At 71.7% G+C, this 40,553-nt stretch carries 37 protein-coding genes; 29 read left to right on the top strand and 8 right to left on the bottom strand.

What is annotated here, in order from left to right:
• Positions 1 to 149 precede the first annotated feature (149 nt).
• A complete protein-coding gene (locus ACRWND_RS22450; protein ID WP_431952181.1) occupies positions 150 to 734 on the top strand; it encodes a hypothetical protein in 585 nt (194 codons plus the stop codon).
• Between the two features lie 4 nt (positions 735 to 738).
• On the opposite strand, the gene ACRWND_RS22445 is transcribed toward ACRWND_RS22450, so the two are convergent.
• On the bottom strand, positions 739 to 1,029 hold the full coding sequence (locus tag ACRWND_RS22445) for a ferredoxin (RefSeq protein ID WP_431952179.1): 291 nt from the start codon (positions 1,027 to 1,029) through the stop codon (positions 739 to 741).
• Between the two features lie 240 nt (positions 1,030 to 1,269).
• Here ACRWND_RS22445 and arc point away from each other — a divergent pair, with 240 nt between their 5' ends.
• The 6 genes from arc to prcA all read left to right on the top strand — a co-directional run bounded on the left by arc (position 1,270) and on the right by prcA (position 7,367).
• On the top strand, positions 1,270 to 3,036 hold the full coding sequence (gene arc, locus ACRWND_RS22440; protein WP_431952177.1) for a proteasome ATPase: 1,767 nt from the start codon (positions 1,270 to 1,272) through the stop codon (positions 3,034 to 3,036).
• 207 nt (positions 3,037 to 3,243) lie between these two features.
• Complete coding sequence (gene dop, locus ACRWND_RS22435; protein WP_431952175.1) at positions 3,244 to 4,755, top strand: depupylase/deamidase Dop; 1,512 nt, start codon at positions 3,244 to 3,246, stop codon at positions 4,753 to 4,755.
• Between the two features lie 136 nt (positions 4,756 to 4,891).
• Positions 4,892 to 5,110 carry a ubiquitin-like protein Pup gene (locus ACRWND_RS22430; protein ID WP_431952173.1) on the top strand — a complete coding sequence of 73 codons (219 nt, stop codon included), beginning with the start codon at positions 4,892 to 4,894 and terminating at the stop codon, positions 5,108 to 5,110.
• A 258-nt stretch (positions 5,111 to 5,368) separates the two neighbouring features.
• Entirely contained in the window at positions 5,369 to 5,725 is a 357-nt protein-coding gene (locus ACRWND_RS22425) for an endonuclease VII domain-containing protein (protein WP_431952171.1), read from the top strand.
• A complete protein-coding gene (prcB, locus tag ACRWND_RS22420; RefSeq protein ID WP_431952169.1) occupies positions 5,677 to 6,522 on the top strand; it encodes a proteasome subunit beta in 846 nt (281 codons plus the stop codon). The genes ACRWND_RS22425 and prcB overlap by 49 nt, the downstream gene beginning before the upstream one ends.
• A gap of 50 nt (positions 6,523 to 6,572) precedes the next feature.
• Positions 6,573 to 7,367, top strand: coding sequence for a proteasome subunit alpha (prcA, locus tag ACRWND_RS22415; RefSeq protein WP_431952167.1), 795 nt, complete (start codon positions 6,573 to 6,575; stop codon positions 7,365 to 7,367).
• Between the two features lie 60 nt (positions 7,368 to 7,427).
• Here prcA and ACRWND_RS22410 read toward each other — a convergent pair whose 3' ends face one another.
• A complete protein-coding gene (locus tag ACRWND_RS22410; RefSeq protein ID WP_431952165.1) occupies positions 7,428 to 8,444 on the bottom strand; it encodes a LacI family DNA-binding transcriptional regulator in 1,017 nt (338 codons plus the stop codon).
• 167 nt (positions 8,445 to 8,611) lie between these two features.
• On the opposite strand from ACRWND_RS22410, the gene ACRWND_RS22405 reads away from it, so the two are divergent.
• The 12 genes from ACRWND_RS22405 to ACRWND_RS22350 all read left to right on the top strand — a co-directional run bounded on the left by ACRWND_RS22405 (position 8,612) and on the right by ACRWND_RS22350 (position 21,189).
• A complete protein-coding gene (locus ACRWND_RS22405; protein ID WP_431952163.1) occupies positions 8,612 to 9,859 on the top strand; it encodes an MFS transporter in 1,248 nt (415 codons plus the stop codon).
• Positions 9,860 to 9,868: 9 nt separating this feature from the next.
• Positions 9,869 to 11,230, top strand: coding sequence for a Pup--protein ligase (gene pafA, locus ACRWND_RS22400; RefSeq protein WP_431952161.1), 1,362 nt, complete (start codon positions 9,869 to 9,871; stop codon positions 11,228 to 11,230).
• Positions 11,231 to 11,328: 98 nt separating this feature from the next.
• Entirely contained in the window at positions 11,329 to 12,327 is a 999-nt protein-coding gene (locus ACRWND_RS22395) for an FKBP-type peptidyl-prolyl cis-trans isomerase (protein WP_431952159.1), read from the top strand.
• A gap of 55 nt (positions 12,328 to 12,382) precedes the next feature.
• Complete coding sequence (locus ACRWND_RS22390; protein ID WP_431952157.1) at positions 12,383 to 12,754, top strand: FKBP-type peptidyl-prolyl cis-trans isomerase; 372 nt, start codon at positions 12,383 to 12,385, stop codon at positions 12,752 to 12,754.
• Positions 12,755 to 12,960: 206 nt separating this feature from the next.
• The gene (locus tag ACRWND_RS22385) at positions 12,961 to 13,962 is read left to right on the top strand and encodes a helix-turn-helix transcriptional regulator (protein ID WP_431952155.1); all 1,002 of its coding nucleotides are present in this window, start codon (positions 12,961 to 12,963) and stop codon (positions 13,960 to 13,962) included.
• An 18-nt stretch (positions 13,963 to 13,980) separates the two neighbouring features.
• The gene (locus ACRWND_RS22380; RefSeq protein WP_431952153.1) at positions 13,981 to 14,928 is read left to right on the top strand and encodes a transcriptional regulator; all 948 of its coding nucleotides are present in this window, start codon (positions 13,981 to 13,983) and stop codon (positions 14,926 to 14,928) included.
• A gap of 14 nt (positions 14,929 to 14,942) precedes the next feature.
• The gene (locus ACRWND_RS22375; protein ID WP_431952151.1) at positions 14,943 to 15,221 is read left to right on the top strand and encodes a hypothetical protein; all 279 of its coding nucleotides are present in this window, start codon (positions 14,943 to 14,945) and stop codon (positions 15,219 to 15,221) included.
• A gap of 19 nt (positions 15,222 to 15,240) precedes the next feature.
• Positions 15,241 to 15,441, top strand: a complete 201-nt coding sequence (locus ACRWND_RS22370) for a hypothetical protein (RefSeq protein ID WP_431952149.1) — start codon at positions 15,241 to 15,243, stop codon at positions 15,439 to 15,441.
• Between the two features lie 363 nt (positions 15,442 to 15,804).
• On the top strand, positions 15,805 to 16,095 hold the full coding sequence (tatA, locus tag ACRWND_RS22365; protein WP_431952147.1) for a Sec-independent protein translocase subunit TatA: 291 nt from the start codon (positions 15,805 to 15,807) through the stop codon (positions 16,093 to 16,095).
• A gap of 112 nt (positions 16,096 to 16,207) precedes the next feature.
• Positions 16,208 to 17,095 carry a twin-arginine translocase subunit TatC gene (gene tatC, locus ACRWND_RS22360; protein ID WP_431952145.1) on the top strand — a complete coding sequence of 296 codons (888 nt, stop codon included), beginning with the start codon at positions 16,208 to 16,210 and terminating at the stop codon, positions 17,093 to 17,095.
• A gap of 264 nt (positions 17,096 to 17,359) precedes the next feature.
• Positions 17,360 to 18,253 carry a diacylglycerol kinase gene (locus ACRWND_RS22355; RefSeq protein WP_431952143.1) on the top strand — a complete coding sequence of 298 codons (894 nt, stop codon included), beginning with the start codon at positions 17,360 to 17,362 and terminating at the stop codon, positions 18,251 to 18,253.
• Positions 18,254 to 18,357: 104 nt separating this feature from the next.
• A complete protein-coding gene (locus tag ACRWND_RS22350) occupies positions 18,358 to 21,189 on the top strand; it encodes a DEAD/DEAH box helicase (protein WP_431952141.1) in 2,832 nt (943 codons plus the stop codon).
• A gap of 605 nt (positions 21,190 to 21,794) precedes the next feature.
• On the opposite strand, the gene ACRWND_RS22345 is transcribed toward ACRWND_RS22350, so the two are convergent.
• A complete protein-coding gene (locus ACRWND_RS22345; RefSeq protein ID WP_431952139.1) occupies positions 21,795 to 22,571 on the bottom strand; it encodes a MerR family transcriptional regulator in 777 nt (258 codons plus the stop codon).
• Positions 22,572 to 22,664: 93 nt separating this feature from the next.
• Here ACRWND_RS22345 and ACRWND_RS22340 point away from each other — a divergent pair, with 93 nt between their 5' ends.
• Positions 22,665 to 23,759, top strand: a complete 1,095-nt coding sequence (locus ACRWND_RS22340; RefSeq protein WP_431952137.1) for a serine hydrolase domain-containing protein — start codon at positions 22,665 to 22,667, stop codon at positions 23,757 to 23,759.
• 280 nt (positions 23,760 to 24,039) lie between these two features.
• On the opposite strand, the gene ACRWND_RS22335 is transcribed toward ACRWND_RS22340, so the two are convergent.
• Positions 24,040 to 24,792, bottom strand: a complete 753-nt coding sequence (locus tag ACRWND_RS22335; protein ID WP_431952135.1) for an MBL fold metallo-hydrolase — start codon at positions 24,790 to 24,792, stop codon at positions 24,040 to 24,042.
• Positions 24,793 to 24,877: 85 nt separating this feature from the next.
• Between ACRWND_RS22335 and ACRWND_RS22330 the strand changes: the two genes are divergently transcribed.
• The 4 genes from ACRWND_RS22330 to ACRWND_RS22315 all read left to right on the top strand — a co-directional run bounded on the left by ACRWND_RS22330 (position 24,878) and on the right by ACRWND_RS22315 (position 28,275).
• Positions 24,878 to 25,468 carry a CGNR zinc finger domain-containing protein gene (locus tag ACRWND_RS22330; RefSeq protein WP_431952133.1) on the top strand — a complete coding sequence of 197 codons (591 nt, stop codon included), beginning with the start codon at positions 24,878 to 24,880 and terminating at the stop codon, positions 25,466 to 25,468.
• Positions 25,469 to 25,625: 157 nt separating this feature from the next.
• Positions 25,626 to 26,321, top strand: coding sequence for a type 1 glutamine amidotransferase domain-containing protein (locus ACRWND_RS22325; protein ID WP_431952131.1), 696 nt, complete (start codon positions 25,626 to 25,628; stop codon positions 26,319 to 26,321).
• A 90-nt stretch (positions 26,322 to 26,411) separates the two neighbouring features.
• Complete coding sequence (locus tag ACRWND_RS22320) at positions 26,412 to 27,299, top strand: hypothetical protein (RefSeq protein WP_431952129.1); 888 nt, start codon at positions 26,412 to 26,414, stop codon at positions 27,297 to 27,299.
• 235 nt (positions 27,300 to 27,534) lie between these two features.
• Complete coding sequence (locus tag ACRWND_RS22315; protein ID WP_431952127.1) at positions 27,535 to 28,275, top strand: dienelactone hydrolase family protein; 741 nt, start codon at positions 27,535 to 27,537, stop codon at positions 28,273 to 28,275.
• Between the two features lie 77 nt (positions 28,276 to 28,352).
• Here ACRWND_RS22315 and ACRWND_RS22310 read toward each other — a convergent pair whose 3' ends face one another.
• Together ACRWND_RS22310 and ACRWND_RS22305 are read right to left on the bottom strand one after the other, a co-directional pair.
• Positions 28,353 to 28,580, bottom strand: coding sequence for a DUF6011 domain-containing protein (locus ACRWND_RS22310; protein WP_431952125.1), 228 nt, complete (start codon positions 28,578 to 28,580; stop codon positions 28,353 to 28,355).
• 246 nt (positions 28,581 to 28,826) lie between these two features.
• Positions 28,827 to 29,684: a siderophore-interacting protein gene (locus tag ACRWND_RS22305; protein ID WP_431952123.1), complete on the bottom strand. Its 858-nt coding sequence runs from the start codon at positions 29,682 to 29,684 to the stop codon at positions 28,827 to 28,829.
• A gap of 165 nt (positions 29,685 to 29,849) precedes the next feature.
• On the opposite strand from ACRWND_RS22305, the gene ACRWND_RS22300 reads away from it, so the two are divergent.
• On the top strand, positions 29,850 to 31,208 hold the full coding sequence (locus ACRWND_RS22300; protein WP_431952121.1) for a cytochrome P450: 1,359 nt from the start codon (positions 29,850 to 29,852) through the stop codon (positions 31,206 to 31,208).
• On the opposite strand, the gene ACRWND_RS22295 is transcribed toward ACRWND_RS22300, so the two are convergent.
• Positions 31,177 to 32,094 (bottom strand): 5'-3' exonuclease, encoded by a 918-nt coding sequence (locus ACRWND_RS22295; protein WP_431952183.1) that lies wholly within the window; start codon positions 32,092 to 32,094, stop codon positions 31,177 to 31,179. The genes ACRWND_RS22300 and ACRWND_RS22295 overlap by 32 nt on opposite strands.
• Positions 32,095 to 32,269: 175 nt before the next feature.
• On the opposite strand from ACRWND_RS22295, the gene ACRWND_RS22290 reads away from it, so the two are divergent.
• The 3 genes from ACRWND_RS22290 to ACRWND_RS22280 all read left to right on the top strand — a co-directional run bounded on the left by ACRWND_RS22290 (position 32,270) and on the right by ACRWND_RS22280 (position 36,022).
• A complete protein-coding gene (locus ACRWND_RS22290) occupies positions 32,270 to 33,355 on the top strand; it encodes a quaternary amine ABC transporter ATP-binding protein (protein ID WP_431952119.1) in 1,086 nt (361 codons plus the stop codon).
• Positions 33,348 to 35,144: an ABC transporter permease/substrate binding protein gene (locus ACRWND_RS22285; protein WP_431952117.1), complete on the top strand. Its 1,797-nt coding sequence runs from the start codon at positions 33,348 to 33,350 to the stop codon at positions 35,142 to 35,144. The genes ACRWND_RS22290 and ACRWND_RS22285 overlap by 8 nt, the downstream gene beginning before the upstream one ends.
• Positions 35,145 to 35,245: 101 nt before the next feature.
• A complete protein-coding gene (locus tag ACRWND_RS22280) occupies positions 35,246 to 36,022 on the top strand; it encodes a helical backbone metal receptor (protein WP_431952115.1) in 777 nt (258 codons plus the stop codon).
• A gap of 77 nt (positions 36,023 to 36,099) precedes the next feature.
• On the opposite strand, the gene ACRWND_RS22275 is transcribed toward ACRWND_RS22280, so the two are convergent.
• On the bottom strand, positions 36,100 to 39,186 hold the full coding sequence (locus ACRWND_RS22275; RefSeq protein ID WP_431952113.1) for an alpha-L-rhamnosidase N-terminal domain-containing protein: 3,087 nt from the start codon (positions 39,184 to 39,186) through the stop codon (positions 36,100 to 36,102).
• Between the two features lie 418 nt (positions 39,187 to 39,604).
• Here ACRWND_RS22275 and ACRWND_RS22270 point away from each other — a divergent pair.
• The coding region (locus tag ACRWND_RS22270; protein WP_431952111.1) for an aminoglycoside phosphotransferase family protein at positions 39,605 to 40,553 on the top strand (949 nt) is incomplete at its 3' end.

Below are 40,553 nucleotides of genomic sequence, written 5' to 3'. Positions count from 1 at the left end.
CCCACCCCCCCCTCCCCCCCCCCCCTTCGCCGTGACCCGCGCACCCGGCCGGCCGGCCCCGCACCGCCGACCCCGGTAGCACACCCGACTGTGACCTGTGGCACGATGCTGGGCACCCCGCTCGACCGACTCCACAGGAGAACAGGCGCGTGCAGCCATCCGCAGGGCCGGCCCTCCCGCACACCCGAGCCCGCTCCGTGCACTGGATCACGACGGCCGCGCTGATCGCCGCCGTCGTGGGCAGCGCCGCCCTCGTCCAACCCGCCGGCGCCACCACGAGCACGCCCGCCCACGCCGGGAAGCGCAAGCCCGCGCCCACGGCCGATCCCGCACCGGACCCCCGCGCCGTCCGCTTCCCCCTCCAGTGCGCCGGCGCACCCGCGGACGTCGTGGACCAGGCCTCCGCCGACCTCGACGGGGACGGCCGCCCCGAAACCGTCGCCGCCGCCCGCTGCCACTCCGAGACCGGCACCCCGCCCAGCGGCCTGTACGTGCTGTCGGCCGACCCGTCCGCCGGGAACGCCCCCCGCATCGTCGAGACGCTCGTCGACCCCGGTGAGCAGCGCACCTTCCAGGGACTGCGCGTCGACGGCCGCACCGTGCGCGCCACCGTCCTCGGCTACTCCACCGACGACGTGCCCCGGTGCTGCCCCGACCAGCAGCGCGACTACAGCTGGGAATGGCGGTCCGGCACCTACTACGAGATCCCCGGACCGCTCGCGCACGGCATGTGACAGATCACTCCGCGTCGGGGCCGTACAGCTCTACACTGTCCGAAACCCTCCGCACATGAATACAGTCGCCAGGGCAGTCCCTGGCCGAATCCACCACATCGGTCAACAACGGCAGCGGGACCGGGACCGTCGCCCCGGGCTCCTGACGCAGTTCGGCGTCGTCGCCCTTCACATAGGCGAGCCCGTCGATGTCCAGCTCGAAGACCTCGGGCGCGTACTGCACACAGATGCCGTCCCCGGTGCACAGGTCCTGATCGATCCAGACCTCGAGCGCCTCGACGACTTCCTCGCTCACCGCTACCTCGCCTGCCGTTCATCGTTCGGGAAGGGACAGCCCATCACGGGCGTTGACCGAACCGACGATACAACCGGCCGCTTTCGGATGGTGATGGCTGGGTATCTCCCTGGCGGGAGGACGTGCGCAAGGGTGAAGATCGGACACACCCCGGACGTCTTTGTGATCTAGGGGTTTCAACCCCTACTGGCCCAGGTAGGGTCTGGAAGCGTCCAGCTCCCCTTGGAGGAGGTGAGGACCGTGGCGGCCCACGACGACGACATCAACCGTGGCGGCCGACCCGCTCGTGGATCGGAAGACCCCATGAGCCAGGTCGCCTTTCTTGAGCAGGAGATCGCCGTCCTGCGACGTAAGCTCGCCGACTCTCCGCGGCACACGAGGATTCTCGAGGAGCGGATCGTCGAGCTGCAGACCAACCTGGCAGGCGTGTCCGCTCAGAACGAGCGGCTGGCGAACACCCTGCGCGAGGCCCGCGACCAGATCGTGGCCCTCAAGGAGGAGGTGGACCGGCTCGCACAGCCCCCTGCCGGATTCGGCGTGTTCCTGCAGGCGAACGAGGACGGGACAGCCGACATCTTCACCGGCGGCCGCAAGCTGCGGGTGAACGTCAGCCCGTCCGTCGAGCTCGACGACCTCAGGCGCGGCCAGGAAGTCATGCTCAACGAGGCGCTCAACGTGGTCGAGGCCATGGAGTTCGAGCGCATCGGAGACATCGTCACCCTCAAGGAGATCCTCGAGGACGGCGAGCGGGCCCTGGTCATCGGGCACACGGACGAGGAGCGGGTGGTGCGGCTCGCCGAGCCGCTGCTGGACGGCACCCTCCGCGCCGGCGACGCCCTGCTGCTCGAACCGCGCTCCGGATACGTCTACGAGCGGGTCCCCAAGAGCGAGGTCGAGGAGCTCGTCCTCGAAGAGGTCCCCGACATCGACTACCGCCAGATCGGCGGGCTCAGCAACCAGATCGAGCAGATCCGCGACGCGGTCGAACTGCCCTACCTGCACGCCGAGCTGTTCAAGGAGTACGAGCTCCGCCCGCCCAAGGGCGTGCTCCTCTACGGCCCGCCCGGCTGCGGCAAGACGCTCATCGCCAAGGCCGTCGCCAACTCCCTCGCCAAGAAGGTCGCGGAAGTCACCGGGCAGCCTCAGGGCAAGAGCTACTTCCTGAACATCAAGGGCCCCGAGCTGCTCAACAAGTACGTCGGGGAGACCGAGCGGCAGATCCGCCTGGTCTTCCAGCGCGCGCGGGAGAAGGCGAGCGAGGGCACGCCCGTCATCGTCTTCTTCGACGAGATGGAATCCCTCTTCCGCACCCGCGGCTCCGGCGTCAGCTCGGACGTGGAGAACACCATCGTCCCCCAGCTGCTCGCCGAGATCGACGGCGTCGAGGGACTGGAGAACGTCATCGTCATCGGCGCCTCCAACCGCGAGGACATGATCGACCCCGCGATCCTGCGGCCCGGCCGCCTGGACGTGAAGATCAAGATCGAGCGGCCGGACGCCGAGGCGGCCAAGGACATCTTCTCCAAGTACCTCGTGACCACCCTCCCGCTCCACGGCGAGGACCTCTCCGAACACGGCGGCTCGCCCGCGGCCACCGTCGACGCGATGATCCAGTCCGTGGTCGAGAGGATGTACTCCGAGTCCGAGGAGAACCGCTTCCTGGAGGTCACCTACGCCAACGGTGACAAGGAAGTCCTCTACTTCAAGGACTTCAACTCCGGCGCCATGATCCAGAACATCGTGGACCGGGCCAAGAAGATGGCGATCAAGGCCTTCCTCGACCACAACCAGCGGGGCCTGCGCGTCTCCCACCTGCTCGCCGCCTGCGTGGACGAGTTCAAGGAGAACGAGGACCTGCCCAACACCACCAACCCGGACGACTGGGCGCGCATCTCGGGCAAGAAGGGCGAGCGGATCGTCTTCATCCGCACCCTGGTCACCGGCAAGCAGGGAGCCGACACCGGACGCTCCATCGACACCGTCGCCAACACGGGCCAGTACCTGTAGCGCGCGACCACCCTCCGGCTGCGGGTGCCCACGCAGGGGCACCCGCAGCCGGGGCGTTTCACCCCGGCACCACCCACGAATGCGCGCAATGATCTCCCCACCACCGCCATCGCGTTCTAGGCTCAGCGGTACCGCACGAGGTCCACACGCGAGGCGGTACTTGATCGACCGGCCCAGCACGGGCCGCAGCCGGGCAAGGAGGGCCGCATGACCGTACGGCGAGTAATGGGCATCGAGACGGAGTACGGGATCTCCGTCCCGGGCCACCCCAACGCCAATGCCATGCTCACCTCGTCCCAGGTCGTCAACGCCTACGCGGCGGCGATGCACCGGGCGCGCCGCGCCCGCTGGGACTTCGAGGAGGAGAACCCACTACGGGACGCCCGCGGCTTCGACCTCGCCCGAGAGGCCGCGGACTCCAGCCAGCTCACCGACGAGGACATCGGCCTCGCCAACGTCATCCTCACCAACGGAGCCCGGCTCTACGTCGACCACGCCCACCCCGAGTACAGCGCCCCGGAGGTCACCAACCCCCGCGACGCCGTCCTGTGGGACAAGGCCGGCGAGCGCATCATGGCCGAGGCGGCCGAACGCGCCGCTCAGCTCCCCGGCGCCCAGCCGATCCACCTGTACAAGAACAACACCGACAACAAGGGCGCGTCCTACGGCACCCACGAGAACTACCTGATGAAGCGGGAGACCCCCTTCTCGGACATCGTGCGCCACCTCACGCCCTTCTTCGTCTGCCGCCAGGTGGTCACCGGCGCCGGCCGCGTCGGCATCGGCCAGGACGGGCACGAGCACGGCTTCCAGATCAGCCAGCGCGCCGACTACTTCGAGGTCGAGGTCGGGCTCGAGACGACCCTCAAACGGCCCATCATCAACACCCGCGACGAGCCCCACGCCGACGCCGAGAAGTACCGCCGGCTGCACGTGATCATCGGCGACGCGAACCTGTCGGAGATCTCCACCTACCTCAAGCTCGGCACCACCGCCCTGGTCCTGTCGATGATCGAGGACGGCTTCATCAACGTCGACCTCGCCGTCGACCAGCCCGTACGCACCCTCCACCAGGTCAGCCACGACCCGGCGCTGCGACGGCTGATCACGCTGCGCAGCGGTCGTACGCTGACCGCCGTCCAGCTCCAGATGGAGTACTGCGAGCTGGCCCGCAAGTACGTCGAGGACCGCTTCGGCACCGACGCCGACGAGCAGACCACGGACGTGCTCGCCCGCTGGGAGGACGTGCTCAACCGGCTCGAGGGCGACCCCATGAGCCTGGCCGGCGAGCTGGACTGGATCGCCAAGCGCGAGCTCCTCGAGGGCTACCGGCGCCGGGACTCCCTGGACTGGGACGCCGCCCGGCTCCACCTCGTCGACCTCCAGTACGCCGACGTGCGCCCCGAGAAGGGCCTGTACAACCGCCTGGAGGCCCGCGGCCGCATCCAGCGGCTGCTGACCGAGGAGGAGGTCCTGCGGGCCGTGGGCAAGCCCCCTGAGGACACCCGCGCCTACTTCCGCGGCCGCTGCCTGGAGCAGTACGCGGACGACGTCGCGGCTGCCTCCTGGGACTCGGTGATCTTCGATCTCCCGGGGCGGGACTCCCTGCAGCGCGTCCCGACGCTGGAGCCGCTGCGGGGCACGCGCAACCACGTCAAGGAACTGCTGGACCGATGCCGCACGGCGGAGGAGCTGGTGCGGATCCTGTCGGGCGGCTGAGCAGGGCTGAAATCCGTCCGAACCGGGAATCATCGGGGTGGCCCCCGGACGTTGGGCGATACCGGGGGCCGATGTCAGACCCTCCTTGTAGGGTCTGATCTCGTAGGACATGGACACCGAGCGGGGTGAGGGACACATGGCTACCAAGGACACCGGCGGCGGGCAGCAGAAGGCCACGCGTTCGACCGAGGAGGTCGAGGAGACCGCGCAGGACGCGCAGGAGGCCTCCGACCTCAAGGAGCGGCACGAGAAGCTGTCGGACGACGTGGACTCCGTGCTGGACGAGATCGATGACGTCCTCGAAGAGAATGCCGAGGATTTCGTTCGGTCATTTGTCCAAAAGGGCGGCCAATGAGCGATGTGTCCGATTTGCCTGAGAGGAAAAAATGCTCTCGGTGCAAGCGGATGCTCTCTCGTGAGGCGTTCAACAAAAATCGCAGGGCCTGGGATGGGCTGCAGGCCTACTGCCGGGAGTGCTCTGCCAGATACTCCCGGCAGTATCAGGCCTCTCTGGGCCGTGAGCCCGCACTTCCGGTGAAGGTACCCGTCCCTCAGGGGCACAAGCGCTGCCCACAGTGCGGTGAGGTCAAGACGCACGACGAGTGGGAGCGCGATGCCACGTCATCGGACGGCTTCGCCAGCTACTGCCAGCTACTGGAGGACATGCCGCGCCGAACGCAACCGCGCGGCCTACTTCACACGCAAGTACGGCATCACGACGGCCGAACTGGACACCATGATTGGTGAGCAGTTCGGCATCTGCTGCATTTGTTTGGACGCCCCGGCCGAACATGTGGATCACGACCACGGGACGGGTAGGGTCCGTGGCGTACTGTGCTTCAGCTGCAACGCCGCGCTGGGGCAGTTCAAGGATCGGCCCGACGTCATACGGCGGGCGGCCGCCTACGTGGAAGGAAACGTGTGGAAGCCAACACTCGTAGCACCGGGCGTCTACCAGCTGCCTTCCTGACGCCTGGCTCGTCCTCGTTCGTGGACTTCCTGGGGGCGCACGCGCCGGACATGCTCCCGGGCAATCGCACCCTGCCCGCCGTGAAGGGGGCCGTCGAGCTCCCGCACGGCACGACGATCGTCGCCGCGGCCTTCTCCGGCGGCGTGGTGCTCGCCGGTGACCGGCGGGCCACGATGGGCAACGTCATCGCGCAGCGGGACATCGAGAAGGTGTTCCCGGCCGACGAGTACTCGGCGGTCGGCATCGCGGGCACGGCGGGCCTGGCGGTGGAGATGGTCAAGCTGTTCCAGCTGGAGCTGGAGCACTACGAGAAGATCGAGGGCGCCACGCTCTCGCTGGAGGGCAAGGCGAACCGCCTGTCGACCATGATCCGGGGGAACCTGGGGATGGCGCTGCAGGGGCTGGCGGTGGTGCCGCTGTTCGCCGGTTACGACACGGACCGGGAGAAGGGGCGGATCTTCTCCTACGACGTGACGGGCGGTCGTTCCGAGGAGTACGGGTACGCGGCGACGGGTTCGGGTTCGGTGTTCGCGCGGGGCTCGATGAAGAAGCTGTACAAGCCGGATCTCACGGAGTCGCAGGCGACGACGCTGGTGACCCAGGCGCTGTACGACGCGGCGGACGACGACTCGGCGACCGGTGGCCCGGATCTGGGGCGGCGGATCTACCCGATCGTCACGGTCATCACCGACGAGGGCTTCCGCAAGCTGACCGAGGCGGAGACGTCGGAGATCGTCCGGGCCGTCCACGAGCGGCGGCTGGAGCTGCCGGACGGTCCGCGGGCCGCACTGCTCTGATCGGGTCGTCCGAGATGCACTCGCTACTGACAGAAAGGGACGGATAGCCGGTGTCGACGCCGTTCTATGTCTCACCCCAGCAGGCCATGGCCGACCGCGCGGAGTTCGCCCGCAAGGGCATCGCGCGCGGGCGCAGCGTCGTCGTGCTGCAGTACACCGACGGCATCGTCTTCATCGCCGAGAACCCGTCCCGTGCCCTGCACAAGGTCAGTGAGATCTACGACCGGATCGCCTTCGCGGCGGTGGGCAAGTACAACGAGTTCGAGAACCTGCGGATCGGCGGGGTGCGCTACGCCGATCTGCGGGGGTACACCTATGACCGTGACGATGTGACCGCGCGCGGTCTGGCGAACGTGTACGCGCAGACACTCGGCACGATCTTCTCCAGCGTGGGGGAGAAGCCCTACGAGGTGGAGCTGATCGTCGCGGAGGTGGGCGCGGACCCCTCGGAGGACCAGATCTACCGGCTGCCGCACGATGGTTCGATCGTGGACGAGCACGGTGCGGTGGCGGTCGGCGGCAACTCCGACCAGATCGGCAGCTACCTGGATCAGCGGCACCGTGACGGTATGACGCTGGCGGAGGCGCTGAAGCTGGCGGTGGAGTCGCTGAGCCGGGACAGCAACGGCAGTGACCGGCAGCTCACGGCGGAGCAGCTGGAGGTCGCGGTGCTGGACCGTACGCGGCCGCAGCAGCGCAAGTTCAAGCGGATCCTGGGCCGGCAGCTGTCGCGGCTGCTGGAGGGCGAGGGGGCGCCGTCGTCGGCGGAGAAGCCGGCGAAGCCCTCAGCGCCGGCTTCGGGCGAGGGTGACGACGATCTTCCGGAGCTCGACGAGGACGTGTGACGGGCCGCGGCTCGTCCTGACGCCCCGGTCGCCTTCTCGGCGGCCGGGGCGTCGGTCGTCTCAGGGCCGGAGTGGTGGTCGTGGTGGTGCGGTGGAGCCGCGTGCGACCAGGCGGACGGGGAGTTCGGTGCCGGTGGTGGGGCGGCCGGCGAGGGTGTCGAGGAGCGCGGTCATGCCTTCGGCGCCGACGGCGTCGGCAGGGAGGGTGACGGTGGTGAGTTCCGGCTCCACGGCGGTGGCGAGGGCGGAGTCGTCGTATCCGGTCACGGAGACGTCGTGGGGGACGCGCAGTCCGTGGCGGCGCAGTGCTTTGCAGGCGCCGACGGCGAGGACGTCGTCGTCGCAGACGATGGCGGTGGGGGGCGGGCCGGGGCGGGCGAGGAGGCGCTCGGCGGCCTGGCGGGCGTCCTCGTAGGTGAGGGGGGAGCGTTCGGTGGGCGGGGTGGTGCCGAGGGTGCCGGCCAAGGCCCGGGCGCGTTCGCGGAAGGTCCAGGTGTCGATGCCGGCGGCGAGGTGGGCGATGTCGCCGGGGTGGTGGCCGAGGTCGAGGACGTGCCGGGTGATCTGGCGCATGCCGTCGGCGATGGCGAGGTTGACGGTGGCGGCCGGGCCGGGTGCCGTGGGGTCGGCGTCGAGCATGACGAGGGGGAGTCCGCCGTCGCCGATGGCGGCGAGGGCGTCGGCGGCCATGGAGGAGGCGATGACTCCGTCGAGGGCGGCGCGGGCGGAGCCGAAGGGGTCGCGGGCGGGGCCGACGCCTTCGGGGGAGGGGTAGAGGACGACGCCGAAGCCGTGGTCGTCGGCGATGCGGGCGGCGCCGGTGTAGACGCGGGCGAAGTATTCGTTGGTGAGGGTGGGGACGACCAGGAGCGCGGTGCGGGTGCGGCCGAGGCGGAGGTTGCGGGCGGCGAGGTTGGGCCGGTAGCCGAGGTCGCGGGCGGCGGTGCGGACGGTGTCGGCGGTGCGTTCGGAGACGCGGCCGCGCCATTTGCCGCCGAGGACGAGGGAGACGGTGGCCTGGGAGACGCCGGCGGCGCGGGCGACGTCGCGTGAGGTCGGGCGCGCTGTGTCGGTCACCGTGGGGCCTCTTTCGGGTGGTCGGCGGGTGGTGCCGGGTGCCGGTGGGGGTCGGCGGGCGGGTGCGGGCGTGCGTGTGTGCTCGGGTGCGCGGCTGGACCGGTGGACTGGGCTCATGGTACGTATGACCGACGGCGTTATACGTACAACTACCGGAGGGGGCGGCCATGGCGACCGGCTTTGCGGACCTGTTGCGGGCCCGGCACGCGGTGCGGTTGCTGACCGGCACCCTGGTCGGCCGGCTGCCGAACGCCACGGCGGCCCTGGGCGTCGTGCTGCTCACCCGCGCGCAGGGCGGCGACTTCGCCCTCGCGGGGGCGCTGTCGGCCGTTTACGGGCTGGCCAACGCCGCGGGCCAGCCGCTGCTCGGCCGGGCGGTGGACCGCCTCGGGCAGCCGCGGGTGATGCTGCCGGCCGCGGTGCTCTCGGCCGCGGGGATGGCCCTGTTCGCGCTGTCCGGGCCTCGTCCGCTGCCCCTGGCGTACGCCGCGATGCTGGTGGCTGGCTTCTTCACGCCGCCGCTGGAGGGCGGGCTGCGGGCCCTGTGGCCGAGCGTGCTGAAGCGCGAGGACCGGATCCACGCCGCCTACGCCCTGGACGCGGCCGCGCAGGAGGTCATGTTCACTGTCGGGCCGCTGCTGGTGACGCTGCTGGTGGCGGTGTTCTCGGAGGCGGCGGCGCTGCTGTGGATCGCGGCTGTCGGCGTGGCGGGAGCGCTGAGCGTGGTCTCCTCGCCGCCCTCGCGGGCGTGGCGGACGCAGCCGCGCACCCCGGACTGGCTGGGGCCGCTGCGCTCGCCGGGGCTGCGGGCGCTGGTCGGCTCGTTCTTCTTCGTGGGGCTCGCGCTGGGCTCTATCGCGGTGGCGGCGGTGGCGTATGCGGACGGCCACGGGGGCGGGATGGTCTCCAGTTGGGTGCTGTCGGGGATCGGCGCGGGGGCGCTGGCGGGCGGGGTGGCGTACGGGGCGCGCCAGTGGGGCGGAGTGCCGGAGCGGCGGCTGCGGCTGCTGGTCGCGGGGCTGGCCGCGGGCTATCTGCCCCTGGTGCTGGTGCCGGGCGTGGCGCTGATGACCGGCCTGGCGGTGCTGGCCGGGTTGTTCCTCGCGCCGTCGCTGGCCTGCGCTTTCGTGGTGGTCGACCGCCATGCCCCGGTGGGCACGGTGACCGAGGCGTTCTCATGGATCGTCACCACCTTCGGCGTGGGTGCGGCGGTGGGCACTGCGGTCGCGGGACCGGCCGCGCAGTACGGCGGGGCGGCGGCGGCCTTCGCCGTGGCGGGGGGCGGTGGCGTGGTGGCACTGGCGGTTCTGCTGGCCAGCGGGCGCTACCTCACGCCCGCCGAGCCGGCAACCGGGACGGAAAATGATCGAATCGCCGTGGTCGAACCCGGTTTGAGGGCCACGCATCAGGCGTAAGGTCTCATCATGGACCGCCGCATTTTCGGGCTGGAGAACGAGTACGGCGTCACGTGCACGTTCCGGGGACAGCGGCGTCTGTCCCCGGACGAGGTGGCGCGGTACCTCTTCCGCCGTGTCGTGTCATGGGGTCGTAGCAGCAACGTCTTCCTCCGCAACGGCGCCCGTCTCTACCTCGACGTGGGTTCGCACCCCGAGTACGCCACTCCCGAGTGCGACAACGTGACGGAACTCGTCACCCACGACAAGGCAGGGGAGCGCATCCTCGAGGGCCTCCTGGTGGACGCCGAGCGGCGTCTGCACGAGGAGGGCATCGCGGGCGACGTCTACCTCTTCAAGAACAACACCGACTCCGCCGGCAACTCCTACGGGTGCCACGAGAACTACCTGGTGGCCCGGCACGGGGAGTTCTCCCGCCTCGCGGACATCCTGATCCCCTTCCTGGTGACCCGGCAGCTGCTGTGCGGCGCCGGCAAGGTGCTGCAGACCCCGCGCGGCGCGGTCTACTGCGTCAGCCAGCGCGCGGAGCACATCTGGGAGGGCGTCAGTTCCGCCACGACGCGCTCCCGGCCCATCATCAACACCCGGGACGAGCCGCACGCGGACGCCGAGCGCTACCGGCGGCTGCACGTCATCGTCGGCGACTCGAACATGTCCGAGACGACCATGCTGCTGAAGGTCGGCGCGACCGACCTGGTGCTGCGCATGATCGAGGCGGGCACCGTGATGCGGGACCTGACGCTGGAGAACCCGATCCGGGCGATCCGCGAGGTGTCGCACGACATAACGGGCCAGCGCAAGGTCCGCCTCGCCTCGGGCCGGGAGGCCTCGGCCCTGGAGATCCAGGAGGAGTACTACTCCAAGGCGGTGGACTTCTGCGACCGCAGGGGCATCCGCAGCGGTGTCATCGAGCAGGTCCTCGAGCTGTGGGGCCGGACCCTGGAGTCGATCTCCAGCGGTGACCTGGACAAGATCGGTACCGAGATCGACTGGGTGATGAAGTACCGCCTGATCGAGCGTTACCGGGCGCGCGACAACATCACGATGTCGCACCCGCGCATCGCGCAGATAGACCTCGCCTACCACGACATCCACCGCCGACGCGGGTTGTACTACCTGCTGGAGAAGCGGGGTCAGGCCAAGCGGATCTGCAACGACCTGAAGATCTTCGAGGCCAAGTCCGTGCCGCCGCAGACGACACGGGCGCGGTTGCGCGGCGACTTCATCCGCCGTGCCCAGGAGCAGCGGCGCGACTTCACCGTCGACTGGGTGCACCTGAAGCTCAACGACCAGGCGCAGCGCACCGTGCTGTGCAAGGACCCCTTCCGGTCGGTGGACGACCGGGTGGAGAAGCTCATCGCCGGGATGTAGCGGCGGTAGTGGACGACGCGGGGCCCCGTGCGTGTTCGTACGGGGCCCCGCCCACGTCGTAGAGTGGCGCGCACGCCCGACAACGCAAGATCGACCTGATGGGGATATCCGTGCGCCGACGCTCTCTTCTCTTCGCCGTCCCTGCCGGCCTGCTCACCCTCGCCGGCTGCGGTGACGACAAGTCCGGCAAGCCCGCGACCGGTGTCAGCGCGTCAGGTTCGGCGTCCCCCTCCACTTCGGTGAAGATCGTGGACGGTCCGCTGCCGGAGATCACGGCGGGCACGAAGTTCGGGGAGAAGCCGACGGTCGCCAAGGGGCCGGGCCAGCCGAGCAAGGATCTCGCCGTCAAGACCGTGATCCAGGGCAACGGGGCGACCGTCGCCGAGGGTGACTACCTGCAGGCGAACTACCTCGGCCAGATCTGGGACACGGCCAAGGTCTTCGACAACTCCTGGGACCGGGGCACTCCGGCCATCTTCCCGATCGGCGTCGGCCGGGTCATCCAGGGCTGGGACAAGGCGCTGGTGGGCAAGAAGGTCGGCGACCGGGTCGAGCTGGCGATCCCCCCGAGCCTGGGCTACGGCGAGCAGGGCCAGCCCAACGCCGGCATCAAGGCCACCGACACGCTGGTGTTCGTCGTCGACGTGGTGGACACCTTCAACGGCAAGAGCTCCTCGAAGGGCAAGGCCGTCCCGCAGAACGACGCCGCACTGCCCAAGGTCGGCACCAACACCGACGGCGCGGCGCCCTCGATCGAGGTGCCGAAGACGGCCGCGCCGACCAAGCTGGTGGCCGACTACGTGCTGGAGGGCGACGGCCGGCCGGTCAAGGCCACCGACACGCTGCTGCTGCAGTACAAGGGCGTGCTGTGGGACGGCGGCAAGGAGTTCGACTCCAGCTACAAGAACGGTCAGCTGGCGCAGTTCCCGCTGCAGCAGCTGATCAAGGGCTGGCAGGAGGGCCTGGTGGGCAAGAAGGTCGGCAGCCGCGTGATGCTCGTCGTGCCGCCGGACCTCGGCTACGGCGACCAGGAGCAGCAGGGCATCCCGGCCAAGTCCACGCTGGTGTTCAGCCTCGACATCCTCGCCGCGATGTAGGACGCGATTGATGTAAGACTAGGCAGGTTGTCCGCACCTCTTTAGGAGCACGTACGTGAGCATCGAGAAGCCCGAGATCGACTTCCCCGGCGGCGAGCCCCCGGCCGACCTGGTGATCAGGGACATCTGGGAGGGCGACGGCGCCGAGGCGAAGGCGGGCCAGAACGTCACCGTCCACTACGTCGGTGTCGCCTTCAGCACCGGCGAGGAGTTCGACGCCAGCTGGAACCGCAACTCGCCCTTCACCTTCCCGCTGGGCGGCGGTCGGGTCATCAAGGGCTGGGACCAGGGCGTTCAGGGCATGAAGGTGGGCGGCCGTCGCGAGCTGACCATCCCCGCGCACCTCGCCTACGGCAACCAGAGCCCGAGCCCGCTCATCAAGCCGGGTGAGACGCTGATCTTCGTGGTGGACCTGCTGTCCGTCTGACAGTCCCGTCCTGCCCGACCGCGAGGCAAGGCCCCTGCCGGGCAGGCGACCGCCTGCCCGGCAGGGGCCTTGCCGTGCGCGGCGCGGTCCGCGGCCTCGCACGCGGGCACGGGACGGTCTTGCGGAACCGGCCTTCGCTACAGCCGTGCCGCCCGGTCGCGATAGGGTCTCGGCGGAGAGCTGAAGAAGGAAGAAGGTTGCGTCGAGTGGCGATTGCCAAGGCCGAGCGGCTGATGAATCTGGCGCTGTGCCTGATGAACACCCGGCGCCCGGTCAGCAAGCGGGAGCTGCGGGCGTCCATCGAGGCCTACCACGAGATCGGTTCCGACGAGGCGTTCAACCGCATGTTCGAGCGGGACAAGGACGACCTGCGCGAGCTCGGCATGGTCATCGAGACGGTGGAGAGCCTCGACGGCGAGATCGGCTACCTCGCGCGCCGCGACCGCAACCGCCTCCCCGAGATCGCCCTGGACGCCGAGGAGGCCGCCGCGCTGAGTCTGGCCGCCAAGGTCTGGCAGCAGGCGCGCTTCGCCGAGGCGGCCAGCGGCGCGCTGCAGAAGCTGCGGGCCGCGGGCGTGCCCTTCCACGACGAGAGCGCCGACGGGGACCTCGACGAGCGCCACGGGGACCAGGCCGTACGCGAGTCGGCCGGGCAGAGCGCCCTGGAGCCCCGCATCCCCACCCCCGAGCCGGCGTTCGAGCCGCTGATGGTCGCCGCCCGGGAGCGCCGCCCCGTCGTCTTCGACTACCGCAAGGCCAACGCCGTGCGCCCCGAGGCGCGCCAGGTCGAGCCCTGGGCGCTGGAGTGCTGGCGCGGCCACTGGTACCTGGCGGGCTGGGACCGCGACCGGGCCGCCGTGCGCGTCTTCCGGCTCTCCCGGATCACCGGCCGGGTCCGCACCCGCGGCGGCGCCTTCACCACCGAGGTGCCCGACCACGTCGACGTCCGCGCCACCGTCGCGAGCTGGGCCGGCGAGGGCGCCACCGCGACGGCCAGGATCCGGCTCCGCCGCGACTCGGGATACCCGCTGCGGGCCCGTGCGGTGGAGACGGTGCCGGTGGACGCCGACTGGGACGAGCTGGAGATCCCCTACGGGCACGGACTGGACGCCTGGCTGGTGGAGTTCGGCCCGGACGTGGTCGTCCTGGGGCCCGAGGAGCTGCGGGCCGACGTGGTGGAGCGGCTGCGCGCCGTGGCCAAGGGCTGAGCGGGGGAGTACGGAGAGATGGCCAACGCGATCGACCAGACACGCCGGATGCTGTCCCTGGTCACCTACCTGCGGGAGCGCCCCGGCGCCCGGGTGAGCGACGTGGCGCGCGCGTTCGGGGTCACCGAGGCCGAGCTGATCGGCGACCTGAACGTGCTGCCGCTGTGCGGCACGAGTTTCCGGGGCGGCGACCTGCTCGACATCGACACCGACGGCGAGCGGATCTGGTGGCACAACGTCGACGACGTCGCGCAGCCGCTGCGGCTGGCCGCCGACGAGGCCGCCGCGCTGCTGGTCGCCGCCCGTGCCGTCGCCAACCTGCCCGGTCTGCGCGAGAGCGACCGGCAGGCGCTGCTGCGCGCGACCGCGAAGGTCGAGGGCGCGGCCGGGGAGGCCGCCGGGGCGTCCTCGCGGCTGTCGGTCACCTTCGAGTCCGAGGGCAGCGTCTTCGCCGACGTCGACCGCGCCATCGCGGAGCGGCGCAGGCTGTGGATCCGGTACTACTCGCCGTCCCGCGACGAGCTCACCGAGCGCGAGGTCGACCCGATCCGCCTGTTCGCGGTCGGTCACACCTACTTCGAGGGCTGGTGCTACCTGTCGGAGGACCGGCGCACCTTCCGGCTCGACCGGGTCGCCGAGATCCGGCTGCTGGACCAGCCCAGCGACCCGCCCCGGATCGAGCCCCGCGACCTGTCCCAGGGACTGGTGCAGCCGGCCGGTGACGACCCGGAGGTCGTGATCGAGGTCGGCCCCGGCGGCCGCTGGGTCGCCGAGTACTACCCGCACGACCGCGCCGAGGAGCTGCCCGACGGCGGCCTGCGCATCAGCCTGCGCACCCCCGACCCGGGCTCGCTGCGCCGTCTGGCGCTGCGGCTGGGCCGCGACGGCCGCATCGTGTCCCCGGCCGCCCTCGCCGACAGCGCCCGGGACGCGGCCGCCCGTGCCCTCGCGGCCTACGGGGAGTGACGGGAGCGCCCGGCATGGACGACCTCGACACCCTCGGTGCCGTCGGTCGCGTCGGCGACCCCGCCGTCCACCCGCCCGCGGCGGTCTACAAGGCCTCCTGCCCCGAGTGCCGCGCCAGCTTCGAGCTGTCCGCCGAGGCCCTGCGGCTGGCCATCGGCGGCAGCCACCGGACCACCTTCTACTCCTTCACCTGCCCCGACTGCGGCTGCTCCGTCCGCAAGCCGGCCGGTGAGCGCATAGTGGAGCTGCTCACCGACGGCGGTGTCCGCACAATGCGGCTGCACACCGGCTGAGCCGCTAGTCTCGGCTGCCATGTGGTGGCTCTACCTGTACGTCGGCCTCTCGACCGCCGGCCTGCTCGTGCTCGGTGTCCTCGCCCTCCGCGTGTACGCCGCAGTGTCCGGCCTCGCCCGGCAGGTGCGGGTCAGCGGCAACCGGCTCGAGCAGGCCGCCGAGGACCTGCGGCGCGCCGCGGAGCCCCTGGCGCGCGGCGCCGGCGACCTGTCCCGCTGACGACGGCGTCACTGGGGCCGCCGTTTCCCCGGCGCCGTCGCTCCGGTGCCGTCCTTCGGCACCGTGCCTCCGGTGCCGTCCCCTCTCTCCGCGCCGCGGTGCCGGAGGGGTCGCGTCGGCGGTCGTCCGGAAACGCCGCCCAAGCGCGATCCGAAGCACCCTCGTCCTTCCGCGGCCGGACAGGTACGCTGCTGGGGTTGCCCCGGCAGAGTGCGGCAGGGGCGGCAACAGCAGGTCGCCGGGGGATTGCCAGGCGTTTACCCCCGCACGTTACGATCGCTGGCAGTGCGGACGCCGAGTCCTCCCCGGACACGGAGACCGCAGCTCACGTACCCATGCCGCCTCGGTGAGAAGGTAAAGCTTATGTTCGGCAGGCTCGGCGCCCCTGAGATCATCCTCATTCTTGTCGTCGTTCTGCTGCTGTTCGGGGCCAAGCGCCTTCCGGACATGGCTCGCGGCCTTGGGAAGTCGATGCGCATCCTGAAGAGCGAGGCGAAGGCCATGAAGTCGGACGACGCGGCCGCCCCGCAGGCGCAGGCCGACGCGCCCGCCGACGGGCAGGCCGCGCCGAAGACCATCCAGGCCGCGCCCGGTGACGTCAGCAGCGCCCGCCCGGTGTCCGAGAACCAGCAGCCCCGTCAGACGCAGAGCTGACGCCACGGCACAGGTACGGGCCGCCGGCGATGACGCCGGCCACCGCGTGAGATGAGGACCTGGGTTGCTCAAGTCTGCCCGCAGTAAGCCGTCGAAGGACCCCGAGGGGCGCATGCCGCTCGTGGAGCACCTGCGCGAACTGCGCAACCGGCTCGCCAAGAGCGTGCTCGCGATCGTCGTGGTGGCGATCGTCGCCGCCTTCTACAGCCAGCAGCTCCTGGAGTTCCTGGCCTCCCCGGTGCCCAAGTGCGGCCCCGGGGTCGTCAGCAGCGGCGGCAACTGCGCCATCGTCACGTTCGACTCGCTGACGGCGCCGTTCGCGCTCACGATGCAGGTCTGCTTCATGGCCGGCGTCATCGGCGCGAGCCCGGTCTGGCTGTACCAGCTGTGGGCGTTCATCGCTCCCGGCCTGCACCGGCACGAGCGCAAGTACACCTACATGTTCGTGGGCGCGGCGCTCCCGCTCTTCCTGGGCGGCGCCTTCCTCGCCTACAAGATCATGCCGGTCAGCATCAAGGTGCTGATCAGCTTCACCCCCGAGGGCTCGTCCAACCTGCTGAAGCTGGACGGTGTGCTGGACTTCACCATCCGCATGGTGCTCGTCTTCGGCCTCGCCTTCGAACTCCCGCTGCTCCTGGTCATGCTCAATATGGTCGGCATGGTCAGCGGCCGCCGCATGGCGGGCTGGTGGCGCGGCGTGGTCATGGGTGTCTTCGTCTTCGGCGCCGTCGCGACGCCGACCACCGACCCGGTCAGCATGATCGCCCTGTCGGGCCCCATCGTCGTCCTCTACTTCGGCGCGGTCGCCTTCTCCCTGATCAACGACCGACGCCGGCGCTGGCGCAATCCCGACGCCGGCCTCTCCGACGACGAGGCCTCCGAGCTGGACCTCACCCCGGAACCGATCGGCCCCACCGCGCCCCTCACGGCCTCCGTGCCCGAGCAGCCAGGACCCGTGGAGAACGGGCGCCGGTCCGGCGACTTCGACGACGCGACCTGATCCCTGTTCTTAGGGGTGCCGGTGGAGGGAAACGGGAGATCGGGCTCCCTTTCGCCGACATGGGGAAGCGGGCCCGATCCGCAGCCGCGGTTGCGGCGGGCGCGCCACGCACGCACGGCGGGCGCGCCACGCACGCACGGCGGGCGTGGCCGTCGGCCGTCCGCACCCGCAGGACCCCTCGGGGTGATCGTCCCCGCTCGCGGAGGAGAACGAAGCGCTTCCGGTGACCTCGACGGCCCGGCTACCGCACGGTAGTGTCCGCGCGTGACCAGCGAGATCACCCTCATCGCCAACCCCACCGCGGGCCGCGGACGGGGCGCCGGCGCCGCGGGACCGGCCGCCGCCGCGCTGCGCGGCGCGGGACTCGACGTGCGCACCGTGGTGGGCGCCGATGCGGCGGACGCCCTCGCTCGGGCTCGCGAGGCCGTCGCCGACGGCACCGGGGCGCTGGTCGCGGTGGGCGGCGACGGCATGGTGTCGCTGGCCCTGCAGGCCGTGGCCGGCACCGGCACCCCGCTCGGCGTCGTCCCCGTCGGGACGGGCAACGACTTCGCGCGGGCGACCGGGCTGCCGCTGCGCGACCCCGCGGCCGCGGGACAGGCGATAGCCCGCGCCCTGAAGCAGGAGTCCGTCCGCGAGATCGACCTCGGCCGCGTCGGCGACCGGTGGTTCGGCACCGTCCTCGCCTCCGGCTTCGACTCCCGGGTCAACGACCGCGGCAACCGGCTGCGCCGCCCCAGCGGGCGGCTCCGCTACGACCTGGCGATGCTGGTGGAACTGGCTGCCCTGCGCCCCATTCCCTACCGCGTCACCCTCGACGACGGCAGCGCTACGGAGATCGAGGCCACCCTCGTCGCCGTCGGCAACGGCACCTCGTACGGCGGCGGGATGCGGATCTGCGCCGGCGCGGAACTCGACGACGGGCGCTTCGACGTCTGTGTCGTCGGACCGTGCAGCCGCAGCACGCTGCTGCGCGTCTTCCCCCGCGTCTATCGCGGCACCCACATCGGCCATCCCGTGGTGGCCGTACACCGCGCCGCCGCGATCACCCTCGACGCCGACGGCGTCACCGGCTATGCCGACGGCGAGCCCCTCGGGTCCCTCCCGCTGACCGCGCGGACCGTCCCGCGGGCACTGCGGCTGCTGACGCCTCGATAGCGAGGCCGTGGCGCGCGACACGCCTGGACCCGTGCCCCGTGGGTTGTGCTTCGGTAAAAAGATCGCGTCGACTGTCAGTGCGGCCCGGTAGTCTCGTTTTCAAGATGAACGACGAGATGTCTCCCGCGGAGCGCTACGCCGCGTCCCGGCTCCGCGCCGCCGAGCAGGCCACCGCCCTCGCGGGCTTCCGCGAGCTGTACGACTTCGGGCTGGACCCCTTCCAGATCGAGGCCTGCCAGGCGCTCGAGGCGGGCAAGGGCGTGCTGGTGGCGGCGCCCACCGGTTCCGGCAAGACCATCGTGGGCGAGTTCGCCGTCCACCTGGCCCTCGGCGAGGGCCGCAAGTGCTTCTACACCACCCCCATCAAGGCACTGTCGAACCAGAAGTTCACCGACCTCGTCAAGCGCTACGGCGCGGAGCGGGTCGGTCTGCTGACCGGTGACAACAGCGTCAACGGGGACGCACCGATCGTGGTCATGACCACCGAGGTGCTCCGCAACATGCTGTACGCGGGCAGCCAGGCCCTTGACGGCCTCGGCTATGTGGTCATGGACGAGGTGCACTACCTCTCCGACCGCTTCCGCGGAGCGGTCTGGGAAGAGGTGATCATCCACCTCCCGCAGTCCGTGACCCTGGTCTCGCTCTCGGCGACCGTCTCCAACGCCGAGGAGTTCGGCGACTGGCTCGACACCGTCCGTGGCGACACCGAGGTCATCGTCTCCGAGCACCGCCCCGTGCCGCTGTGGCAGCACGTCCTGGCCGGACGCCGGATGTACGACCTCTTCGAGGAGAGACAGGGCGCGGGCCCCGGCGTGCAGCGCGCCGTCAACCCCGACCTGGTGCGGCTGGCCCGGATGGAGAACCAGCGATCCTCCAACGGCCGCGACCGGCGCGGCGGCAGGATGCGCGAGGCCGACCGCGAGCGGGAGCGGCGCCAGCAGCGCCGGATCTGGACGCCCAGCCGCGTGGAGGTCATCGAGCGGCTGGACGCGGAGGGGCTGCTGCCGGCGATCACCTTCATCTTCAGCCGCGCCGGCTGCGAGTCGGCCGTGCAGCAGTGCCTCTACGCGGGGCTGCGGCTCAACGACGACGAGAAGCGGGCCAAGGTGCGGGCCATCGTCGAGGAGCGCACCAAGTCCATCCCCGACGAGGATCTGAACGTCCTCGGCTACTTCGAGTGGCTGGAGGGCCTGGAGCGGGGCATCGCCGCGCACCACGCCGGCATGCTGCCGACCTTCAAGGAGGTCGTCGAGGAACTCTTCGTGAAGGGCCTGGTCAAGGCCGTCTTCGCCACCGAGACGCTGGCCCTCGGCATCAACATGCCCGCCCGGTCCGTGGTGCTGGAGAAGCTCGTCAAATGGAACGGCGAGACCCACGCCGACGTCACCCCCGGCGAGTACACGCAGCTCACCGGCCGCGCCGGACGCCGTGGCATCGATGTCGAGGGGCACGCGGTCGTGCTGTGGCAGCGCGGCTTCGACCCCGCCCACCTGGCGGGCCTGGCCGGCACGCGCACCTATCCGCTGCGCTCCTCCTTCAAGCCGTCGTACAACATGGCCGTCAACCTCGTGGGCCAGTTCGGCCGGCACCGCTCCCGGGAACTGCTGGAGACCTCGTTCGCGCAGTTCCAGGCCGACCGCTCGGTGGTCGGCATCTCCCGCCAGGTGCAGCGCAACGAGGAGGGGCTGGAGGGCTACCGCGCCTCCATGACCTGCCATCTCGGTGACTTCGACGAGTACATGTCGCTGCGCAGGCAGTTGAAGGACCGCGAGGCCGAGCTGTCCCGGCAGGGCGCCAACCAGCGCCGGGCGGCCGCCGCCGACGCGCTGGAGAAGCTCCGCCCCGGCGACATCATCCACGTCCCGGCCGGCAAGTTCGCGGGCCTGGCCCTCGTCCTGGACCCGGGCGTGCCCGCCGGCCGCAGCCCCGGCCACCACAACCGCCACGACCAGTTCCACCACGACGGCCCCCGTCCGCTGGTGCTCACCGCGGAGCGGCAGGTCAAGAGGCTCGCGCAGATCGACTTCCCGGTGCCGGTCGAGGCACTGGACAGGATGCGGATCCCCAAGTCCTTCAACCCGCGCAGCCCCCAGTCCCGGCGCGACCTGGCCTCCGCCATGCGCTCCAAGGCGGGCACGGCCGGCATAGCGCCGCAGCGGCACCGCCGCCAGCGTTCGGCCGCCGCGGACGACACCGAGATCGCCCGGCTGCGCACCGAGATCCGCGCGCACCCCTGCCACGGCTGCGACGAGCGCGAGGACCACGCCCGGTGGGCGGAGCGCTACCAGCGGCTGCAGCGCGACACCAGGCAGCTCGAGCGCCGCATCGAAGGCCGCACCAACACCATCGCCCGCACCTTCGACCGCATCTGCGCGCTGCTCACCGACCTCGGCTACCTCGAGGGCGACCAGGTCACGGCCGACGGCCGCCGGCTGGCCAGGCTCTACGGGGAGCTCGACCTGCTGGCCAGCGAGTGCCTGCGCGACGGCGTCTGGGACGGCCTCGGCCCGGCGGATCTCGCGGCCTGTGCCTCCGCGCTGGTCTACGAGTCCCGCTCCGCGGACGACGCGCTGCCGCCGCAGCTGCCGTCGGGCAACGCCAAGCAGGCACTGGGGGAGATGGTCCGCATCTGGGGCCGCCTCGACGCCCTGGAGGAGCAGCACCGCATCAACCAGGCCGAAGGCGTCGGCCAGCGCGAGCCCGACCTCGGCTTCGCCTGGGCCGCCCACCGCTGGGCTTCCGGGCACGGCCTGGACGCGGTGCTGCGCGACGCCGACATGCCGGCGGGCGACTTCGTGCGCTGGACGAAGCAACTCATCGACGTCCTCGGCCAGATCGCCGACGCCGCCCCCGAAGGCAGCCCGGTGCGGCGCAACGCCCGCAAGGCCGTCGACGGACTGCTGCGAGGCGTCGTGGCGTACTCCTCGGTGGGCTGACAGCCGCGGCGCGCCGCCCCCGCGCGGCGCGCCGCCGCGCACCAGGGGCGAGTCGTCGTCCCATGAACGACGAGCGGCGTGGGCGGTGGTGACGACTCGACGGCGACGGCGGGGGTGCCAGCTGCCGCGCGACGGCCGCGTGGGCGCCGACGTTCCGCTGACGGTGCGGGGCGGTTGTGCGGGCATCGGGGGTGAGCACCACGGGGCCTTGACCCCTGATCTTGAACATCCGACGCTGTCACTCCCGCCTCGGACACCGCAGCCCGATCGCCTACGTGCGCTCCGGGAACCACAGCATTCCCATACCGGGGACGGCGGATGATGCGCCCGGCCTCGTCGAACGCCTGCCGCCACTCGGTGGGCGGGTTCGCCTTACGAAACGGCGTCCCGGACCACAGCAACTACAGGCCCGACCCCGAATCCCGGTGTCATGCGGCTGGGGTCAGCGCACGAGCACCCCGAACCCCGTGCACAGCAGCCCACCTGACGTGCAGGTTTCACGATGCACACTGGCCAGTGTTCCGTACGGCGGTGGTCGATGCCGGTTCCCAAGGAGGGGGACCAGTTCGAGGCGAGGACTTGGCCAACCTCCTCAGGGCAGGCCGTCACTGACGCGGGACCTCGATGCCCGCTGCGCGCAGGTGCCCCTCGACCAGCTTGTTCAACCGCGCGATGGACGGCGCCTCGTCCTCACGGTGGTGGTTGACCACTCCGTACCGAGAGACCGCGTCGGGCCGGTGCCGTCGCGCGGTCGGCATCGTCAGCAGCGCGCGGCCGGCCAGCAGGTTGGCGGCCAAGGCGGAGGCCAGCTCCTCGATCCGCGGGTCGTCGGGATCCCAGGACCGCGCCTCCCAGCCGCGCTTGGTCAGTTCGATGAACGCGGGGTCAGCGAGCCGGTGTTCGAGATTGGCCAGGAAGAGGTTGAAGAACTCGGGAGCCAGCGCCCGCGACAGCACCAGGGCCTCCCGCTGGGTGGTGACGTAGTCGGGGTTGAAGTCCAGCTCGGCGAGTCGCTCCAGGACCGCGCAGGCCCGGTCGGGCAGCAGGGCGCGGTCGCCGTGGGCGAGCCGGTGCAGGGTGTTGCGGCGGGCGGTCAGCTCCTCGATCTGTTCGGTGAGCCGGCGGCGGACGTCGTCCAGAGCGGTGGCGAACCGCTCGGGGTCGGCGTCGAGCAGCTCGCCGATCTCAGCCAGTGGCACGCCCGCCCCGGCCAGGGCCCTGACCTGGACAAGCCGCAGCAGGTCGGCCGACCCGTAGCGCCGGTAGCCGGAATGGTCCCGTTCAGGTTCGGCGACCAGGCCGAGCCGGTGGTAATGCCGCACCGTCTTGACGGTGATCCCGACGAAAGCCGCCGCCTGACCGATCGTGAGCCCCTCTGCCATGAGGCGAGAGTAACGTTCCTCCGTCGCCTTGACCTTGACCTTGGGGCAGGGTCCAACCTCATCTCACACCCGCTGACACGAGATGAGGAAACCATGAGTGAGCAGAACGCGGCCGTCGCGCAGGACCGCCCCGATGTGCGGAAGGCCATGCAGGAGATCATCGACGCCGGTTTCGCCGGGGTGCAGCTGCGCGTGAACGACGAGCTCGGCGAGTGGATCGGAAGTGCCGGCGTCAGCGAGCTGGGCACGACCGCGAAGCCGCCGACCGACGGGCACTTCCGGGTCGGCAGTGTCACCAAGACCTTCGTCGCGACCGTCGTCCTGCGGCTGGTGGCCGAGGGCAGGCTCGGCCTTGAGGACCTGGTGGCCGACCATCTGCCCGAGCTCGGTCTCGACCGGCGGATCACGGTACGGATGGTGCTGCAGCACACCAGCGGGCTGTTCAACTGCACCGGTGAGTTCTCCGCCGACGGGACGGTCGAGCCCGGCGTGGTCGCCGGCTTCGGCAAGGAGTGGGCGGACCACCAGTTCGTGACGTACCGGCCGGAGGAGTTGGTGCGGGGAGCGCTGGCGAAGCCGGCGCGGTTCGAGCCGGGGACGGCCTGGAGCTACTCCAACACCAACTACGTACTTGCCAGGCTGCTGATCGAGGAGGTCACCGGCCGCCCGCTGCCCGAGGAGATGCACCGGCTGATCCTGGGCCCGCTCGGGCTGACCGGCACCGTGCTGCCGGAGACCCAGGAGGAGATCCCCGAGCCGCACGCCCACGGCTACTTCGGCTACGGTGACGCTGGCCAGTGGAAGGTGGTCGACACCACCCGCTTCAACCCTTCCTGGGTATCCGCCGCTGGCGACATGATCTCGACCACCCGGGACCTGCACACGTTCTTCTCCGCGCTGAACGGCGGCAGGCTCATCTCGTCCCAGCTGCTGGCCGAGATGCGCGTCCCGGACGACACGATGGGTTACGGCCTCGGGGTGTTCGTGGAGGAGCTGGAGGGCGGCGGCACGGTCCTCCACCACAACGGAGGGTTCTGGGGCTGGGGTGCGCTGATGTACAGCACGCCCGACGGCACCAAGACCCTGACCGGCTCGGTGACCTCCGGGGACGTCGAAATGGACCTGCCCACCATGGCCGGGACCTTCGAGAAGGTGAAGCAGACGCTGGTCAACGCGGTGTTCGCGTAGCGGGCGTCCCCCAGCGGGCGCCATCTGGCCTCGACCTTTCGTGATCAGCCGTCGGTGCGAGTCGGCGGCTGATTCGCGCGGTGTCCGTGTTCGGGCAGGCGGGTGGCCTGGCTGTCGCACCGGGTGGGCGCCGGGTTCCACCGCTCCGGTTCGGTGGTGATGCTCGTAGGGACGGGAAGCTGCTGGTCCGGAGGTTCTCCCGCCGCCGTGAACGGTGGAGGCCGCCGGGCCGTGCGTCGGGCAGGCGCGCGGTACGTCGCGACGCCGGTGCGCGCCGGGGTCAGCCCAACTGGAGCCGGTCGGCGATGCCTGCGGCCTCGAAGGCCGTGACGACGTCCTGGCGGTCCTCGGTGAAGTGGGCCCAACTGTCGCAGTGCGCGGGCACGACCCGCCGTGCACCGAGGATCCGTGCGGCCTCCGCCGCCTGCGTTCCGTCCAGCACGAGCAGCGCACCGTCGAAGACGGAGAGGCGGGGCGCTCCGGCGAACAGGACGGCCGTGTCGACTGGGCCGAAACGCCCGGCGATTTTGCGTACCAGCTCCAGTGAGGCGTTGTCACCGCTGATGTAGACGGTGGGCTGATCGGGGGCGCTGAGGACGAATCCGATCACCGTACCTGCGATCGCCTCGGCGCCCTCGGGCCCGTGCAGGGCGGGAACGGCCGTCACCGTGACCGAGCCGCCGTCCGGGCGGGAGAGCTCGGCGGACTCCCACACGGCAAGGCCCCGGGCGGACCCGCCGAGACGCTCGGCACCGTCGGTGGTGGTGAGGGTGAGCGGCGCTCCGGCGAGGAAGGCCCGGCCGGAGGTGTCCAGGTTGTCGGCGTGCTGGTCATGGGAGAGCAGAACGACGTCGACGGCACCCAGCTCGTCCGGCGTGATCGGGGAAGGCGCGGTCTTGGTCAGCACCAGGCCGCCGGGCAGTGTGTAGTCGCCGGGGCCGTCGAAGGTCGGGTCGGTCAGGAACCGCATCCCTCCGTACTCGACGAGGGCGGTTGGGCCTCCGAACACGGTGATCGGGACCTGCTGCACCATGGAAAACCTCACGATTGAAGGGGTTGTCATCCGTGATAAATGTAGGGGGCTATCACGGATGGAGGCAAGCCGTACCATGATGTGCATGGAGGAGAGCGTGAATGACCGATGTGACGTGCGGCCCGCGCCGGGAGCGGAGCGGTATCCGGCGCTCGACCTGGTGAACAGTGTCGTGACACTGCCCGGCGGTCGGTCGGTGGATCTCCTCGACACGCCGACCGAGGTCGCGCGGTGGCTCTTCGCGCACAGCCTCGCGTCAGCGGAGGCCGTCCTGCGGGAGGATGACGCGGAACGGTTCCGTGTCCTGCGCACACACATCCGGGACCTCGTCGCCTCGCACGTCCTCGACCGGCCCGCCCCCGACAGGGCGCTCGACGTCATCAACGAGGCGCTCAGGGGAGCGCCGGCCGCCGCCCTGCTGCACTGGGATCCCGCCCGCGGACTGCACCGTGCGGCGGATCCTCCCGACGCGAAGGTGGTCGACCACGCCCTGGCCGGCCTGGCCGCGGACGCGGCCGACCTGCTGACCGGTCCGGACGCCGAGCGGCTCACCGCATGCGGTTCGGCTCCCTGCAACCGGTACCTCCTGTGGCACGGGCGCCGTCAGTGGTGCTCGACACGTTGCGGGGACCGGGCGCGCGCGGCCCGCGCCTACGCCCGGCGAATACGCTCCTGAAGGCGACATGCGCGGTGACAGAGGACGAGCCGCGCGCCTTCTGCGTCCGGTCGCGGGCGGCCGCTGCCTGACCGCCGATGACTCCCATATGCAGATGTTTCTCCACGTATCTACGCTTTGGTTGTGAAGCGCTCGGAGAGACCAGGAGGTGTGCCCGATGGCGAAAGTGCTCTTCATCGTCAGCGGAGCGACGTACTGGGTACTCAAGGACGGCACCAGGTACGCCACGGGATACTGGGCCGAGGAATTCGCGGTGCCGTACAAGAAGGTCACGGAGGCCGGCCACGAGGTCGTCGTGGCGACGCCTGGCGGTGTCGTCCCGAACGTCGACATGATGAGCCTGCGCCCCTCCATGGCGGGAGGCGAGGAGGGCGCCCTGGAACTCGAGTCGATCATCCGTTCCGCGGAGGTGATGCGGCGGCCGCTGGCGCTCGCGCATGTCCGCCTCGAGGACTACGACGCGGTCTACCTGCCGGGCGGCCACGGCCCGATGTCGGACCTCGCGTACGACGCCGACGTCGGCCGCCTGCTCACGGCGCAACTCGCCTCGGGTAAACCGCTCTTCATCGTGTGTCACGCGCCCGCGTCGTTGCTTGCCACCCGCATCCACGGCCAATCGCCCTTCAAGGGCTACCGGGTCACCGGCTTCACGAACGAGGAGGAGGAAGCCGTCGGACTGGCCCCTCGGGCGACGTGGCTGCTGGAGACGGCGCTCAAGGAGGAGGTCGGTGTCGAATTCAGCCGAGGGCCGATCTGGGAGCCCTACATGGTCGAGGACCGCAACCTCGTGACCGGACAGAACCCCCACTCCTCCGCGGTCCTGGCGGACCGGCTCCTGGAGATCCTCAAGTGACGGTGACCGGTCCGGGGCAGGAGCGTAGGACCCTACCGGTCGTCCGGCGGCCCTGTGTGCGAAGCCCCGCCACCCTCGGAGCGCGCCGCCTTGCTACCCCGTCGCAGCAATGGCGACAGCAGCATCGCGGCGGTGTGCTCACCTGGGTTTGACCAGGGCTCGTGGCTGTGGGTGCGTCCGGGTCAGATCCAACAGTGGGGGGACGTCGAACTGGCGGAAGGAGCCCTGATCCTCTTCGAGAGGGACTTCCTCGACCTGCCCACGGTCACACTGTCCCGCCTGGACGAACCCGACCTGTGCCCCCTCCTCACGCCGGTCGGCGAGGACCGCGTCGCACTCAGAACCGCGGCAGCGCATCTGGAGGGGGAGTGGCGCGACCGCGGAAACGCACCGCTTGAAGCCCACGTGCTGATCCTGCGCCAGTTGCTCGCCGCGCTGATTCTGCGCATCGCGCACATTCAGTCCCCCGGGAGCCAGGTCGCAGGCCGCGGTGAGCCCTACCGACAGTTCAGGGCCGCCGTGGACCGCGACTTCGCGCGAACTCGCCGGGTCGAGGACTACGCCCGCAGCCTCGGCTATTCGGCCCGCACGCTGACCCGCGCCACCCTCGCGGCCGACGGAGTGACCGCGAAGGAATTCATCGACCGCTGCCGTACGGGGGTACGGGGCATTGCCGAAGCGATTCCAGGGCTGCTGGTCCACGCCGGCGGTAGGTGCGGTGCACCCGGTCGCGCCCTCCGCCATGCCTGGCGGGCTTCGAGTGGGAGGCCGGCGGGCACAAGCAGCGGGATGGACGGGGAGGGCATGACGACCGGGGCGGCGCGGTTGCCCCTCGGCGATGGTGACGGCGGCGTACGCGGCGAGGGCCGGGACCACGGCGCCCACGAACCCGTACGCGGACTTTGCGGCTGCACCTTATGCGCTCCCCGGGGTGGCGACGCATCGGGCCTGCCGCGGACGCGCCCGACCAGCGGTTGACTGTCGCCTGCACTGTCGGCCGAACGGCTTCGCGCGGCCGCCGGGCACGGGGGCTCCGCCGAAAACGAGTTGGGCGGGCGAGCCGGTCGCTGCTACCTTTCCGGAGGCCGTGCGAGAGATCGAGGAGGTGGTACCCGTGAACGTATCGACATGGGTGCTCCCCTCCGGGGTCACGGTCGGACGATGACAGGTCGTCCGGGAGCGCCGCTCACGCGCACTCCCGAAAGGCACGACCATGCACGTCACTTCTGAGCAACGCCTCGACGACGGCATCCTCGAACGCGCATTCACCCTGGGGGAGATCCCGGGCATCCTGTGGACGCCGGAAACCGCTTCCGCGTCCGCGCCGGCGCCGCTGATCCTGCTCGGCCACCCTCCCCTCGGGCTGCGCACGATGCACCCGCGGCTGGTGGACCGGGCCCGGCACGCCGCGGCGGAGGGCTTCGCCACGGCGACCATCGAGCTCCCGGGAAGCGGCGACCGGCCCCGGTGGCCCGCCGCCGAGCAAGCCCGCGCCGACCTGCGCCGGGTGATGGCGGCCGGCGAGCCGGTCGGTGACGAGATCATCGACGCCCTCGTCCTCCCGCTCGTCGAGCGGGCGGTCCCGGAATGGCGGGCCGCCCTGGACGCCCTCCTGGAACTGCCCGAGATCGGCGGTCCGGTCGGCTACTCGGGAGGAGTGATCTCCATCGGCATCCGGCTGGCGGTGGTCGAGCCGCGCATCGCGGCCGCCGGTCTGTTCGCCGGGAGTCTCGTGCCGCGCGCCCTCTTCGCGGAGGCCCGCCAGGTCACCGTCCCTGTGCATGTCCTGCTGCAGTGGGACGACGAAGGGAACGACCGGCAGGCGGCCCTCGACCTGTTCGACGCCCTCGGCTCCGAGGAGAAGACCTTGCACGCCAGCATGGGCGGGCACACCGGTGTCCCGCCGTTCGCGGGGGACGCGGCGATCCGGTTCTTCAGCCGGCACCTGAGGTGAGCCGGGCGGCTGCGCAACGACGCGTGCGCTGACCCGCACTCACGGGGCCGCGGAGTTCGCCTCGGGCCCACGCGGCCTCACGTCCCCGGCAGCCGGTCCTGTTCGACGTCGAAGCGGCCGATCCGCGGTGCCGCGCCGAGGCCGTGCTTGCGCCGGCAACCGCGGCCTCGGCCCCACAGCCGGGCGTCGTGCGCGGTGAGGGGCCGGTGGCAGTCGGCGCACAGGACGCGCGGACGCTCCGGCGCCGGATGCTCGTCCGGCGCGAGTCCGGGGAGGGGGGACGGCTCGGGTGCGGTGGCGGCCATGCAGGCAGTCTGGCAGCGCCCGCCGCCGTCCCCTGCCGGTGGCCGGCCTCGCCGGGCGGTCGCCCGCGTCGTGGCGTCGGCGGCGTCGTGACGTCGGCGGCGGCCGCGCGGCCGGGTCGGCCGGCGCCTCGTCCGGCACTTCCGGCCGCGGCCAGTCAGCGGGGCGGCGGGCGGAGGGGGCCCCCCGCCCGCGGACATTCCGGCCGGTCAGTGCCCGAAGGTGTCGCAGTCGACGCGGGGACGTCGTCAGGAGGCGAGCGCCCGCCGCGGCGCCTCCTGCTCCTCCTCGATGCGGCGGTTCCACTCCCGCTTGGAGGCCTGCCAGCCGTCCTCGTCGTGACCGGCGCGCCAGTAGCCCGAGATCGACAACCGTTCGCGGGGCACGCCCAGCTCGACCCGCAGCAGGTGGCGGAGCCGCTTGACGAAGCCCGCCTCGCCGTGGACGAAGGCCTGTACGTCGCCGGGCGGGAAGTCCAGCCCGGTCACGAGCCGGACCAAGGCGTCGCCGACCCGGCCGGAGCCGCGGTGCACCCAGACGACCTCGGCGTCGCCGGGGGTGGGCAGCTCCTGCTCCTCCTGCGGACCCGAGACCTCGACGAACACCCGGGCGGGAGCGCCCCCGGGCAGCCGTTCCAGCGAGGCGGCGATCGCCGGCAGCGCGCTCTCGTCGCCCACGAGCAGATGCCAGTCGGCGGCGGCGTCGGGCATGTAGGCGCCGCCGGGGCCGAGGAAGAGCACCTCCTCGCCGGGCTGGACGCGCGCGGCCCACGGTCCCGCCAGGCCCTCCTCGCCGTGGTACACGAAGTCGACCGTCAGCTCGCGGGCCTCGGCGTCCCAGCGGCGCACCGTGTACGTACGGACGCGCGGCCACTGGTCGCGGGGGAACTCGGCGCGGATCCGCTGGATGTCGAAGGGCTCGGGGTAACGCACGCCTTCGGCCGGGAAGAGCAGCTTGATGTAGTGGTCGCTGTGCTCGCCCACGGGGAAGCCGGCGAGGGTGTCACCGCCGAGCACGACGCGGATCATGTGCGGGGTCAGCCGTTCCACGTGCCGCACCCGCGCGCGGTTGAGTCGCGGATTCCTGCGCACCGGACGGTCTGCCATGAGCACACTCCTCGCTTGAAGTTAGGTAAGCCTAACCCATGCGCCGCTCGCTGTGCAGCCCGGTCTCGGAAAGATCACGGATCTTCGAACGCCGGTTCCGGTCCGCCGTTCCCCGCCTTGGATGGGACCGACACGACGGGACGCTTTCCGGGGAGGCCGGCGCACATGGTTTCCGACACCACCACAGCGATCACCACAGGACCCCGAGGGGTGCCGCTGCTGGGAAACCTCCCGCAGTTCGCCAAGGACCCGCTCGCCTTCTTCACCGCGCTCCGCGAGTGCGGCACGGGACAGGTCACCTGGGCTATGGGCCGCACCCCCGCCCGCTTCCTCAATGATCCCGCACTCATCGGGGAACTGCTCTCGGCCCGGGAGTCCACCTTCTCCCTGCCCGACCTCGGCTGGTCCTTCCGCTATCTGATGGGCGAGGGCGTCGTGGTGGCCAAGGGCGCCGACTGGCGCCGCAAGCGGTCTCTCGTCCAGCCCTCGGTGCGGCCCCGGCAGGTCCGCGCGTACGCGCGGACCATGGCCGACTGCGCGCGGGAGCTGGCCGACGGCTGGAGCGGCGGCGAACGCGTGAACGTCCGCCGCGAGATGACCGGCCTCACCCAGCGCATCGCCGTGCGGACCGTGTTCGGTACCGACGCCGCCGTCCGCGAGGAGGTCATCGGCCGCTGCATGGACGTCGCCCAGCAGCAGATGGGCGCGGAGTTCCGCGGCCTCGGCGCGATGCTGCCCGACTGGGTCCGCACCCCGGGGAGGATCCGCTTCAAGGCCGCCGTCGACACCCTCGACGCGGAGGTCGCCCGGATCGTCGCCGCCCGCCGGGCGGGCGGCGGGGAACGCGACGACCTGCTCAGCCGGTTGCTGGCCGCGGTCGACGACAACGGGGTACCGCTCACCGACAGGGAGATCAGGGACGAGACCGTCACCCTCTACAACGCCGGCCACGAGACCACCGCAACCACCCTGACCTGGGCCTGGTACCTGCTGTCCCGCAACCCCGAGGCGCGGGCGGCGCTCACCGAGGAGCTGGAGCGGGTGCTCGGCGGACGCACCCCCGGCTTCGACGACTACGCGCAGCTGCGCTGGACCGAGGCCGTCGTGAAGGAGACGCTGCGCGTGCGGCCCACGGTCTGGCTCAATCTGGCCGTCGCCGAGGAGGGCGCCACCCTGGGCGGGGAGCCCGTCGCGGCCGGCACCCAGGTCTGGATCAGCCCCTGGGCCACCCACCACGATCCGCGCTGGTGGCCGGAGCCGGACGCCTTCCGCCCCGAGCGCTGGCTGGAAGGGGCGCCCGACGCGATCACCGACCACACCTGGTTCCCCTTCGGCGGGGGCACCCGGGCCTGTCTGGGGGCGCGCTTCGCGATGGTCGAGGCGGTGATCGTGCTGGCCACCCTCGGCAGCCGCTTCCACCTGGACACCGGCGACGAGGAGGTCCACCCGACCGTCGGCCTCACCCTCCAGCCCGACCGCGACGTGCTCGCCGTCACCCGGCCCGTTCCGGCCCCAGCGCGCTGAGCAGCCGCTGCAGCGAGCCGCCCAGCCCCCAGCGCTCGGCCAGCGCGGCCAGTTCCTCGGGGCTGCGCGGCTCGTGCGGCAACCGCGGGGAGAAGTCCGGCAGCGGCACGTCGCAGGCGACCCGGACCACCTTGGGCGCGACCGCCAGGTACTCCCCGGCCTCCCGCAGCCGCTTGCGCTGCGCCGGGGTCACCTTGGAGGCCGGGTCGAGGGCGGCGGCCATGATCCCGGCCAGGTCGCCGTACGCGTCCAGCAGCTTGGCGGCCGTCTTCTCGCCGATGCCGGGCACGCCCGGCAGGCCGTCGCTCGGGTCGCCGCGCAGCAGGGCCAGGTCCGCGTATCCGGGGCCGTCCACACCGTACTTGGCGCGCAGCCAGGCCTCGTCCACCGCGTCGAGCGCCCCCACGCCCTTGACCGGGTACAGCACCCGCACCCCGCGGGCGTCGTCCACCAGTTGGAACAGGTCGCGGTCGCCCGTGACGATGTCCACCGGGCCCGCCGCCCGGCCCGCCAGGGTGCCGATCACGTCGTCCGCCTCGTAGCCCGCGACGCCCACCCGGGCGATGCCCAGCGCGTCCAGCACGGCCTCGATCACCGGGACCTGCGGCGACAGGGTGTCCGGGACCTCCTCGACGTCCGAACCGCCGGGCACCTCCTCCGCGACGCGGTGCGCCTTGTACGAGGGGATCAGATCCACCCGCCACTGCGGGCGCCAGTCCGCGTCCATGCAGGCCACCAGGTCGTCGGGGGAGCGGTCGGCGACCAGCCGGGCGATGAAGTCCAGCAGCCCGCGCACGGCGTTGACCGGTGAGCCGTCCGGCGCGCGCACCGAGTCGGGCACGCCGAAGTACGCGCGGAAGTAGAGGCTGGCGGTGTCGAGGAGCATCAGGCGTCGAGTCACATGCCGATGATGCCGCACCCCTGCGACACCGTGACCTGTCTCACGGAGGGGTTTGCTCCGCCCGGGCCGGGGCACCCGCCGTCCCGGAGCGGGACAGGAGCGCTCCGCGACCTGCGTGCGGGGGCAGCCGGTCGGGCTTCCTTCGACACGTGAGGTGTATGTGTACAGGCTGCAGGCAGAGCATCTGTACAAGGTGTTCGGCGCCGACCCCGAGGACGGCGTGCGCCGTCTCAAGGCCGGAGCCGGGCGCGACGAGCTGCGTGAGAGCGGTACGACCGCGGCGGTGATCGACGCGAGCTTCGACGTCCGCGAGGGCGAGATCTTCGTCGTCATGGGCCTGTCCGGATCGGGCAAGTCCACCCTGCTGCGCACGCTCAACGGGCTCACTCCCCCGACCGCGGGGCGGGTGCTCTTCGACGGCCGCGACCTCACCGCACTCAGCCCCGGCGAACTGCGCCGTGTGCGCTCGCACGGCATCAGCATGGTCTTCCAGCACTTCGCGCTCTTCCCGCACCGCAGTGTGCTGCAGAACGCCGCGTACGGCCTGGAGGTGCAGGGCGTCGGCCGCGGGGAACGCGAGGAGAGGGCCGCGCGGGCCCTGGGACTCACCGGCCTGTCCGGCTGGGGCGACTCCCGGCCCGACGAGCTCTCCGGCGGGATGCAGCAGCGTGTGGGCCTGGCCCGCGCACTCGCCACGGACGCCGGTGTGCTCCTCATGGACGAGTCCTTCAGCGCCCTGGACCCGCTGATCCGACGCGACATGCAGGACCAGCTGCTCGAACTCCAGGGCAGCCTGCGCAAGACCATCGTCTTCATCACCCACGACCTCAACGAGGCCATGCGCCTCGGCGACCGCGTAGCCGTCATGCGCGACGGGCGCATCGTGCAGATCGGCACCCCCGAGGACATCCTGCTGCGCCCCGCCGACGACTACGTCAGCTCCTTTGTGCACGACGTCGACCGCTCCCGCGTGCTGACCGCGGGCACCGTCATGGAGCCGCCGCCGCGCGCCGGCGCCGGCGACTGCCACTGCGAGACCGTCACTTTGGGCACCGCCCTCGCGGACGTCCTGCCGCTCAGCGCGCGCACCGCGCATCCCGTGGCCGTCCGCGGCGAGGCGGGCGGCGTGGTCGGCGTGATCACCAAGGACCGGCTGCTGGCCGCGCTCGGCGCCCCCGACGGCCCGCGCACACCCTGTTCCGCGGACCCGGCCCCCGCCGCCGTGAAGGAGGCGGCGCGTGCCTAGGCTGCCCCTCGGCGACTGGACCGACAGCGCCGTCACCTATCTGCGCGACCACTTCGGTCCGCTCTTCGACGTGATCAGAGCCGTCGTCTCCGGCCTGTACGACGGCCTGGACGCCGTCCTCCAGGCCCCCGCCCCGCTGCTGCTCGCCGGCATCCTCGCCGTCCTCGCCCTGTGGCTGCGCGGTCTGACCGCGGGTGTGCTGGCCTTCGCGGGCCTGGCCCTCGTCGTCTCCGTGCGGCAGTGGGAGGCGGCCATGGACACCCTGTCCCTGGTGCTCGTCGCCACCGTGATCACCATCGTGCTCGCCGTGCCGCTCGGCATCTGGGCGGCGCGCGACCGCAGGGTCTCCGCCGCCCTGCGCCCGGTGCTGGACTTCATGCAGACCATGCCGGCGTTCGTCTACCTGATCCCCGGCATCTTCTTCTTCGGTGTCGGCCAGGTCCCCGGCATCATCGCCACCATCGTCTTCTCCCTGCCGCCGGGCGTGCGCATGACCGAACTCGGCATCCGGCAGGTCGACGCGGAACTCGTCGAGGCTGCGGAGGCCTTCGGCACCACCCCCCGCAGCACCCTGCTGCGGGTGCAACTGCCGCTGGCGCTGCCCACGGTCATGGCGGGCGTCAACCAGGTGATCATGTTGGCGCTCTCCATGGTGGTCATGTCCGGCATGGTCGGCGGCGGCGGCCTGGGCGCCTCCGTCTTCACCGCCATCAGCCAGGTCGACATCGGCCTCGGCTTCGAGGCCGGCCTGTCGGTGGTCATCCTCGCCATGTACCTCGACCGTGTCACCGGAGCCCTCGGCACGCGCGTCTCCCCGCTGGGCCGGCGCGCCGCGGCCGCGGCCTCCCCGCGCGGTCGGCGGCTGTGGACGTACCGGCCGCAGACCTCCGTCGCCGTCGTCGGCATCGTCGCCCTCGCGCTGGTCGCGGGCGGGGTGAACGTCTTCGGCGCCGCCGACGAGAAGAGCGCCGTCCCGCAGGCCGACAACGTCGGCAAGGGCCGCCGGGTCGACATCGGCTACATCCCCTGGGACGAGGGCATCGCCTCCACCTACCTGTGGAAGGAACTGCTCGAGCGGCGCGGCTACGCGCCGAAGGTCACCCAGTACGACGTCGGCGCGCTCTACACCGGCATGTCCGCGGGGCGGGTCGACTTCGAGACCGACTCGTGGCTGCCCGTCACACACCGGTCGTACTGGGAGAAGTACAAGAACGAGCTGGACGACTACGGCTCCTGGTACGGACCCACCTCGCTCGAACTGACCGTGCCGTCCTACGTCAAGGACGTCGACTCGCTCGCCGACCTCAAGGGCAAGGGCAAGCAGTTCGGCGGCCGGATCATCGGCATCGAGCCCGGCGCCGGGATGATGAGGATGCTCGACGAGACCGTCCTGGACGCGTACGGGCTGAAGGGCGAGTACAAGGTCACCACCGGCTCGACGGCGAGTATGCTCGCGCAGCTCGACCGCTCCATCAAGGCGAAGGAACCCGTCGTCGTCACCCTGTGGTCCCCGCACTGGACCTACAGCGAGCACAGCCTGAAGAAGCTCGAGGACCCGCTCGGGGCCTGGGGCAAGGGCGACGGCGTCCACACCCTCGCCCGCGACGGCTTCGCCGGCGACGAGCCGCGGGTCGCGGCGTGGCTGAAGGACTTCAAGCTGAGCGAGGCGGAACTGACCGGGCTGGAGGGAGCCGTGCACAAGGCGGGCCAGGGCCATGAGCAGGACGGCGTCCGCCGCTGGCTCGACGCCCGTCCCGGCCTGGTGGACCGGCTCGCCCCGGTCGGCTGACAGGCGCGAGGCGCCGGGCGGCGCGGCGCCCGGCGCCTCCCCACCCGAGGGAGCGCGCCGTCCGGCCCACCCCTTGCGGCGGGGGTGGATACGGTGGAGACATGACCCCTCGCGACCTCGGCCCCGCACGGCGTGTGGTCTCCCTCGTCCCCTCGCTCACCGAGGCGGTGGCGTCCACGTCGCCCGCCGTGCTCGTGGGAGCGACCGACTGGTGCAGCCAGCCGGCCGACCTGCGCGTCACGCGGGTGCGGGGCACCAAGAACCCGGACATCGCGCAGATCGTCGGGCTCGCCCCCGATCTGGTGATCGCCAACGAGGAGGAGAACCGCGCGCCCGATCTGGCGGCCCTGCGCGCCGCCGGCCTGACGGTTCTGGTCACCGAGGTGCGCAGCCTTCCGCAGGCATTCCGGGAACTGCACCGCGTGCTGGTGGAGGCCTGCGGGCTGCCGCGCCCGTCCTGGCTCGACGCCGCGGAGCAGGCCTGGGCGTCCGCGTCGCCGCACCCCGCCGGCCGTCCCCGCAAGGCCGTCGTCCCCGTCTGGCGCCGGCCCTGGATGGTGCTCGGCCGGGACACGTTCGCCGGTGACCTGCTGGCCCGGCTGGGCGTCGAGAACGTCTACGGGGACCACGAGGAGCGGTATCCGCGGGTGCCGGTCGACGAGCTCACCGGCAGCGGGGCGGACCTCGTGGTGCTCCCGGACGAGCCGTACCCGTTCACGGCGGACGACGGTCCCGAGGCGTTCCCGGACATACCCGCGGCCCTTGTCAGCGGCCGCCACCTGACCTGGTACGGCCCGTCCCTCGCCGAGGCGCCGGCCGTGCTCGCCGCCGCCCTCGCCCCACCGGCCCCCGCCGCACCCGGCCGGCGCGGGCGGTAAGGCGCAGGCCCCGGAGATGGATCCCCCCGGCGCACGCGGGCTCGAGGCCGTCGCGTGCGCCGGGGAGGGAAGGGGGATCAGCCGCGGGCCGTGAAGTGGGTGCGGCCCGAACCGACCCGGTAGACCGCGCGGCCGTCCTGGACACCCAGGTACGCGGCGTCGCTGCCGGACGCGGTGTAGCGGCCGCCCGCCACCACGGGCAGTGCGACCGTCGCCGTCACGTTGACCGGCACGTCGACCGTCGTGTCCACACCGTGCGGCCCGCGCCGCCAGTCGACGCCGACGGTGCCGCGCTCGGTCCACTGGGTGCCCGAGGCGTGGCTCACGCCGGCGTCCGCCGGGGCGATCCGCACCGTCGCCGCGCCGGGGCTCGTCACCGTGAGGCCGAGGACGCCCTCCAGTACCCCGACGACACCCGCGCCGCCCCAGCCGTGCGACATGCTCTCGCTGCTGCTCTGCGAGACCTCACCGGGCGCGCAGTCGCTGCTCGCGCAGCCCGGCGTCCACTGCTCCCACAGGAAGGTGCCGCCCTCGGCCAGGACCTGCGCGGGCCCGTCGGAGGAGGGATCGGTGAGGATCTGCACCAGCGTGTCCGGCCGGTCCACGACCCGCAGCGCCCCCAGCAGGGTCCGCAGCGTCATCGGCCCCTGGCGCATCCCCTGCCGGGACATCTCAGCTCCCAGCGCCGCGTACTCGGAGGGCTTCGCGACTCCGTAGGCGACGGGGAAGCTCTGCGCGTGCTCGCTGCGGTGCTCGATCAGGGCACCGCCGGTGGCGAGCCCGTCCGACCACAGCCCGGTGCCGCCGTCGCGCAGGTGCTCGCGCATCGCCGCCGCCAGCCGGTCCGCGCGGTCGCCGTAGACCTCCTGGGTGGCGTGGTCGCCGAGCGCCCCGGCCGCCTCGGCGACCGACCGCATCGCGCCGACGCCGAGGGCGTTCACGACGGTGCGGTTCACGTTGCCGTCGGTGACATAGCCGTACCGCATCGGGGACGGCCAGTCGATGATGCCGTGCAGGTACGCGCCGCTGCCGCCGGGCAGATCGGCGACCAGACCGCGGTCGTCCACCGCCGAGGAGATGTAGTCGGCGATGTTGCGCATCACGGGCATGGCCTGCGCGAGCAGTTCCCGGTCGCCCGTCGTGCGGTAGTAGCGCAGCACCCACTCGGGGAACATCTCGGTGTAGTCGGGGATGTCCCGCTTCGCGTCGCCATTGGGGTAGACGGAGTTCATGGCGCCGTTGGACCAGTAGCGCGCCTGCGAGTTCATGAAGGACACGATGGCCTGGCGGGTCAGCCCGCGCTCGCCCGACGCGGCCATCGTCGCGAAGGACTCGTCGACGGTGTCGCCGAGGAACTGGCCCTTCTCACGGGTCGGGGTGTCCAGGAAGACGTTCTGCGCGGACTGCAGCGCCGAACGCTGCATCAAGGAGAAGACCCGGTCCAGGGTGTCGTCGCTGCTGCTGAACGTGGCGGGGTGGGCCGCGTCGGTGTTCTGCACGACGGCGGCGACGTCCCGCGTGGTCAGCTTCTCGCCCGGGTCGCTGATCTGCAGGTAGCGCCAGCCCCAGTAGGTGAAGGCCCGGGCGGTCTGCGGACCGTCCTTCTCGGTGTAGTAGAAGCGCATGTTGCTGCCCTGGGTGTCCAGACCGGCCGTTCCGGCCCGGGAGTTCTCCACCCAGCTCGCGGCGGCGTGGTCCTTCTCCAAGGGGCGGTCCAGGGTCACCTTCGCGCCGTCCACGGCGGTCGCGGTGCGGGACTCGGGGTGCCCGGCCCCGTACCCCGCGGCGGGCGCGTCCACCACGATCTCGTCGCCGGTGTGGACGTTCGCCGCGTTCGCCAGCGTCACGGCGGCGTCCCCGGCCCGCACGGCGGCGGTCAGCGTGGAGTTGCTGCGCCGGTAGCTGGTGGTGAGCGTCAGCTGCCGGCCGGCGGTGCCGGAGCGCAGCCGCACCGAGGGCACCGCCGCGTACACCTTCCCGAAGTCGGCGAGGACGGTGCCGTCGGGCAGGTGCAGCAGCGAGACCGGGTGGACGGTCTGCTGTGTGAGGTGGGCCTGCAGCGCCGACAGGTGGGTGAAGGCGCAGGGGGAAGCACTTCCCTCGTAGGACGCGCAGTTCTCCGGGTTCGGCCGAGGGTGGGCGCCGATGACGGTGGCGGCGGCCCAGTCGGAGTCGTCGTAGCCGGGGGTGTCCCAGCCGGTCTGCTCGGCGGTGGCGTCGTAGTACTCCACGCGGTCGCCGGCGTCGCTGTTGCGGTAGGTCAGGGTGTCGACCCGCTGGGCCTCGTAGCGGTGGACCTTCCAGGTGCCGTCGGAGACCGCCACGTCACGGGTGCCGTCGGCGTGCTCGACCACCACCTTGACCAGCAGCCCGGAGGGGCCCTCGGGGGCGACCGGGCCGTTGGCCCGGCCCTGGCACTTGCAGGACCAGTAGTGCGTGATCACACCGACGGCCAGATCCCGTCCGGCCTTGACGCCCCCCAGCGCGGCGACGTCGTAGAAGCCCTCGCCGGCGTACTCGTAAGAGGAACTGCGCTGCACGGTCTCGCCGTTGACGTCGACCTGCCAGTCGCCGGAGGCCGCGACGTACACCCGGGCGCCGACCACGGGGCTGCCGGCGGACACCCGGACGACCTTGCGGGCGGCCGTCCACTCGTTGCTCGCGTCGTTCCCGGTGGCGGGACGGCGGATCCACTGGGCGCCGGACCAGTCCTGGTCGGTCAGGCCCGTGCCGAAGGACGCGCCGGCCGAGAAGGGGGAGGCCGCACCGGCCCGGTCCCAGGTCCGCACCTTCCACTGGTACACCGTGCCGGGGGCCAGCGCGGGCCCGGCGTACGGCACCCAGGACTGCTCGGAACCGCTGACCTTGCCGCTGTCCCAGACGGTGCGGCCACCGGGGACGCGGACGACGACCTGGTAGGCGGTCTGGACCTCGTCGGAGTCGGTGTCGCGGGGCAGCCAGCCGAAGCGCGGCGCGCCGTCGAGGGCGAGCGGCTCGGTGCGGTCGTCCACCGTCAGCCCAGTGGGGGCGCCGGGGGCGTGGTTGCGGGCCGCCGGCCCGTGGTCGGCGTAGGCCTGAGGGGTGGCGGCGGCGGTGAGCGTCAGGCCCAGGGAGAGGGCGAGAAGGGTGAGGCGGCGGGGGAGTGTTGGCGGGCGGCGTTTCATGAACACCTCTCGGAACGGGGAGTTTAAACGTTTCAATTCGCATGCGCGGTATTGATACGTTTCAATCACGTGAACGGGAGCGTAGGGAGGCCCCCGGGGCACTGTCAACGCTTCGCGTGTGCGGCACCGTTGCCGTGCGCGGGTCGTGCGTGGTGGCGGTCGAGGTGTCTCCCCCGCCCTCCCGCCCGGCGCCCGGCGCGTTCAGTGGCCGCCTTGCAGGTTGTGCGCACCCCGCACCCATCGTCCGGGGCGCCTGGAGGTGGGCGGGGGAGAAACCCCAACCGCAGCCACAACTCACCCGCACCACGCACCGCACCCGCACCCGCACCCGCACCCGCACCCGCACCCGCACAAAGCGACGCACCGCACACGACAAAACCCCTTGGCCCCCGCGGGCGAAGCCCGCAATGCTCGGGGAATGACACTGACGCCCCGCACCCGCCTGCCCTGGGCGGCCCTGCCCCGCGATCTGGCCGTCGCCGTGGAGGCCCGGTTGGGCGCGCCCGTGGCCCGGGCCGAGAACCAGACGGGCGGCTTCTCCCCGGGCGTGGCGGCCCGCCTCACCCTCGCCGACGGCCGCCGAGCCTTCGTGAAGGCGGTCAGCCCGGCTCAGAACCCGGATACCCCGCACATCCACCGGGCCGAGGCACGGATCGCGGCCGGACTGCCCGAGGACATCCCGGCACCGCGCCTTCTGCACTCCTTCGAGCAGGACGGCTGGGTCGTGCTGGCCTTCGAGGACGTGCCAGGCCGCACCCCGGCGCAGCCCTGGGACCCGGGAGAGCTGCGCCGGGTCCTGGACGCGATGACCGCCCTCACCGCCCGACTGACCCCGAGCCCGTTGCAGGTGCCGTCCGCCGTCGAGCGTCTTGCGGAGAGCTTCGGCGGATGGGCGCGGCTGGCCGCCGACCGGGACGCCGGAACGGACGACCTGCACGGCCTCGATCCCTGGGCGGCGGCGCATCTGGGCGAGCTCGCCGCCCTGGAGTCGGGCTGGGCCGAGGCGCTGGCCGGCGACACACTGGCTCATGGCGATCTTCGCGCCGACAACGTCCTGCTCACCGGCGACGGCGGGGTCGTGTTCGTGGACTGGCCGTGGGCGTGCACCTCCACGCCGTGGTTCGACCTGCTGTGCATGCTGCCCAGCGTCTTGATGCAGGGCGGCCCCGAGCCGGAGCGGATCTTCGCCGTCCACCCTGTGGCGCGCGACGCGGATCCGGCCGCGGTGGACGCGGCGCTGGCCGCCCTCGCCGGGATGTTCCTGACGCACGCTCGGCGCCCCGCGCCCCCGGGGTTGCCGACACTGCGCGGCTTCCAGCGGGCGCAGGGGGAGGCGGCCCTGTCGTGGTTGCGCACCAGGCTGCGCT

The sequence above is a fragment of the Actinacidiphila sp. bgisy167 genome (genome assembly GCF_965342175.1).
Classification (GTDB): domain Bacteria; phylum Actinomycetota; class Actinomycetes; order Streptomycetales; family Streptomycetaceae; genus Actinacidiphila.
The sequence above is the reverse complement of the archived record's forward strand: the minus strand, read 5'-3'. Positions and strand labels throughout refer to the sequence as shown.

Bases quoted from the DNA above. Each gene is read 5' to 3' on its own strand.
- dop (WP_431952175.1), top strand. From the start codon at position 3,244: ATGACCGTACGGCGAGTAATGGGCATCGAGACGGAGTACGGGATCTCC.
- ACRWND_RS22430 (WP_431952173.1), top strand. From the start codon at position 4,892: ATGGCTACCAAGGACACCGGCGGCGGGCAGCAGAAGGCCACGCGTTCG.
- ACRWND_RS22425 (WP_431952171.1), top strand. From the start codon at position 5,369: ATGCCACGTCATCGGACGGCTTCGCCAGCTACTGCCAGCTACTGGAGG.
- ACRWND_RS22405 (WP_431952163.1), top strand. From the start codon at position 8,612: ATGGCGACCGGCTTTGCGGACCTGTTGCGGGCCCGGCACGCGGTGCGG.
- pafA (WP_431952161.1), top strand. From the start codon at position 9,869: ATGGACCGCCGCATTTTCGGGCTGGAGAACGAGTACGGCGTCACGTGC.
- ACRWND_RS22395 (WP_431952159.1), top strand. From the start codon at position 11,329: ATGGGGATATCCGTGCGCCGACGCTCTCTTCTCTTCGCCGTCCCTGCC.
- ACRWND_RS22380 (WP_431952153.1), top strand. From the start codon at position 13,981: ATGGCCAACGCGATCGACCAGACACGCCGGATGCTGTCCCTGGTCACC.
- ACRWND_RS22375 (WP_431952151.1), top strand. From the start codon at position 14,943: ATGGACGACCTCGACACCCTCGGTGCCGTCGGTCGCGTCGGCGACCCC.
- ACRWND_RS22370 (WP_431952149.1), top strand. From the start codon at position 15,241: ATGTGGTGGCTCTACCTGTACGTCGGCCTCTCGACCGCCGGCCTGCTC.
- tatA (WP_431952147.1), top strand. From the start codon at position 15,805: ATGTTCGGCAGGCTCGGCGCCCCTGAGATCATCCTCATTCTTGTCGTC.
- tatC (WP_431952145.1), top strand. From the start codon at position 16,208: ATGCCGCTCGTGGAGCACCTGCGCGAACTGCGCAACCGGCTCGCCAAG.
- ACRWND_RS22350 (WP_431952141.1), top strand. From the start codon at position 18,358: ATGAACGACGAGATGTCTCCCGCGGAGCGCTACGCCGCGTCCCGGCTC.
- ACRWND_RS22345 (WP_431952139.1), bottom strand. From the start codon at position 22,571: ATGGCAGAGGGGCTCACGATCGGTCAGGCGGCGGCTTTCGTCGGGATC.
- ACRWND_RS22340 (WP_431952137.1), top strand. From the start codon at position 22,665: ATGAGTGAGCAGAACGCGGCCGTCGCGCAGGACCGCCCCGATGTGCGG.
- ACRWND_RS22335 (WP_431952135.1), bottom strand. From the start codon at position 24,792: ATGGTGCAGCAGGTCCCGATCACCGTGTTCGGAGGCCCAACCGCCCTC.
- ACRWND_RS22330 (WP_431952133.1), top strand. From the start codon at position 24,878: ATGGAGGAGAGCGTGAATGACCGATGTGACGTGCGGCCCGCGCCGGGA.
- ACRWND_RS22325 (WP_431952131.1), top strand. From the start codon at position 25,626: ATGGCGAAAGTGCTCTTCATCGTCAGCGGAGCGACGTACTGGGTACTC.
- ACRWND_RS22315 (WP_431952127.1), top strand. From the start codon at position 27,535: ATGCACGTCACTTCTGAGCAACGCCTCGACGACGGCATCCTCGAACGC.
- ACRWND_RS22310 (WP_431952125.1), bottom strand. From the start codon at position 28,580: ATGGCCGCCACCGCACCCGAGCCGTCCCCCCTCCCCGGACTCGCGCCG.
- ACRWND_RS22305 (WP_431952123.1), bottom strand. From the start codon at position 29,684: ATGGCAGACCGTCCGGTGCGCAGGAATCCGCGACTCAACCGCGCGCGG.
- ACRWND_RS22300 (WP_431952121.1), top strand. From the start codon at position 29,850: ATGGTTTCCGACACCACCACAGCGATCACCACAGGACCCCGAGGGGTG.
- ACRWND_RS22295 (WP_431952183.1), bottom strand. From the start codon at position 32,094: ATGCTCCTCGACACCGCCAGCCTCTACTTCCGCGCGTACTTCGGCGTG.
- ACRWND_RS22280 (WP_431952115.1), top strand. From the start codon at position 35,246: ATGACCCCTCGCGACCTCGGCCCCGCACGGCGTGTGGTCTCCCTCGTC.
- ACRWND_RS22275 (WP_431952113.1), bottom strand. From the start codon at position 39,186: ATGAAACGCCGCCCGCCAACACTCCCCCGCCGCCTCACCCTTCTCGCC.